At 64.5% G+C, this 41990-nt stretch carries 45 protein-coding genes (1 of these 45 cut by a window edge); 20 read left to right on the top strand and 25 right to left on the bottom strand.

Translation table 11 applies throughout. From position 1 onward, the window contains the following. Positions 1 to 225 precede the first annotated feature (225 nt). The 6 genes from M2427_RS27065 to dnaK all read right to left on the bottom strand — a co-directional run bounded on the left by M2427_RS27065 (position 226) and on the right by dnaK (position 5963). Entirely contained in the window at positions 226 to 537 is a 312-nt protein-coding gene (locus M2427_RS27065) for a DUF1330 domain-containing protein (protein ID WP_280709920.1), read from the bottom strand. A gap of 76 nt (positions 538 to 613) precedes the next feature. Beyond that, positions 614 to 1327 carry an orotidine-5'-phosphate decarboxylase gene (gene pyrF / locus M2427_RS27060; RefSeq protein WP_280709919.1) on the bottom strand — a complete coding sequence of 238 codons (714 nt, stop codon included), beginning with the start codon at positions 1325 to 1327 and terminating at the stop codon, positions 614 to 616. 6 nt (positions 1328 to 1333) lie between these two features. Further along, positions 1334 to 1912, bottom strand: a complete 579-nt coding sequence (locus tag M2427_RS27055) for an NAD(P)H-dependent oxidoreductase (RefSeq protein ID WP_280709918.1) — start codon at positions 1910 to 1912, stop codon at positions 1334 to 1336. A 57-nt stretch (positions 1913 to 1969) separates the two neighbouring features. Beyond that, complete coding sequence (locus M2427_RS27050; protein WP_280709917.1) at positions 1970 to 2572, bottom strand: rRNA adenine N-6-methyltransferase family protein; 603 nt, start codon at positions 2570 to 2572, stop codon at positions 1970 to 1972. A gap of 91 nt (positions 2573 to 2663) precedes the next feature. Beyond that, positions 2664 to 3800: a molecular chaperone DnaJ gene (gene dnaJ / locus M2427_RS27045; RefSeq protein WP_280709916.1), complete on the bottom strand. Its 1137-nt coding sequence runs from the start codon at positions 3798 to 3800 to the stop codon at positions 2664 to 2666. A 261-nt stretch (positions 3801 to 4061) separates the two neighbouring features. Continuing rightward, positions 4062 to 5963, bottom strand: a complete 1902-nt coding sequence (gene dnaK / locus M2427_RS27040) for a molecular chaperone DnaK (RefSeq protein WP_280709915.1) — start codon at positions 5961 to 5963, stop codon at positions 4062 to 4064. Positions 5964 to 6360: 397 nt separating this feature from the next. On the opposite strand from dnaK, the gene M2427_RS27035 reads away from it, so the two are divergent. Further along, positions 6361 to 7299 (top strand): hypothetical protein, encoded by a 939-nt coding sequence (locus tag M2427_RS27035; protein ID WP_280709914.1) that lies wholly within the window; start codon positions 6361 to 6363, stop codon positions 7297 to 7299. Positions 7300 to 7417: 118 nt separating this feature from the next. Continuing rightward, positions 7418 to 8137: a bifunctional nicotinamidase/pyrazinamidase gene (gene pncA, locus M2427_RS27030; protein WP_280709913.1), complete on the top strand. Its 720-nt coding sequence runs from the start codon at positions 7418 to 7420 to the stop codon at positions 8135 to 8137. Positions 8138 to 8197: 60 nt separating this feature from the next. On the opposite strand, the gene grpE is transcribed toward pncA, so the two are convergent. Both grpE and hrcA read right to left on the bottom strand, forming a co-directional pair. After that, the gene (gene grpE, locus M2427_RS27025) at positions 8198 to 8803 is read right to left on the bottom strand and encodes a nucleotide exchange factor GrpE (protein WP_280709912.1); all 606 of its coding nucleotides are present in this window, start codon (positions 8801 to 8803) and stop codon (positions 8198 to 8200) included. Between the two features lie 99 nt (positions 8804 to 8902). Next, positions 8903 to 9991 carry a heat-inducible transcriptional repressor HrcA gene (gene hrcA / locus M2427_RS27020; protein ID WP_280709911.1) on the bottom strand — a complete coding sequence of 363 codons (1089 nt, stop codon included), beginning with the start codon at positions 9989 to 9991 and terminating at the stop codon, positions 8903 to 8905. Positions 9992 to 10159: 168 nt separating this feature from the next. On the opposite strand from hrcA, the gene rph reads away from it, so the two are divergent. Genes rph through hemW form a run of 3 tightly spaced genes read left to right on the top strand, consistent with a single transcriptional unit; the run spans position 10160 to position 12664 of the window. Further along, positions 10160 to 10873: a ribonuclease PH gene (gene rph / locus M2427_RS27015; protein ID WP_128948844.1), complete on the top strand. Its 714-nt coding sequence runs from the start codon at positions 10160 to 10162 to the stop codon at positions 10871 to 10873. 11 nt (positions 10874 to 10884) lie between these two features. Continuing rightward, on the top strand, positions 10885 to 11520 hold the full coding sequence (rdgB, locus tag M2427_RS27010) for an RdgB/HAM1 family non-canonical purine NTP pyrophosphatase (RefSeq protein WP_280709910.1): 636 nt from the start codon (positions 10885 to 10887) through the stop codon (positions 11518 to 11520). Beyond that, the gene (gene hemW, locus M2427_RS27005; RefSeq protein ID WP_280709909.1) at positions 11507 to 12664 is read left to right on the top strand and encodes a radical SAM family heme chaperone HemW; all 1158 of its coding nucleotides are present in this window, start codon (positions 11507 to 11509) and stop codon (positions 12662 to 12664) included. The genes rdgB and hemW overlap by 14 nt, the downstream gene beginning before the upstream one ends. A 2-nt stretch (positions 12665 to 12666) precedes the next feature. On the opposite strand, the gene M2427_RS27000 is transcribed toward hemW, so the two are convergent. Beyond that, positions 12667 to 13902 carry a penicillin-binding protein activator gene (locus tag M2427_RS27000; protein ID WP_280709908.1) on the bottom strand — a complete coding sequence of 412 codons (1236 nt, stop codon included), beginning with the start codon at positions 13900 to 13902 and terminating at the stop codon, positions 12667 to 12669. A 339-nt stretch (positions 13903 to 14241) separates the two neighbouring features. On the opposite strand from M2427_RS27000, the gene rsmI reads away from it, so the two are divergent. From rsmI to M2427_RS26965, 7 genes are all read left to right on the top strand, one after another. Continuing rightward, entirely contained in the window at positions 14242 to 15192 is a 951-nt protein-coding gene (rsmI, locus tag M2427_RS26995; protein ID WP_280709907.1) for a 16S rRNA (cytidine(1402)-2'-O)-methyltransferase, read from the top strand. Then, positions 15179 to 15577: a YraN family protein gene (locus tag M2427_RS26990; protein ID WP_280709906.1), complete on the top strand. Its 399-nt coding sequence runs from the start codon at positions 15179 to 15181 to the stop codon at positions 15575 to 15577. The genes rsmI and M2427_RS26990 overlap by 14 nt, the downstream gene beginning before the upstream one ends. Before the next feature lie 10 nt (positions 15578 to 15587). Then, positions 15588 to 16532 carry a glutathione synthase gene (gene gshB / locus M2427_RS26985; RefSeq protein ID WP_280709905.1) on the top strand — a complete coding sequence of 315 codons (945 nt, stop codon included), beginning with the start codon at positions 15588 to 15590 and terminating at the stop codon, positions 16530 to 16532. Between the two features lie 266 nt (positions 16533 to 16798). Further along, the gene (gene cpaB, locus M2427_RS26980) at positions 16799 to 17614 is read left to right on the top strand and encodes a Flp pilus assembly protein CpaB (RefSeq protein WP_280709904.1); all 816 of its coding nucleotides are present in this window, start codon (positions 16799 to 16801) and stop codon (positions 17612 to 17614) included. Positions 17615 to 17624: 10 nt separating this feature from the next. Beyond that, positions 17625 to 19142, top strand: coding sequence for a type II and III secretion system protein family protein (locus M2427_RS26975; protein ID WP_280709903.1), 1518 nt, complete (start codon positions 17625 to 17627; stop codon positions 19140 to 19142). A 51-nt stretch (positions 19143 to 19193) separates the two neighbouring features. Beyond that, positions 19194 to 19928: a CpaD family pilus assembly protein gene (locus M2427_RS26970; RefSeq protein WP_280709902.1), complete on the top strand. Its 735-nt coding sequence runs from the start codon at positions 19194 to 19196 to the stop codon at positions 19926 to 19928. Next, on the top strand, positions 19925 to 21214 hold the full coding sequence (locus tag M2427_RS26965) for an AAA family ATPase (protein WP_280709901.1): 1290 nt from the start codon (positions 19925 to 19927) through the stop codon (positions 21212 to 21214). The genes M2427_RS26970 and M2427_RS26965 overlap by 4 nt, the downstream gene beginning before the upstream one ends. A 93-nt stretch (positions 21215 to 21307) precedes the next feature. On the opposite strand, the gene M2427_RS26960 is transcribed toward M2427_RS26965, so the two are convergent. Further along, positions 21308 to 22096, bottom strand: coding sequence for a tetratricopeptide repeat protein (locus M2427_RS26960; protein ID WP_280709900.1), 789 nt, complete (start codon positions 22094 to 22096; stop codon positions 21308 to 21310). Between the two features lie 82 nt (positions 22097 to 22178). Beyond that, positions 22179 to 22424 (bottom strand): PilZ domain-containing protein, encoded by a 246-nt coding sequence (locus M2427_RS26955; protein ID WP_280709899.1) that lies wholly within the window; start codon positions 22422 to 22424, stop codon positions 22179 to 22181. Positions 22425 to 22651: 227 nt separating this feature from the next. Here M2427_RS26955 and M2427_RS26950 point away from each other — a divergent pair, with 227 nt between their 5' ends. The 3 genes from M2427_RS26950 to M2427_RS26940 all read left to right on the top strand — a co-directional run bounded on the left by M2427_RS26950 (position 22652) and on the right by M2427_RS26940 (position 27185). Continuing rightward, on the top strand, positions 22652 to 24190 hold the full coding sequence (locus M2427_RS26950) for a YifB family Mg chelatase-like AAA ATPase (protein ID WP_280709898.1): 1539 nt from the start codon (positions 22652 to 22654) through the stop codon (positions 24188 to 24190). A 97-nt stretch (positions 24191 to 24287) separates the two neighbouring features. Then, on the top strand, positions 24288 to 24758 hold the full coding sequence (locus M2427_RS26945) for a hypothetical protein (RefSeq protein WP_280709897.1): 471 nt from the start codon (positions 24288 to 24290) through the stop codon (positions 24756 to 24758). A gap of 201 nt (positions 24759 to 24959) precedes the next feature. Then, positions 24960 to 27185, top strand: a complete 2226-nt coding sequence (locus M2427_RS26940; RefSeq protein WP_280709896.1) for an ATP-binding protein — start codon at positions 24960 to 24962, stop codon at positions 27183 to 27185. A 115-nt stretch (positions 27186 to 27300) separates the two neighbouring features. On the opposite strand, the gene coaA is transcribed toward M2427_RS26940, so the two are convergent. From coaA to hisB, 7 genes are all read right to left on the bottom strand, one after another. Continuing rightward, positions 27301 to 28257: a type I pantothenate kinase gene (gene coaA, locus M2427_RS26935; RefSeq protein WP_280709895.1), complete on the bottom strand. Its 957-nt coding sequence runs from the start codon at positions 28255 to 28257 to the stop codon at positions 27301 to 27303. 27 nt (positions 28258 to 28284) lie between these two features. Continuing rightward, positions 28285 to 28608 (bottom strand): phosphoribosyl-ATP diphosphatase, encoded by a 324-nt coding sequence (locus M2427_RS26930; RefSeq protein ID WP_280709894.1) that lies wholly within the window; start codon positions 28606 to 28608, stop codon positions 28285 to 28287. 76 nt (positions 28609 to 28684) lie between these two features. Continuing rightward, positions 28685 to 29461 (bottom strand): imidazole glycerol phosphate synthase subunit HisF, encoded by a 777-nt coding sequence (hisF, locus tag M2427_RS26925; protein WP_212028108.1) that lies wholly within the window; start codon positions 29459 to 29461, stop codon positions 28685 to 28687. Between the two features lie 3 nt (positions 29462 to 29464). Next, the gene (gene hisA / locus M2427_RS26920) at positions 29465 to 30202 is read right to left on the bottom strand and encodes a 1-(5-phosphoribosyl)-5-[(5-phosphoribosylamino)methylideneamino]imidazole-4-carboxamide isomerase (RefSeq protein WP_280709893.1); all 738 of its coding nucleotides are present in this window, start codon (positions 30200 to 30202) and stop codon (positions 29465 to 29467) included. Beyond that, positions 30199 to 30849, bottom strand: a complete 651-nt coding sequence (hisH, locus tag M2427_RS26915; RefSeq protein ID WP_280709892.1) for an imidazole glycerol phosphate synthase subunit HisH — start codon at positions 30847 to 30849, stop codon at positions 30199 to 30201. Before hisH ends, hisA begins: the two co-directional genes overlap by 4 nt. Continuing rightward, complete coding sequence (locus M2427_RS26910; protein ID WP_280709891.1) at positions 30846 to 31376, bottom strand: DUF2628 domain-containing protein; 531 nt, start codon at positions 31374 to 31376, stop codon at positions 30846 to 30848. The genes hisH and M2427_RS26910 overlap by 4 nt, the downstream gene beginning before the upstream one ends. A 68-nt stretch (positions 31377 to 31444) precedes the next feature. Next, complete coding sequence (hisB, locus tag M2427_RS26905; RefSeq protein ID WP_280709890.1) at positions 31445 to 32038, bottom strand: imidazoleglycerol-phosphate dehydratase HisB; 594 nt, start codon at positions 32036 to 32038, stop codon at positions 31445 to 31447. A gap of 242 nt (positions 32039 to 32280) precedes the next feature. Here hisB and hslV point away from each other — a divergent pair, with 242 nt between their 5' ends. From hslV to hslU, 3 genes are read left to right on the top strand one after another with little or no spacing between them, the layout of a single operon-like run. Continuing rightward, entirely contained in the window at positions 32281 to 32841 is a 561-nt protein-coding gene (gene hslV / locus M2427_RS26900; RefSeq protein WP_280709929.1) for an ATP-dependent protease subunit HslV, read from the top strand. A gap of 2 nt (positions 32842 to 32843) precedes the next feature. Then, the gene (locus M2427_RS26895) at positions 32844 to 33467 is read left to right on the top strand and encodes a DUF2585 domain-containing protein (RefSeq protein ID WP_280709889.1); all 624 of its coding nucleotides are present in this window, start codon (positions 32844 to 32846) and stop codon (positions 33465 to 33467) included. A gap of 52 nt (positions 33468 to 33519) precedes the next feature. Next, positions 33520 to 34824, top strand: a complete 1305-nt coding sequence (gene hslU, locus M2427_RS26890) for an ATP-dependent protease ATPase subunit HslU (protein ID WP_280709888.1) — start codon at positions 33520 to 33522, stop codon at positions 34822 to 34824. Positions 34825 to 34853: 29 nt separating this feature from the next. Here hslU and M2427_RS26885 read toward each other — a convergent pair whose 3' ends face one another. From M2427_RS26885 to M2427_RS26875, 3 genes are read right to left on the bottom strand one after another with little or no spacing between them, the layout of a single operon-like run. Further along, entirely contained in the window at positions 34854 to 35441 is a 588-nt protein-coding gene (locus M2427_RS26885; RefSeq protein ID WP_280709887.1) for a Smr/MutS family protein, read from the bottom strand. Continuing rightward, positions 35438 to 36958 carry an MltA domain-containing protein gene (locus M2427_RS26880; protein WP_280709886.1) on the bottom strand — a complete coding sequence of 507 codons (1521 nt, stop codon included), beginning with the start codon at positions 36956 to 36958 and terminating at the stop codon, positions 35438 to 35440. Before M2427_RS26880 ends, M2427_RS26885 begins: the two co-directional genes overlap by 4 nt. Then, positions 36936 to 37640, bottom strand: a complete 705-nt coding sequence (locus M2427_RS26875) for a Tim44/TimA family putative adaptor protein (protein WP_280709885.1) — start codon at positions 37638 to 37640, stop codon at positions 36936 to 36938. The genes M2427_RS26880 and M2427_RS26875 overlap by 23 nt, the downstream gene beginning before the upstream one ends. Positions 37641 to 38050: 410 nt before the next feature. On the opposite strand from M2427_RS26875, the gene secB reads away from it, so the two are divergent. Beyond that, the gene (gene secB / locus M2427_RS26870; RefSeq protein ID WP_280709883.1) at positions 38051 to 38536 is read left to right on the top strand and encodes a protein-export chaperone SecB; all 486 of its coding nucleotides are present in this window, start codon (positions 38051 to 38053) and stop codon (positions 38534 to 38536) included. On the opposite strand, the gene dnaQ is transcribed toward secB, so the two are convergent. Genes dnaQ through M2427_RS26850 form a run of 4 tightly spaced genes read right to left on the bottom strand, consistent with a single transcriptional unit; the run spans position 38533 to position 41395 of the window. Continuing rightward, positions 38533 to 39255, bottom strand: a complete 723-nt coding sequence (gene dnaQ / locus M2427_RS26865; RefSeq protein ID WP_280709882.1) for a DNA polymerase III subunit epsilon — start codon at positions 39253 to 39255, stop codon at positions 38533 to 38535. The two genes, secB and dnaQ, sit on opposite strands and share 4 nt — an antisense overlap. Positions 39256 to 39296: 41 nt before the next feature. Beyond that, on the bottom strand, positions 39297 to 39896 hold the full coding sequence (gene coaE, locus M2427_RS26860; protein WP_280709928.1) for a dephospho-CoA kinase: 600 nt from the start codon (positions 39894 to 39896) through the stop codon (positions 39297 to 39299). 23 nt (positions 39897 to 39919) lie between these two features. Further along, positions 39920 to 40528, bottom strand: a complete 609-nt coding sequence (locus M2427_RS26855) for a Maf family nucleotide pyrophosphatase (RefSeq protein ID WP_280709881.1) — start codon at positions 40526 to 40528, stop codon at positions 39920 to 39922. 21 nt (positions 40529 to 40549) lie between these two features. Further along, positions 40550 to 41395, bottom strand: coding sequence for a pyruvate, water dikinase regulatory protein (locus M2427_RS26850; protein WP_254127385.1), 846 nt, complete (start codon positions 41393 to 41395; stop codon positions 40550 to 40552). Between the two features lie 459 nt (positions 41396 to 41854). Here M2427_RS26850 and hemJ point away from each other — a divergent pair, with 459 nt between their 5' ends. Then, a protein-coding gene (gene hemJ, locus M2427_RS26845; RefSeq protein ID WP_280709878.1) for a protoporphyrinogen oxidase HemJ crosses the window boundary here: on the top strand, positions 41855 to 41990 show its 5' end (the start). 299 nt of this gene lie beyond the right edge of the window; only the first 136 of its 435 coding nucleotides appear in the window; it begins with the start codon at positions 41855 to 41857; its stop codon lies off the right edge, out of view.

Raw genomic sequence — 41990 nt, 5'->3', positions numbered from 1 at the left:
GGGCTCTGGTGTATGTTTTTTTGGGGGTTTTTTGTGTGTTTTCGTTTATGTTGGCCATGTTCTACCCCGCCGGGGGGGGGGGGGGGGGCCGGGGGGGGGGGGGGGGGGGGGGGGGGCCACGGTCCCTCCGCGACGAACAGTGCCCGTGTTGAGAGATCACCCCACCCCGCTCGCGCTGCGCGCGATCGACCCTCCCCTCCAGGGGAGGGTAAGACAAACTGCGCCTCAACCGTCCGCCGGCTGCGGGCCGTCATAGCCCTCGATGATGATGAGGTCGGCGATCGAGTGCGGCTGGCGCACCTTGATGTTGGCCTGGTATTCCGGCGAATTGTAGCAGCCGATTGCGGTCTGGTAGTCGGGGAATTCGATCACGACGGTGCGGGTGCGGCTGGCGCCTTCGACGGTGGTGAACTTGCCGGCGCGGACGACGAAGCGGCCGCCCCATTTCCTGAAGATCGGACCATTGGCGACCGCATAGGGCTTGTAGCCCTCGTCATTGCTCACATCGACGCGCCCGATCCAGTAGCCTTTTGCCATTGTTCTTCTCCCTGTGTTGTTGGTGGTCTCTATTTGAGCATGATCTGATCGGAAAACCGCTTCACACTTTTCCGGATCATGCTCCAAGCGCCTGTGCGATCTCGGCCTGGATGGCTTCAGCGACCGCCTTGGGGTCAGCGGCTTCCACCACCGGCCGCCCGACGACGAGATAATCCGCGCCCGCGACAATCGCACGACCGGGCGTCATGATGCGCTTCTGGTCACCGGTTGCCGAGCCCGCCGGGCGAATACCGGGCGTGACGAGATGCATCTGATGACCGACGATCTTGCGCAGGCTTCCGACCTCCTCGGGGGAGGACACGAGACCGTCGACGCCAAGCACCTGCGCCTGCTGCGCGCGCGCCTCTACCAGCTCGGAGACACTGAGCCGGAAGCCTGCCGCGTGCAGATCGTCGTCGTTGTAGGACGTCAGCACGGTGACGGCGAGGAGCTTCAGCTTCGAGGAGCCGCGGCCCTCGACGGCGCCCTTCATGGTCTGCGGATAAGCGTGCACGGTGAGAAAAGTTGCGCCCAGTCTGGTGATGCTCTCGACGCCTTGCGCCACGGTGTTGCCGATGTCGTGCAGCTTGAGATCGAGAAAGACCTTCTTGCCACTGTCGGCGAGCTTCGCGACCAGTGGCAGTCCGCCAGCATAAGCGAGGCGATATCCGATCTTGTAGAAGGTGACGCTGTCGCCGAGCCGCGCGATCATTGCCTCCGCGGCATCAACGCTCGCCAAATCGAGCGCAACGATCAGGCGGTCTTTCGGGGCGATTTCGGCTGGCGTCATGTCACCTCACATCATGCGTTGGGAAATATCGATCAACTGCCGCACCATCTCCTTCATGGAGTCGATGTCGCCCTGGCTCTTGAGCCTGTCCATGTCGTCATAGGCCTCGTCGGCAAAGGCGAGCGTGACCTGGTTGGCGATGACATTGGCGTGGCAGGACGTCAGAATCAGGCGCAACGCCTGCAGCGCGCGCGCTGCTCCAAGCCGGCTCTGCGACGCGCCAGCGAGCGCGAAGGCGCGGTTGCGGAACACCTCGCCGCGCGCCTCGTGCGGATCCTGCACACGGCTGACCCAGTCGATCGCATTCTTCAACAGCGGCGGCACCGAGGCGTTGTATTCCGGCGAGACGATCAGCACGCCATGATGCGCGCTGATCATGCGCTTGAGATTGACGGCGTGCTTGGGCACGCCTGACTTGGCCTGGAGATCGCCGTCGTAGATCGGCAGCGGAAAATCGGCGAGCGAGATGCGGGTGATGTCGACGCCGGCCTGGGCGAATTCATAGCTAGCCACCGCCGCCAGCTTCGCATTGTGCGAGCCGGTGCGCAGCGAGCCGGGAATGACCAGGATCTTCGGGGCTGACATCCTCTTCCATACGTTCGGCGAAACGAGCCCGCCGCGCATGAGAGGAAGCCGGCGGAATTAGTCCTTGCGATACACCCAGACGCGGGCCGGCGGAAGGTTCATCCAGATCCGCTCCGAAGCCTCTGTGGATACGCCGGGCAGCGATTTCGGGATCGGCGGCACCACCGCATAGGTGAACTGGACGAAGGGCGCGCCGGGCGCGAGCGCCAGGAAGGCGTCGCGAATGAGCCGCAGCCGCGTCAGCATCGGTTTTGTGACGAGCGGCAGGCCGGACACGACGGCAGACGCAGGGGCGCTCAGCACGTTCCAGAGCGTGTCGCGCAGGCGATAGGCATCGCCCTGCACCACGGTCGCCTGCGGATAGCGGTCGCGCAAAAGCGCGCAAAAGCCGGGATTGTACTCGACGAGGACGAGTCGCTTCTGGTCGACGCCGCGCTCGACCAGCGCCGACGTGATGGCACCCGTGCCGGGCCCGAGCTCGACGACAGGCGCGTCCGAATCGACATCGACGTAATGGGCCATGGTCCGGGCGAGCAGCTTGCCCGACGGCATCACCGCGCCCATGTGCAGCGGCTTTTCGATCCACGATCTGAGGAAGCGCACCTCGTCATCGAGACGGGGCTTCTTCAACGCACGCGCGGACGACGACGGCAAGGGCATGTCTGGACCGGACGGGACGACCGCGGGACCGCGGCGTGTCAGAAAATGGTCATAAACACGTATAGGCCGAAGTCGATACGGTCAAGCCGCGTCAGTTCGCCCGATTACCGAAGAAATCCTTGACCTTGGCGAAGAAGCCCTCGGATTCCGGCTGGGTGTTACCGGAGGAGAGCTTTTCGAACTCGGCCAGCAATTCCTGCTGTTTCTTGGTGAGATTCTGCGGGGTCTCGACCACGACCTGGACGTACATGTCGCCCATCTGCCGCGACCGCAGCACCGGCATACCCTTTGATGCGATGCGGAATCGGCGAGCCGACTGGGTTCCGGCGGGCACCTTCACCTTGGCCTTGCCCTTGTCGATGGTCGGCACCTCGAATTCACCGCCAAGCGCGGCTGTCACCATCGAGATCGGCACGCGGCAATGCAGATCGGCGCCATCGCGCTGGAAGAACTGGTGCTGGGCCAGCGACAGGAAGATGTAGAGGTCGCCGGGCGGACCGCCGCGGACGCCGGCCTCGCCTTCGCCGGCAAGCCTGATCCTGGTGCCGTCCTCGACGCCCTGCGGGATGTTGACCGACAGCGTCCGCTCGCGCGTGACGCGGCCCTGGCCCGAGCAGGACGGACAGGCATCCTCGATCATCTGGCCGCGGCCCTGACAGCCGGGGCAGGTGCGCTCGAGCGTGAAGAAGCCTTGCGACTGCCGCACACGGCCGGCGCCCGCGCAGGTCGAGCAGGTCTTCGGCTTGGTGCCGGCCTTGGCGCCGATGCCCGAGCAGGCCTCACAAGTGACCGAGACCGGAATCTCGATCTGCGCGGTCTTGCCGCCAAAGGCTTCCTCGAGGGTGATTTCCATGTTGTAGCGCAGGTCGGCGCCGCGCTCGCGGCCGCCGCGGCCGCGCTGCCCGGCCATGCCGAACAAGTCTTCGAAAATGTCGGAGAAGGAGGAGGCGAAGCCTGCGCCGAAACCGGCGCCGCCGCCGCCGGGACCGCCTTGCTCGAACGCAGCATGGCCGAACCGGTCATAGGCCGCGCGCTTGTCCTTGTCTTTCAGGACCTCGTAGGCCTCGTTGATTTCCTTGAACTTGACCTCGCTGCTGTCGTCCCCCGGATTGCGGTCCGGGTGAAACTTCATCGCCAGCTTGCGGAAGGACGATTTCAGTGCGCTCTCGTCGGCCGTGCGTTCGACTTCGAGGGTTTCGTAGTAGCAGCGCTTGGTGGACGTGGACATGTCTGACTCAGGTCTATCCGATCGCGATTCAAGTCGGAGCGAAACAACGTCGCCACGCGACGATATAGGCAGCCTTCTGCAAATCAGCAGCGGGCTGCATGGCAGCGTTGAAAATAACGGCTGGGAATTGATGGATCGTAACGGGACCGACTTCAAAAGAGTCTTCGCCCGCCTGTCCCGACACGAAAGCCTCCCCCCTGAGGGGGGAGGCCGTTTCAGCGTGAGGGGTCCAAGCCGTCCGCATCATACCCTCAGGGGGCTTTAAGCGGACTTCTTGTTGTTCTTTTCGTCGTCGACCTCGGTGAATTCCGCGTCGACGACGTCGTCCTTGGCAGCGTCCTTGGCCGCATCGGCCTCGGCCTGCTGCTTGTACATGGCCTCGCCGAGCTTCATCGAAGCCTGGGCCAGCGTGTTGGTCTTGGCCTTGATCGCCTCGGCATCGCTACCCTTCAGCGCTTCCTTGAGGTCGCTGACGGCGTCCTCGATGGCGCGGCGCTCGGTCTCGGCGACCTTCGAACCGTGCTCGGCCAGAGCCTTCTCGGTGGAGTGCACCAGCGCGTCGGCATGGTTCTTGGCATCGACCGCCTCGCGGCGCTGCTTGTCGGCCGCGGCATTGGCCTCGGCGTCCTTGACCATCTTGTCGATGTCGGCCTCCGACAGACCGCCCGAGGCCTGGATTCGGATCTGCTGTTCCTTCGCAGTCGCCTTGTCCTTGGCCGAGACGTTGACGATGCCGTTGGCGTCGATGTCGAAGGTCACCTCGATCTGCGGCATGCCGCGCGGAGCCGGCGGAATGCCCATCAGGTCGAACTGGCCAAGCATCTTGTTGTCGGCCGCCATTTCACGCTCGCCCTGGAAGACGCGGATGGTGACCGCATTCTGGTTGTCCTCGGCAGTCGAGAACACCTGGCTCTTCTTGGTCGGGATCGTGGTGTTGCGGTCGATGATGCGGGTGAACACGCCGCCCAGCGTCTCGATACCCAGCGACAGCGGGGTCACGTCGAGCAGCAGCACGTCCTTGACGTCGCCCTGGAGCACGCCGGCCTGGATCGCGGCACCGATCGCCACGACTTCGTCCGGGTTGACGCCCTTGTGCGGCTCCTTGCCGAACAGCTGCTTCACGACTTCCTGGACCTTCGGCATGCGCGACATGCCGCCGACCAGAACGACTTCACCGATCTCGCCGGCGGTGACGCCGGCATCCTTCAGCGCCTTGCGGCAGGGCTCGACGGTCTTCTGAACGAGGTCGTCGACCAGCGCTTCGAACTTGGCGCGGGTGAGCTTCATCGTCAGATGCTTCGGGCCGGTCTGGTCCGCAGTGATGAAGGGCAGGTTGATCTCGGTCTGCGTCGTCGACGACAGCTCGATCTTGGCCTTTTCAGCGGCTTCCTTCAGGCGCTGCAACGCGAGCTTGTCGTTGCGCAGGTTGATGCCCTGCTCCTTCTGGAACTCGTCGGCGAGATAGCCAACCAGACGCATGTCGAAATCTTCGCCGCCGAGGAAGGTGTCGCCGTTGGTCGACTTCACCTCGAACACGCCGTCGCCGATTTCGAGAATGGAAATATCGAACGTGCCGCCGCCGAGGTCGTAGACGGCGATGGTGCCGGCCTTGGTCTTGTCCAGGCCATAGGCGAGCGCAGCCGCGGTCGGCTCGTTGATGATGCGCAGCACTTCAAGGCCGGCGATCTTGCCGGCGTCCTTCGTGGCCTGGCGCTGGGCGTCGTTGAAGTAGGCCGGAACGGTGATGACCGCCTGGTCGACCTTCTGGCCGAGATGGGCTTCCGCGGTCTCCTTCATCTTCTGCAGGATGAACGCCGAGACCTGCGAGGGCGAGTAGGTCTGGCCGTCGGCCTCGACCCAGGCGTCGCCGTTGGAAGCCTTCACGATCTTGTACGGAACGAGCTTCTTGTCCTTCTCGACCATCGGGTCGTCGTAGCGGCGGCCGATGAGGCGCTTCACTGCGAAGAACGTACGCTCCGGATTGGTGACGGCCTGGCGCTTGGCAGGCTGGCCGACGAGGCGCTCACCGTCGTCAGTTACGGCGACGATCGAAGGCGTCGTGCGCATGCCTTCGGAATTTTCGATAACTTTGGCGTTTTTGCCATCCATCACGGCGACGCACGAATTCGTGGTGCCGAGGTCGATCCCAATGACCTTTCCCATGGTCCCGATATCCTTCTTTTTGCGGCAGGTTGGCTGGGCCCAGAAGGCACCCGAACCGAAACCCCCTAAGATCAAACATTCGCGATATTGCGATGGTTGAGGCTCATATAGGAGGGGGGGAGGGGCCCGCAAGGACCGAACGCAAGTTTGGACCGTGAAAACATTGGGTTTTGGAAGATCGTATCCGGGCTTCGCCGTACTTGCGGGTGAGGAATTATTAACAGGTTCAGACTTCAGCCCGTCCCCGCCGCCGCGGCCCGCCCGGCCCTGTTACCCGAGCGCCAAACCCGCTAAAAGGCGGCCGGCCGGACAGCTTCGTCATGGGGCTGCTTCGCGCGACAAAGCGGCCCAATGACCAACCATCGAACGGCCTCAATGTGAACCAATCAGAGTCCCCATGAAGCTGACCCGCCCCCTCGCTGCGCTCGCCCTCCTCATTGCCACGGCTTTTCCGGCGCTCGCCGCCGATGCGGTCTTTCCGCCCGGCTTGCGCCTCGGCATGGTGCCTCTGGTCGGCCTCGGCAAGGCCAAGACCTTCCCGGGCTTCGAGAGCGAGGACGGCAGCGTCAAGGTGCTGGTCACCGAGCTGCCGCCGGCGGCCTATAACGAGGTCGTCAGTGCCTTCAACGCCAACCCGGCCGGCAATAACGGCGTCAAGCCGGACAAGATCGAGACGCCTGCGGGGCTTGCCTATTTTACCACCGAAAGCGGCAAGGCCGGCGACACGCTGGTGAAGCGCTATTCGATGATCGTGCCAGGCACCGGCTTCTCCGGCTATGTCGCGGTACAGGTCCCCGAGAACGCCTCGAAGATCTACACCGATGAGGCGGTGCGGCAGATGTTTGCGACCGCCACCATCCGCAAGGAGGTGTCGGCTGACGAGCAGATCGCCCTGTTGCCGTTCAAGGTCACCGATCTCGCCGGCTTCAAGGACATCCGCACGCTGGTGCCGGGCTCGAGCATCATCATCGCCGACGGCAATGAGAGCTCGGGCTATGAATCGAAGCCGTTCATGATCCTCGGCCTGATCGGCGCCACTCCGCAATCCGCTGACGACCGCGCCCGCTTCGCCCAGGAGGCCGCGCTGCAGATCCCCGGCGTGCGCGAGACCAAGCTCACCATGTCGGAGCCGATCCGCATCAACGGGCAGCCGGGTTTTGAGACGAGGATCGACGGCGTCAGCGGCAAGGACAAGACCCCGGTCACGGTGGTGCAGTGGATCCGCTTCGGCGGCGGTACCTCGCTGCGCATCATCGCCAGCTCCCCGCGCGACCAGTGGTCGGATGCCTTCACCCGCTTCCGCGCCGTGCGCGACGGCATTCAGCCGAAGGGGTAGAAGCGCGGGAGCTGACAGCCCAACCGCTAGCCAAAACCGGCTGCATTTTCGGGCTTTCGTTCGTACACGAACGGAATTAGGCTTGCCCCACTGGATCAACCTTGAGGGGAGGCGGACGATGCTTAATCGACGACAGATCTTGGCGGCGCTGGGAACCACGGCGCTCGCGAGCCTTGCTCCATCGATGCTGTTTGCGGCAGCCCCGATCAAGCCGGACGATTCCTCCGCGCTGCTCGTGATCGACGTGCAGAACTGCTTCCTGCCGGGCGGCAGCCTCGCGGTGAAGGAAGGCGAGCAGGTCGTGCCCGTGATCAACAGAATCGCGAAAGCGTTTTCGAACGTGGTGATGACGCAGGACTGGCACACGCCCGGCCACGTCTCGTTCGCGTCGGTGCATTCCGGCAAGAAGCCGTTCGAGACCATCGACCTGCCCTACGGCAAGCAGGTGCTGTGGCCCGACCATTGCGTGCAGGGCACCGATGGCGCCTCGCTCTCGAAGGACCTCTCGATCCCGCAGGCCGAGCTCATCATCCGCAAGGGTTTTCACAAGGACGTCGACAGCTATTCGGCGTTCCTCGAAGCCGACGGCAAGACCACGACAGGCCTCGCCGCCTATTTGAACTCGCGCAAGATCAAGCGTGTCTTCGTTGCCGGTCTCGCGACGGATTTCTGTGTCGCCTGGACCGCGCTCGATGCGCGCAAGGCCGGTTTTGAAGTCTATGTCGTGGAAGACGCCTGCCGCGGCATCGACAATCAGGGCTCGCTCGCAAAAGCCTGGGCCGACATGGCCAAGGCCGGCGTGAAGCGGATCCAGTCTGCGGATATCGCGAGCGCGTAAAAAATTTGCGCAGTCATTCCGGGGCGGCTCGCAGAGCCGAACCCGGAATGACGCTGATACTCAGTTCGCTTCGTTGCTGTTCGCCGCCGGCGCAGCCTTTGCGCCGCCCTTGGCGACGCCGACCAGCGCCGGGCGCAGCACGCGCTCGCCGATGGTGTAGCCGGCCTGCATGACCTGCACGACAGTGCCCGCGGGCACCGAGGCGTCAGGCACTTCGTACATCGCCTGGTGGAAGTTCGGATCGAACTTCTGGCCTTGCGGATCGAGCTTCTTCACGCCGTGCTTTTCCAGCGCGCTGAGCAGTGAACGTTCGGTGAGCTCGACGCCCTCGATCAGCGCGGTCAGGCCGGGATCGGCCGCGGCACGGGCATCGGCCGGAACGGCATCGAGCGCACGCTGGAGATTGTCGGCGATGTCGAGCACGTCGCGGGCAAAGCCGGTGATGCCGTAGAGCTTGGAGTCAGCGACCTCCTTGGCGGTGCGCTTGCGCAGGTTTTCCATCTCGGCCAGCGTCCGCAGCATGCGGTCGCGCGCCTCGGCGGCTTCCTTCTGCAACAGCTCGACCGAACCCGGCTCGGGATCGTCGGGCATGATGTAGGGCTTCGATACCACGGGCTCGCCGGTCGGCGCGGCCGTGTCTTCGGGTTGCCGGGTCGGATCGGTCATCGACTGCTTCTCGAACTCATCTTAAGGGGAGGTTTTCTGGCCCGGATATCGTGCTTCGGGCGCTGAAAATCAAGCGCCCGTGATCGGCTCAAATGCCGGTCAGCCCCCCAGCAGGCGACTGACAATGCGGGCGGCGTAGTCCACGGTCGGGATCACGCGGGCATAATTCAGCCGCGTCGGTCCGATCACGCCCAAAACGCCGACGATACGGCCGGCGGCATCCCGATAGGGCGAGATGATGGTCGAGGAGCCCGACAGGGAGAACAGCTTGTTCTCGCTGCCGATGAAAATACGCACGCCCTCGGCGGTTTCCGCGCGCCCCAACAGGTCGATCACGCCACGCTTGGTCTCGAGATCGTCGAACAACAGGCGAACACGCTCGAGATCCTCCAGCGCGTGCAGATCTTCCAGCAGATTGGCGTGGCCGCGGACGATGAGCTGGCGGTCCTCGTTCTCGCCGCCTGACCAGCTGGCGATTCCGGCCGCGATCACCTTCTGCGTCAATTGATCGAGCTCGGCGCGGGCCTCGGCAAGCGCGGTCTCCAGCTCGAGCCGGGCTTCGGCGAGCGTCCGGCCACGAATCCGCGAATTCAGGAAATTGCCGGCTTCGGTGATGGCCGAGGAGGGAACTCCCGGCGGCAGCGTCAGCACGCGGTTTTCGACCTGGCCGTCCTCACCGACCAGGATCACCAGCGCCTTTTCAGGTTCCAGCCGGACGAATTCGATGTGCTTCAGCCGCGTATTGGATTTCGGCGTCAGAACGACCGCCGCGGTTCGGGTAAGACCCGACAGCCGCGTCAGCGCCTGATCGAGCGCCGCCTCGACCGATTGGGCCTGACCGACGGAGATCAGCTGGCTCTGGATCGACTGCCGCTCGGCCTCGTCGAGATCGCCGACCTGCATCAGGGCGTCGACGAAGAAGCGCAGGCCGAGTTCCGTCGGCAGGCGGCCGGCCGAGGTATGCGGCGCATAGATCAGGCCGAGATGTTCGAGATCCGCCATCACATTGCGAACCGAGGCCGGTGACAGCGGCATCGCGATCAGGCGCGAGATATTGCGCGAGCCGACCGGCTCGCCGGTCGCGAGGTAGCTTTCGACAATTTGACGAAAGATGTCGCGGGAACGCTCGTTGAGCTGGGCGAGGCCCGCGCGCGCCGCGATCAGATGGATCGGATCGTGATGGGCCACAGACGGTAACTCCTCTCAGATACTCGTAATTTGTCCATCCGCGAGGGTTCTGACAAGCGTGGCGTTTGCGGGGTGGATATCAGGGGGTGAAAAAGCCTTGCTGCCCACCCTCACCCCACCTACAAGCACCGCGAATAGCCTTTATCCCTGAGTTTTGGAGGATTCCCCATGCGGCCAAGCCGCCGTGCGCCCGACGAATTGCGCCCCGTGACGCTGGAGCGCGGCGTGGTCAAATATGCGGAAGGCTCCTGCCTGGTGAAATTCGGCGACACCCATGTGCTTGTGACCGCCACGCTGGAAGACCGCCTGCCGCCCTGGCTGAAGGGCCAGGGCCGCGGCTGGGTCACCGCCGAATACGGCATGCTGCCGCGTGCGACCTCCGAACGCACCCGCCGCGAGGCCGCCGCCGGCAAGCAGAGCGGCCGCACCGTCGAGATCCAGCGCCTGATCGGCCGCTCGCTTCGCACCATCGTCGATCTCGAGGCGCTCGGCGAACGCCAGATCACGGTCGATTGCGACGTGCTTCAGGCCGACGGCGGCACCCGCACGGCGTCCATCACCGGCGCCTGGGTCGCGCTCGCCGACTGCATCGCCTGGATGAAGGCGCGCAACATGGTCAAGGCCAACGTGATGCGCGACAACGTCGCCGCGATCTCCTGCGGCATCTACAACGGCACGCCGGTACTCGATCTCGACTATGCCGAGGATTCGGAGGCCGAGACCGACGCCAATTTCGTCATGACCGGCGATGGCCGCATCATCGAGGTGCAGGGCACCGCGGAACGCGAGCCGTTCACGCAGGACGAATTCCTGAAGCTGATCGCCCTGGCGCAGAAGGGCATCGCGCGTCTGGTGGACTTGCAGAAACTGGCTGTCGCGTAGTCAATAGACCCATGCACCGCCGAATCACCGGAAAGCTCGTCATCGCGACCCACAATCCCGGCAAGCTCGCCGAGATGAAGGAGCTGCTCGCGCCTCACGGCATCGAAGTGGTGTCGGCCGGTGAGCTCGGCCTGGGCGAGCCTGATGAAACCGGCAACGATTTCCGCAGCAACGCCGCCATCAAGGCGATCGCGGCGGCGCAAGCGACCGGGCTTCCGTCCTTCGCCGATGATTCCGGCATCGTGGTCGACGCACTCGACGGCGCGCCCGGCATCTACAGCGCGCGCTGGGCTGGTCCAGCTAAGGATTTCACTGCTGCGATGGCGCAGATCGAGCGTCTGTTGCAGGAGCGCGGTGCCACCACGCCGGACAGGCGCAAGGCCCATTTCGTCTCCGCGCTCTGCGTTGCCTGGCCCGACGAACATCTCGAAGAGGTCGAGGCGCGCGTTGACGGCACGCTGGTGTGGCCACCGCGCGGTACCGCCGGTTTTGGTTATGATCCGATGTTCCTGCCCGACGGATACGACCGCACCTTCGGCGAGATGGACAGCATCGAGAAGCACGGCCTGCCGCCGCTTGGCCTCGGCCTGTCGCACCGCGCCCGCGCCTTCGTGAAACTGGCGGAGATCTGCCTTGAGCCGCGCTAATAAGGATGCGTTAGGCGTCTACGTGCACTGGCCGTTCTGCCTGTCGAAGTGCCCGTATTGCGACTTCAACAGCCATGTCCGCCATGCCGCGATCGACGAGGCACGCTTTGCATCAGCCTTCGCGCGCGAGATCGCGACGACCGCCGAGCGTGCGCCCGGACGCGAGGTCACCTCGATCTTCCTCGGCGGCGGCACGCCCTCGCTGATGCAACCGTCGACCGTCGGCGCCGTGCTCGATTCCATCGGCAAGCATTGGCGTGTCGCCAGCGACGTCGAAGTCACGCTGGAGGCGAACCCAACCAGCGTTGAAGCCACCCGCTTTGCCGGCTATCGCGCCGCCGGCGTCAACCGCGTATCGCTCGGCGTACAGGCGCTCGACGATGCCTCGCTGAAAGCGCTCGGCCGCATGCACAGCGCGCGCGAGGCGCTCGATGCTATCAGCGTCGCACGCCGCTCGTTCGACCGCTATTCGTTCGATTTGATCTACGCCCGTCCCGACCAGACGCCTGACATGTGGGCTGACGAGCTGCGTCTTGCCATCGACGAAGCGGCCGAGCATCTGTCGCTCTATCAGCTCACGATCGAGGAAGGCACGCCGTTCTTCGGCCTGCACCAGGCCGGCAAATTGAAGACGCCGGACGAAGCCGTCGCGCGCGCGCTCTACGACATCACGCAGGAGACCTGCGACAGACTGGGGCTACCCGCCTACGAGATTTCCAACCACGCACGCCGCGGTGCCGAGTGCCGGCACAATCTGGTCTACTGGCGCGGCGAGGAATATGCCGGCATCGGCCCCGGCGCGCATGGCCGCCTCGATATCGACGGCGTGCGCCATGCCACCGCCACCGAGAAGCGTCCCGAAGCCTGGCTGATGCGCGTCGAAACGAATGGCGACGGTGTCGTCACCGACGATCTCCTCAACAGCGAAGAACGCGCCGACGAATTCCTGCTGATGGGATTGCGTCTGGCGGAAGGCATCGATCCTGAGCGCTACAAGGCGTTGGCCGGTCGCCCGCTCGATCCCCGCCGCATTGCGCTTTTGCGTGAAGAGGGCGCGATCACGGTCGATGCAACGGGCCGGCTGCGCGTGACCAGCAGCGGATTTCCGGTGCTGGATGCGGTGGTCGCGGATCTCGCGGCGTAAAACTACGCCCCAAAACTCTTCGGCGAACCGGCGACTGCAACGCCACCACCCGTCGTCACCTTCATCACCGCAAGGCCGCGCTCATTGGTGCCGTCGGCGCGGAAGCGGAACAGGCCGTCGATGCCGGCGAAACCTGAGGGGTTGGTGAGCACGTCGGACGAGAAGCGCGTGGTGCCTTGCGTGCGCGCAAGTGCGGCGACGAGAGCTACCGCATCATAAGCGAGCGTCGCGGTGCGGATCGGCTCAGCGCCGTATTTGGTACGGTAGCGGCCGGAAAACGCGCGGAAGCCTGCGGGATCGGGCGCGGCATAGAGGCCGCCTTGCAAGTTCGGGCTCGCATACACGCGCGGGCTGTCCCACAGGCCGGTGCCGAGCAGCTGGATGTTGCGCAAATTGGCGCCCGCCGCGGTCATCGCGTCCGCGACCGCGACGACGTTATCGGCATCGTCGGCAATGAACAGCGCATCCGCACTGCCGAGCTGTTGCGCCACGGTGCGCGCCGGCGTCGCGCGATCGGCGCCGTATCTCTCGAATGCGACGACGCGTCCGCCACGCCGCGGCACTGCGGCTTTCACAGCGGCCTCGACCACATTGCCGTAGGCGTTGTCAGGCACGAGCACCGCGACCGAGCGTTTTCCAATGCTCGCGGAATATTCGATGATGCGGTTGACGTCGGACTCCGGCAGGAAGCTCAGCAGATAAACGCCGCGGCCGGCGATGCTGGAATCGGTCGAGAACGCGATCACCGAGATGCCGCGCGTACGCGCGACTTGCGCCACTGCGGGGACAGACTGAGCGAACAGCGGCCCCAGAATGATCTCGGCGCCTTCCTCGACTGCCTGCTGCGCGCCGGCTTGCGCGCCCTGCGGGCTGCCATTGTCGTCCTTGATCAGGAGCTGGATGTTCGGGTTCTGGAACTCGGCCAGCGCCATCTCGGCGGCATTGCGCATGGATTGCGCGGCAAGCCCGGCATTGCCGGCGGCCGAGAGCGGCAGAATCACCGCGACCTTGACCCCGCCGGTGCCGGCGGTGGTCGCCTGCTGCGGCGGGCCGGCCGGCTGGGCCGGCGGCGGCGAGGAACTGGAGAACGGATTGGAGAACTGGCTGAGGCTCTGCTGCACACCGGCGCAGGCCGAGAGCAGGGGCGTGCCGAGCAGCAGGCCAAGCGCACTCCGCCGGGTCGCCCCTGACATCAGGGCACCCTGGACGGGAGACTTCAGATCACGCGGGCCGACCATCTCAGCTTCTCTTCTGACCGGCCGCTAGCCAGCCAGTCACAACACTCTTCCCGCGACACGAGCCGCAGATTCAGGCATATTGTCGGCAAATAGTTAACCAAAACAAAAGGATAATGACCGCTTAACGGGGCCTCACCTCGAATCTGGCCAGCTGTCCGCCGTCCGTCACTCAGCATCAAGGCGGCGTTTCCGCCGTGAATATGACGCTGGTGCTTCACTCCCTCCGAAATGTGATGCCTGAGGGATCACATTCCAATCCTTCCACGGGTTACGTCAGGCAGGATCTTTTTCGAGGGACAGGTTCCCAGCCCCCGACATCATGCCTAAGTTCTTTTCATTATGCGCGCAAAGCCGGCCCCGATAAATACGACTGAAGCCACGGACGCCGCCCCGCGCGGTTTCTCGATCGACGCCGTCAGGCTCACGGCGCCGAAGGCGGCGGCCGGGCTCTATCTGGTCGCGACGCCGATCGGCAATCTCGGCGACATCACGCTGCGTGCGCTGCAGACGCTCGCAGGCGTCGACGTCATCGCCTGCGAGGACACGAGGATCACCCGGCGCCTGACCGAGCGTTACGATATCGCGGCGCAGCTCAAGCAATATCATGAGCACAACGCCGAAGCCGCGCGGCCGAGGATCCTGGAAGCGCTGGCGGCCGGCGGCTCGATCGCGCTGGTATCGGATGCCGGCACGCCGCTGATCTCGGATCCCGGCTACAAGCTGGTGCGAGAGGTCTGCGCCGCCGGTCATGCGGTCTATGCGCTGCCCGGCCCGTCCTCGGTGCTGGCGGCGCTGTCGGTCGCGGCCCTGCCGACGGACCGCTTCTTCTTCGAGGGTTTTCTGCCGGCGAAATCCGCCGCGCGACGATCGCGCCTCGCTGAACTTGCCCGTATCGACGCGACGCTGGTGATGTTCGAATCCGGCAATCGCGTGCAGGACACGCTTGCAGAACTCGCCGAGATCATGGGCAGCCGCGAAGCCGCGATCTGCCGCGAACTGACCAAACTACACGAGGAGATTTCGCGCGCAACGCTGAGCGATCTCGCGCGCGAGGCCGATACGCTGGAAACCCGCGGCGAATTCGTGCTGGTGATCGCCCCGCCCGCGGCGGACGCCGACGTGCTGACAGCGGACGCGCTGGACGATCTCCTGCGCGTGCAGCTCGCAACGCACAGCGTCAAGGATGCCGTCGCACATGCGGTCGCGCTCTCGGGGCGGCCGCGCCGCGAGGTCTATGCCCGCGCGCTCGAACTCGCCAAACATTCGCGGGGCAGCGATGGCGAAGACTAAGGACGCGGAACCAAAGACCGCCTCACCCGAGCGCGTCGCCGCGTTCCGCACCGGCATCTCGGCCGAGAGCCGCGCCGCGGCCTATCTGATGGCGAAGGGCTACCGCATCCTGGCAAAGCGCTACCGCACACCGCATGGCGAGATCGACCTCGTGGCGCGCCGCCGCAACCTGATCGCCTTCGTCGAGGTCAAGGCACGCGCCAGCCTCGATGAGGCCGCCTATGCGGTGACGCCGCGCCAGCAGCAGCGCATCATCGATGCCGCGCAGGGCTGGCTCGCAGCGCATCCCGAGCATGCGGAATTCGAATTGCGATTCGACGCCATGCTGATTGCGCCGCGCTCGCTTCCACGGCATGTGTTGGCGGCATTCGACGCCTCGACCTGAAAGGCAGACCATGAAACTGAACGTCGCCGTCCAGATGGACCCCATCGCCCGTATCAACATCAAGGGCGATTCCACTTTTGCGCTGCTTCTGGAGGCGCAGAAGCGCGGCCATGGCCTGTCCTATTACACCCCCGACAAGCTCTCGATGGTCGGCGAGGAGATCGTCGCGCCGGTGCAGCTGCTGACGGTGCGCGACGAGCCCGGCGATCATTTTACCCTCGGCGAGCCCAGGCGCGAGGCGTTGAACGGCTTTGACGTGGTGCTGCTGCGCCAGGATCCGCCGTTCGATCTCGCCTACATCACCTCGACGCATCTGCTCGAGCGCATCCATCCGAAGACACTGGTTGTCAACGATCCGGCCTCGGTTCGCAACGCGCCCGAAAAACTGTTCGTGATGAATTTCCCGCAGCTGATGCCGCCGACGCTGATCTCGCGCGACCTCGGCGAGATCAACGCGTTCCGCGACAAATACGGTGCCGTGGTGATGAAGCCGCTGCACGGCCATGGCGGCGCCGCCGTGTTCCGGGTGATGCCGCAGGACATGAATTTCGGCTCGCTGTACGACATGTTCTCGGTGACGTTCAAGGAAGCCTGGGTGATCCAGCAGTTCATCCCCGAGGTGAAGCTCGGGGACAAGCGCATCATCCTGGTCAATGGCGAGTTCGCGGGCGCCGTGAACCGCGTGCCCGCCGCGGACGACCTCCGCTCCAACATGGTGCGCGGCGGCGCGGCCAAGGAAACCGAGCTGACGCCGCGCGAACGCGAGATCTGCGCCACCGTTGGCCCCGCGCTGCGCGAACGTGGCCTGCTGTTCGTCGGCATCGACGTCATCAACGGCAACCTCACCGAGATCAACGTGACCTCGCCCACGGGCATTCGCGCCATCGCACGCCTCGGCGGGCCGGATGTGGCGGCCAAGATCTGGGACACGATCGAGCAGAAGCGGGCGAAGTAGGGGGCGTTCGTTATCCGTCCCACTTCGCTAACCACCTGTTCACCATGACGCACCTCGCCTCATGCGAACGCATGAGCGGCCTCGCGTAAATCTACGGGGCCAACGGCCGAGCGACTAACGCGGCGTTCACCATCTGCCCAGAACGCGCGCCGTCACAGGCCATCACACTCGGCCTCGCAACACCCCTTATACTTTTACTCCCTACTCATCGATGCGGGGGAACCCGCCACGTGCGGTTCGAGTGCCCCGCGTAAGAGTAGAAGCGTATGAACACCGCACGCATTGTCGTTCTCGTCATCGCGTTGGGCGCCGGCGGCGTCGCCGCGTATCTGGCCAGCGGCTACGACAACAAGCCCGCGCCCATTGCCCCGGTGGCCGAAAAGCTGCCGACGGTCGAGGTGCTCGTCGCCAAATCCGACATTCAGCTCGGCCAGGCCGTGAAGGCCGACGATCTGCTATGGCAGACCTGGCCGCAAGCGACCGCAAGCAGCGCCTTCATCCGTCGCGACAGCAGGCCCAACGCACAAAACGAGATCGGCGGTTCGATCGCCCGCGTGCCGCTGATGCAGGGCGAGCCGATCCGCGAGCAGAAGCTGGTGAAGGCCGACGGCTCCGGCTTCATGGCCGCGATCCTGCCGTCGGGGATGCGTGCCGTGTCCACCGAGATCTCGGCCGAGACCGGCGCCGGCGGCTTCATCCTGCCGAACGACCGCGTCGACATCGTGCTGACGCGACGCCTGAAGAATCCCGATACCAACGGCCCGACCGGCGGCAACGACCTGATCCTGTCCGAGGTCGTCCTCACCAATATCCGCGTGCTCGCAATCGACCAGGCGCCGAAGGAAAAGGACGGTCAGACCACCGTGATCGGCAAGACCGTCACGCTCGAGCTGAAGCCCGAGCAGGTTGCCACGCTCTCGGCCTCGCGCCAGGGCGGCACGCTCACACTTGCACTGCGCAGCATCGCCGACGCCAGCGCCGCCGACGGTTCGCCCGACGAGGCGCTCAAGCAGCGTCAGAGCGCCGGCGTGAACGTGATCCGCTACGGCGTGCAGACACGACAACTGACGTCACAGAAGTGATGGAGACATCATGAACTACGGGGATGATCGGATGGGCCTGCGCATTCGGGGGAAGCGCGCCGGCTCGTTCTGGGCAGGGGCCATGTTGATCCTGGGGCTGGTCGCAGCTCCCGATGTCGTCCGCGCCGCGGATGCGCCGGTCGGAGACCAGGCGCCGATGCAGGCGCCGGACCTCGGCGTGTCGCCGGTCGCGACCATCGCGTCGGCCCGGACACGTTCGCTGTCGCTCGGCATCGGCAAGTCGGTCGTCGTCGACCTGCCGCGTGAGGTCAAGGACGTGCTGGTGGCCGATCCCAAGATCGCCAATGCGGTGATCCGCTCGGCGCAGCGCGCCTACATCATCGGCGGGCAGGTCGGCCAGACCAACGTGGTGTTCTTCAGCGCCGACGGCCAGCAGGTCGCCGCCTACGACATCGCGGTGAAGCGCGATCTCAACGGCATGCGCACGGCGCTGCGGCAGTTGCTGCCGGGCGTGCAGATCGAGGGCGTCGGCGACAGCGTGATGCTGACCGGTTCGGTGTCGAGCCCGGTCGAGGCGCAGCAGGCCGGCGACATCGCCGCCAAGCTCGTCGGCGGCGGCGACAAGGTCGTCAACAACATCGTCGTGCGCGGCCGCGACCAGGTCATGTTGAAAGTCGTCGTCGGCGAAGTCCGCCGCGACATCATCAAGCAATTGGGCGTCGATCTCAGCGCCAGCCTGAATGCCGGCACTGCGGTGGTGAATTTCAACAATTCCAACCCGCTCACGGCCAGTAGCGGACCGCTGGTCGGCAGTAATGGGCTTGGCATCACCGGCCTCGCCAAGGGCGTCGCCACCGTCAACGCCACCATGCGCGCGATGGAAAGCGCGGGCGTGATGCGGACATTGGCCGAACCGAGCCTGACCGCGATCTCGGGTGAATCGGCGACCTTCATCGCAGGCGGCGAATTTCCAATTCCCGGCGGCTACGCCTGCGACCCGGTAACCCATGTTTGTACGACCCAGATCACCTACAAGAAGTTCGGCATCTCGCTGAACTTCACCCCGGTCGTGCTCAGCGAAGGCCGCATCAGCCTGCGCGTGATGACCGAGGTCTCGGAGCTGTCGAACCAGAACTCCATCACGGTGTCGCAGGCGCTCTCCTCGGGCACGACCAATTCCGTCACGATCCCCTCGGTGCAGACCCGCCGCGCCGAGACCACGCTGGAAATCCCCTCGGGTGGCTCGATGGCGATGGCCGGCCTGATCCAGCAGCAGACCAAGCAGGCCGTCAACGGCCTCCCCGGCGTCGACCAGATCCCGATCCTCGGCGCGCTGTTCCGTAGCCAGGACTTCGTCAACAACGAGACCGAGCTGATGGTGATCGTGACGCCCTATGTGGTGCGCGCGGTTGCCCAGAAGGAATTGTCGCGGCCCGACGACGGCTTCGCGCCGTCCTCGGATGCACAGTCGGCGCTGCTCGGCCGCATGAACCGCCTCTACGGCATCGCGCGCCGCGTCGATCCGATCGACGGCGCCAGCGGCGATTTCGGCTTCATCATCGACTGACACCAACGGTTTGGGGACCGGGCGAGAAACGGGACAAGAGGGGACCAGGCGATGACGAAGACATCAGATCGACGTCGCAATTTGCGCATCGCGCTCGCGCTGACGGGACTCTCCGTCATGCTCGGAGCCTGCAACACCACCGCCGACGTCGTCACCACCCAGACGGTGCCGATCGACTACCGCATGCGTCATCCGATCGCAGTGCAGGAAGGCAAGCGCTCGGTCGTGATCTTCGTCGGCAAGTCGCGCGGCGGTCTCTCGGCTCCGCAGCAGGCCGACGTGATGGGCATTGCCGGGGACTGGGTCCGCGAAGGCACCGGCTCGGTCGTGGTCGACGTGCCGATCGGCGCCGCGAATTCGCGCGCGGCGGCTGCGACCTATCAGGAGATCCGCGCCGTGCTCGGCAGCGGCGGCGTGCCGTCGCGCGCCATCGTCCGGCATTCCTACCGCCCCGACGATCCCGGCCTGCTGCCGACCATCCGGCTGAGCTATTCCAGGATGACGGCGGTCGCCGGCCCCTGCGGGCTGTGGCCGGAGGACATAGGGCCGTCCATCGTCGATCCCGGCTACAACGAGAACCAGCCCTACTTCAATTTCGGCTGCGCCACCCAGCGCAACCTCGCGGCGATGATCGACAACCCCGCCGACCTCGAGCAGCCGCGCGCGGAAACGCCGGCCTACACCGCGCGGCGTGACATCGCCTTCGACCGCTACCGCAAGGGTAACGCGACCGCGACCACCTATCCCGAGGCCGAAAAGGCCAAACTGAGCGATACAGGCAAATGACGGGCATCCTGGACGACGAAGCGGACGATCCGCAGCATCCTGACGAACACATTGCGCCGGTTCCGCGCATCTCGGTGCAGGCTTTTTGCGAGACCGAAAAGACGCTCGCCGCGGTGACCGCGGCGGGGCAAGACCGCCGTCTCGCCAAGGCCCATCTCACCGCTAAGAGCGGCGGCCTCGCCGCGGCGATCGAAGTCTATGACACGATGCCGACGCCGAACGTCATCGTGATCGAGTCCGACGGCACGCGCGACATTCTCGAGGGCCTCGACGATCTCGCCGGCGTCTGCGACCCCGGCACCCGCGTCGTCGTGATCGGCAATCCCGGCGACACCGCGCCGTACCGCGAACTGGTGCGTCGCGGCGTCAACGACTACGTGATCGGACCAGTCGAGACCATCGACGTGGTGCGCTCGATCTGCAGCCTGTTCTCGGCCTCCGAAGCCATCATCACCGGCCGCATCATCGCGGTGGTCGGCGCCAAGGGTGGCGTCGGCGCATCCACGGTGGCGCACAACGTGGCCTGGACCATTGCGCGCGACCTCGCGCTCGATTCCGTCGTGATCGATCTCGACCTCGCCTTCGGCACCGCAGGCCTCGACTACAACCAGGACCCGGCGCAGGGCATTGCGAACGCGGTGCTGTCGCCCGACAGGCCCGACACGGCGCTGATGGAGCGCCTGCTGTCCAAATGCACCGAGCATCTCAGCCTGCTTGCTGCGCCCGCCACACTCGACCGCGTCTATGATTTCGGCGCCGAGGCGTTCGATGCGATTTTCGACACGCTGCGCATGACCACACCCTGCATCGTGCTCGACGTGCCGCATCAATGGTCGGCCTGGACCAAGCGCGCGCTGGTCAACGCCGACGACATCGTCATCGTGGCCGAGCCCGATCTCGCCAATCTGCGCAACACCAAGAACATGCTGTCGGTGCTGAAGACGGCGCGGCCGAACGATCGGCCGCCGCTCTATTGCATCAACCAGGTCGGCATGCACAAGCGCGCCGAGATCGACGTCAAGTCGTTCGCCAAGACGATGGAGAGCCAGCCGCTCGCGGTGATCCCGTTCGATTCGAAGCTATTCTCGACCGCGGCCAATAACGGCCAGATGATCGCGGAGGTCTCCAGGAGCCACCGCACCACCGAGCTGTTCCAGAACATGGCCAACCGCCTCGCCGGGCGCGGCGAGGTCAGGAAGCCGAAGCGTTCGCTGCTCGGACCGCTGCTGAAGAAGCTGAAGGGCAAAGCCGGACGCGGATCGGCGCCGCATCGCAAGGCGTCGTAAAGGCAGGAACCTTAAAGGCAGGAACCTTAAAGGCAGGAATCCTAAAGGAAGGAATCCTAAAGGAAGGAATCGCGACGACCGGAAAGAGGCGGATTATTTGTCCGCCCTTTGCTGTTTCTTGGCCAGCACCTGGCGTAGCGCCGCGACCTTCGCTGCGGCCTGGTCCGGCGGCAAATCTGCCTTCACCAGGATTTCAGCCTCGGTCTCGCGGCCCTGCAATCCCAGCACGAGCGCGAGATTGGCGCGGACCCGCGGATTGTTCTGGTTGCGCTGATAAGCGCGGCCGAGCACCTGTTCGGCCTTCGGCAGATTGTTTTGCAGCATATAGGACAGGCCGAGATTGGACAGCACGGTCGGCTCCTCGGGCACGATCTTCAGCGCTGCGGCGTAATATTGCTGCGCCTCCTCGTTGCGGCCGAGCTGATCGAGCGCCGCGCCCTGTGCCGAGAGGATGCGCCAATCGGGATCCTCGGGCGCATGCGCGCGGCCCAGCACGTCGAAAGCCTGCTGGAAATTGCCATTGTCGGCGAGCGCGCGGCCGTAGCCGGCGAGCAGCGCCTTGTTGCCGGGATGGGCGAGCACAGCCTGCTCGAAGACGGCGACCGCCTGGGCGCGCTGGCCGCTCTCGCGCAGCGCCTTGCCGTAGTCGAGGACGATATTGGGATCGTTCGGCTTGGCGCGATAGCGCTCGCGCAGGGCGTCCATTTCGGGCCTGGCGCCGGCCGCTTCAGACTTGGCTTCAGACTTGGCTTCGGACTTGGCGCCGAGCGCACCGGTGACGTCCTCCAGGCCGGTGGTCTGGCAACCGCCGAGTGCGAGCACCGCGAGCGCAGGCAGCAGGAATCTCGCCGGGGACGAGGCAGGGGACGAACGCTTGGACATACTCTGATCACCGCCGGCGGACTGATCAGAGATGCTTTGCCGATTAACGCTAAAGTCCCGTTAAGAAACCGGCCGGTTTGGCTTAGTCCGTGAATTCCGCACCGAATTCGCAGCCGATGCGCCAGCGCAGGCGGCACTGGCGGGAATAATCCGGCGCGAAGATGATGGTGAATTGCGGCGGCACTTCCAGAAATTCCGCCACGACCTTCACGCCCCCGGCCGAGATATCCGTAATCGTGCAATCCCTCGGCAGCGAGCCCGCGCCAAAATGAATCTTGGCAAGTCGGCTGCACACCCGTCGTTCGCTTCTGCGGCGATTTGCAAGCATTTGAATTCTTCACCCGTTAGATCACGGCCCATCCCGCAGCCTCAGGAGTAGCGGACATTCGTTGGGATGTGCTGAGGAGAGCGGCGCGCATTCGAAACGTAGTCGAAGCTTAATGTCGTCGTCCCGTTGACGGGTCGTTAGGGGATCGCGGCGCCTCGCCTCCGTTCCCGTATTGTTCTTGTCAGGCCGATCTCGATCTGCTACCCCTAATTGTGCGAGGGGGCAGCATGGTCCAGCGGGTTTCGACAGTCGCCTTTGAAGGGATCGAGGCCCGCGCGGTCGACGTGCAGGTGCAGGTCGCACCGGGCCTGCCGGCCTTCGCGATCGTTGGCCTGCCAGACAAGGCCGTGTCGGAGGCGCGTGAGCGGGTCCGTTCGGCGCTGATCGCCTCGGGGCTGGCGTTGCCGGCGCGGCGGATCACTGTCAATCTCGCGCCCGCCGATGTCCCGAAGGAAGGCAGCCATTACGATTTGCCGATCGCGCTCGGGCTGATGGCCGCGATCGGCGCGATTCCGCCGGATGCGCTGACCGGTTTCACCGTGCTCGGCGAGCTCGGCCTCGATGGATCGATCGCGCCTGTCGCCGGCGTTCTTCCCGCCGCGTTCGGCGCCAATCTGCGCGAGGAGGGCTTGATCTGTCCGGCGGCCTGCGGCTCGGAGGCCGCGTGGGCGAGCCCTGACATCCAGATCGTCGCCGCACATTCGCTGATTCAGATCGCCAACCATTTTAAGGGCACGCAGGTGCTGTCTCGGCCGGTGCCGAAGGTGCATGAAGCGGCCGCCTCGCCGCTCGATCTGCGCGACATCAAGGGCCAGGAGAGCGCCAAGCGCGCGCTGGAGATCGCGGCGGCCGGAGGCCATCACCTGCTGATGATCGGTGCGCCCGGCGCCGGCAAGTCGATGCTGGCGGCGCGCCTGCCCTCGATCCTGCCGCCGCTGTCGCCGAGCGAATTGCTTGAGGTCTCGATGATCGCCTCCGTCGCCGGCGAGATCGAGGGCGGCGCGCTGACATCGCGGCGGCCGTTTCGCTCACCACATCATTCCGCCAGCATGGCCGCGCTCACCGGCGGCGGCGCGCGCGCAAAACCCGGCGAGATCTCGCTTTCGCACCAGGGCGTGCTATTCCTCGACGAGCTGCCCGAGTTCGATCCGCGCGTGCTGGATTCGCTGCGCCAGCCGCTGGAGAACGGCGAGGTCTCGGTCTCGCGCGCCAATCACCGCGTGACCTATCCGGCGCGCTTCATGCTGGTCGCGGCGATGAACCCCTGCCGCTGCGGCAATGCATTCGAGCCGGGCTATGCCTGCAAGCGCGGCCGCATCGAGCGCTGCACCGGCGACTACCAGGCGCGCATCTCAGGTCCGTTGATGGACCGCATCGATCTGCGCATCGAGGTTCCCGCAGTCACTGCGGCCGATTTGATCCTGCCGCCGCCGACCGAAGGCTCAGCCGAGGTCGCCGCACGCGTGGCGGCCGCGCGCGACATCCAGCTCGCGCGCTATGCGGCTGCGGGCCTGCCGCGGGTTCGAACCAACGCCGAAGCACCGTCCGCGGTGCTCGAGGACATCGCCAAGCCCGACGCGCAGGGGCAAAAGCTGCTGCGCGATGCCGCCGAGACCATGCGGCTGTCGGCGCGCGGCTATCACAGGGTGCTGCGGGTGGCGCGCACGCTCGCCGACCTCGACAACGCCGACAAGATCGGCCGGCTGCATCTCGCCGAAGCGCTGTCCTACCGGGCACTCGCGGAGGATGTGCGCCAGCTCGCCTGATCATTCCGCGCGTCAACCCTGCGGTAACGAGTTTCCTTTACGCTCTGCAAACCATAAGGCCCACAAGTTCCCGAGTGGCCTAGGCGAGTAGCGTGTCATGTTGCGGTTCAAGATCCTGGCCTCGGTTGTTCCCCTGTTGGCGGCTGCGGTATTCGCGCGCAACGAGATCGGATCGGTCTCCCATCCCTGCATCGCCCTCGGCGACACTTCGGTCGAGCTGACATCCCTGTTCTGGAAGGCCGGCGTTCACGTCGCCTTCACCGACGATCTGTCGCGAGCCACGGTGCGGGTCCAGATCACCGACGATGCGGATGCCGCGGACTTCGCGCTCGTGGACGACGGTCCCGACCCGGAGACCGAGTCCTGCCAGGCCAATCCGGCGTCACGCCTCATCACCATCGCCGCGGAGCCCGTCGACGGCGGCCCGGTGATCTATCTTTCGACTGATGGCCCGTCCGATTACCGCATCTATGTGCGCTCGAAGACGTTCTCGCAGCGCGAGGCCGCGGCGCTGATCGTCGGCGCTCATGGCGAACGCCCGCTGCCGCTCCAGGCCGCCTCGCTTTAACTTTTAAGCATGATCTCTCCGGAAAACCGCTGCACACTTTGCGCTAACGCGGCCCTCCGGGTCCGGATCATGCTCTGAAGCATTAACACCTCGTCAACCCTGTTTCGAGGCCGCACCAAAGCCTCAAGCTGTTCGCAAGGTCGGCGAGACATCGTCGCGCGCGGCGGTGGCTGTTTCGGGTGAGAGTCGGGGTCGGTGGCGATGGATCGGACGTTCCGGATCAAGGTGCGCACGCGCCGTTTCAGGCGACAGCATCCGCGCATCGCCTTCGCGATCCGCTCCTTCATGATCTTCTCGGCGACCTTCGGCGGCGCCTATGGCTTCGTCACCGGCAGTCGCTCGGAGAACTCCGGCTACGATCCCAACACCTTTGCGATCGGCGCGAGCTTCCTGTTCGCGCTGGCCTGCCTCGGCCTTGCCACGCTCAGCATGCGGCTGCGTTTCGTCGCCAAGCGGATGCGCAAGCTCGCCGCCCACAACGAGGCGCTGATCGACCGCAATTGGGAGCTGAAGGAAGCCGAAGAGCGCGCCCGCAGCCTCTTTGAGTCGCAAGGCGATTTGATCGTGCTGCGCGACCATCAGGGCCGCATCACCTTCGCCAATGACGCCTATTGCGCGCTCGCCGGACAGCAACGCAGTGCGCTGCTCGGCACGCGGTTTGATTTCGACGTGCTGGAGCAGGGCGACAGCGCGCGCGAAAGCAACGGCACGCGCATCCACGACCAGAGGATTGCCACGCCGCTCGGCGCGCGCTGGATCGCCTGGCGCGAGGGTTTTGTCCGGCACGATGCCGGCCAACCCGCCGAATTGCAAAGCGTCGGACGCGACGTCACCGACCGCACCGAGAGCGAGCGTGCGCTGTCGGACGCGCGTGACCAGGCCGACGCCGCCAACCGCGCCAAATCGCGTTTCCTCGCGATGGCCTCGCACGAGATCCGCACGCCGCTCAACGGCATCATCGGCATGGGCGGGCTCCTGCTCGACACCAATCTGACGCCGGAGCAGACCACTTACGCGCGCGCCGTGAAAACCTCGGGCGAAGCGCTGATGGCGCTGATCGAAGAGCTGCTCGACTATTCCAAGATCGAAGCCGGCAAGCTCGACCTCGACCAGCGGACCTTTGCGCTCTCGACCCTGATCGAGGAGATTACCGAGCTGCTGGCGCCCCGTGCGCAGGCGAAAAACCTCGAGATCGCGGCCTATGTCGACGAGCGGCTGCCGCTCGAGGTCATCGGCGATGCGGCACGGCTGCGCCAGGTGCTGCTCAACCTCGCCGGCAATGCCATCAAGTTCACCGCATCAGGCGGCGTCGCGCTGATCGTCGAGCCCGGCATCTGGCCGAACGAAATCAGCTTCCTGGTCCGCGACACCGGCATCGGCATCGCGCCCGAGGCACAGTCGCGCATCTTCCGCGAATTCGAGCAGGCCGACGACCGCGTCGCCCGCACCTATGGCGGCACCGGGCTCGGCCTTGCCATCAGCGAACGCATCGTCAAGCGCATGGGCGGCCGCATCACGCTGGAAAGCGAACCCGGCAAGGGCTCGACCTTCGAGGTCGCAATCCCACTCGCGCCATCGCAGGGCGACGCCGGATGCACGGCGTTCCCGAGCCCTGATCTCGCCGGCAAGTCCATCCTGCTGGTGGCCGACGGCATCGAGGCGTCGCTGATCGCGCGGCGGCTGGAGCGCTGGGGCGGCCAGACCTGCCTGGTCTCGGATGCAACGGTCGCCGAAGCGCTGCTGCCGGAACGTTCATGGCATGCAGTGCTGGTCGACCGCGCACTCGGTCCGACCATTGTCGATCATCTGGGCGAGGCCGCCCGCGCTCATGCGACGCAGCGCTTCGTGCTGCTGACACCGAGCTCGCGTCACGAAAAGCTCTCGCCTGATTTCACCGGCTTCCTCACGAAACCACTGCGCGCCGCCTCTCTCGCAGCCCGCCTCGCGCTGACGCCGGAAGTCGCCTCGCCTGACCTGGCGCCCGAGCCCATCGAGCCGGCGCCGGTCAAAGCGCCCGCAAGCGGCCTCTCGATCCTCGTTGCCGAAGACAACGAGATCAACGCGCTGCTGATGCGGTCTTTGCTCACAAAACTCGGCCACCGCGTCGTCATCGCGGTTCATGGCGAGGCCGCGCTTGAATCCTGGCTCGCGGCCAGCTCCGCCGGTACGCCCTATGATCTGGTTCTGATGGACATCCAGATGCCACAGCTCGACGGCATCGAAGCGACCAAGCGTATCCGCGCGCATGAAGCTGCCACCGGCAGCCACCACACGCCGGTCCTCGCGCTCACCGCGAACACGCTGGTGGAAGACCGCTATGCCTGCTTCGAGGCGGGCATGAACGGGTTTCTGATCAAGCCGCTCGATCGCGAAAAGCTGGACGAAGCGCTGGCGGGGCTAGCGGCGGCGCGGCAGCTGGCGGTGTAGCTCTCTCCCCGTCATTGCGAGGAGCTCTTGCGACGAAGCAATCCAGACTGCTTCCACGGAGAGATTCTGGATTGCTTCGCTGTGCTCGCAATGACGAGATGGATACAGCCTTGCCCTACAGCCTTCGCAGCGCCACGCTCTCCACGGCGTGATCGGCACCCTTCTTCAGGATCAGCGTCGCGCGCGGGCGCGTCGGCAGGATGTTGTCCTCAAGATTGGCGAGGTTGGTCCGCTCCCAGATCGCGGTGGCAGTCGCGGTTGCCTCCTCGTCCGACAGCAGCGCATAGCGGTTGAAGTAGGATTTTGGATTGGTGAACGCCGTGTCGCGCAGCGCCAGGAAGCGCTTGATGTACCAGCGCCGCAGCGCCTCTTCATCGGCGTCGATATAAACCGAGAAGTCGAAGAAGTCGGAGACCACGGGCACCGCCTTGCCGTCACGCGGCAGCTTGCCGGTCTGCAGCACGTTGACGCCCTCGACGATCAGGATATCGGGCTGGTCGACTTCCGCCCATTCGTTCGGCACGATGTCGTAAGTCAAATGCGAATAGACCGGCGAGCGCACATGGCGGCGGCCCGACTTGATATCGGAGAGGAAGCTGAGCAGTAGCGGCAGATCGTAGCTCTCCGGAAAGCCCTTCTTCTGCAGGATGCCTTGCTGCTCGAGCAGGGCCTTCGGGTAAAGAAAGCCGTCGGTGGTGATCAGCTCGACCTTCGGACGCGGCGACCAGCGCGCCAGCAGCGCCTGGAGCACGCGGGCCGTGGTCGACTTCCCCACCGCGACGGAACCGGCAACGCCGATGATGTAGGGCACCTTGCGGTCGCGGATGTTGAGGAACTGCCGTTCCGCGTAATACAGGCGCTGCATCGCGTCGACATAGATGGAGAGCAGGCGCGACAGCGGCAGATAGATGTCCTCGACTTCCTTGAGATCGAGGCGGTCGTGCAGCGAACGCAGCCGGTCGAACTCACCCGGCTCCAGCGTCATCGGCGTATCGTCGCGCAGACGCGCCCATTCTTCGCGCGTATAGACGCGGTATGGATTGTATTGCTGCTCGGGTGCGCGGATATCCATGACGCGACCTTTCCGTAAAGAGCTCGGCTAGCTGCTCTTGCGCGACGCTTTCTCTTCCAACCCTGACATGTTCGTACGCTTGTCGAGGGCGGCTTCCACCTCTTCCAATCTTACGCCGCGTGCCTTGAGCAGCACAAGGAAGTGATAGAGCAGGTCGGCACCCTCGGCGATCAGATGCGCGCGATCGTTTTCGACTGCTGCGATTACGGTTTCGACTGCTTCCTCACCGAACTTCTTGGCGCAATGTTCGGCACCTTTGTCCAGGAGCTTGCGGGTATAGGAGGCCTCACCACCGGAGGCCGCGCGGGCGTCGATGGTCTGGGCGAGGTCGTGGATCGTGAAACGCGGCATCGGAAATACTCAGAAACACATCCGGCCAAAGGCCAATCCCTGCCGGCCTGTGTAGCATTTTTAAGAACGGGAGTCGTCAGGCATCCAGGCGCATGGGCAAGCCCCGCCGGGACATGTGCTCCTTGGCTTCCCGGATGGTGAATTCCCCGAAATGAAAGATCGAGGCGGCCAGTACCGCGGTCGCATGCCCATCGCGGATACCGTCGACGAGGTGGTCGAGATTGCCGACGCCGCCCGAGGCGATCACGGGAACGGGAACGCTGTCGGCGATCGCCCGGGTCAGCGGGATGTCGAACCCTTGCCTGGTGCCGTCGCGGTCCATCGAGGTGAGCAGAATTTCACCAGCGCCGAGCGAGACCACTTCCTGAGCATATTCGATGGCGTCGATCCCGGTCGAGTTGCGGCCGCCATGGGTGAAGATTTCCCAGCGCTCGCCGCCGCCCGCACGCTTGACCCGCTTGGCATCGATCGCGACGACGACGCACTGCTCGCCGAATTTTTCGGCGGCTTCCTTGACGAACTCGCGCCGCGACACCGCGGCACTGTTGATCGAGACCTTGTCCGCGCCGGCGCGCAGCAGGGTCTTGATGTCGTCCACCTTGCGGACGCCGCCGCCGACGGTGACAGGCATGAAACAGGCTTCCGCCGTGCGCCGGACCACGTCCAGCATGATGCCGCGATTCTCATGGGTCGCGGTGATGTCGAGGAAGGTCAGCTCATCGGCCCCGGCGGCGTCATAGGCGATCGCGGCTTCGACGGGGTCGCCGGCGTCGCGGAGATCAACGAAGTTGACGCCCTTGACGACTCGGCCGTCCTTGACGTCGAGGCAGGGGATCACGCGCACCTTGAACATGTGTCAGCTCCTGCGCGCGTCGCGGATCAAGGTGAGGGCAGCGGAAGGATCGAGCCGGCCGTCATAGAGCGCGCGACCTGCGATGGCGCCGGCGAGCTTTTTCGCGCGCGGCGTCAGCATGGCTTTGACGTCCTCGATCGAGGCGAGGCCACCGGAGGCGATCACCGGAATCGAGATCGCATCCGCAAGCGCGATGGTCGCATCCAGGTTCAGGCCCTTGAGCAAGCCGTCGCGCGCGATGTCGGTGAAGATGATCGCGGCCACGCCGGCATCCTCGAACCGCTGCGCGATCTCCAGCACCGTCACCTGCGAGGTCTCGGCCCAGCCTTCGACGGCGACCTTGCCGTCGCGGGCGTCGAGGCCAACAGCGACGCGGCCCGGGAATTTCTTCGCCGCCGCCTTCACCAATTCGGGATCGCGCACCGCGGCGGTGCCGATGATGACGCGGGTGATGCCTTTTTCGAGCCAGGCCTCGACAGTCGCGAGATCGCGGATGCCGCCGCCGAGCTGCACCGGAATCTTGATCGTCTTCAGCATCGCCTCGACGGCTTGCGCGTTCACCGGCTTGCCGGCGAAGGCGCCGTCGAGGTCGACGACGTGGAGATATTCAAAACCCTGTGCGACAAAGCTCTGCGCCTGCGCGGCGGGATCGAGATTGAACACGGTCGCCCGCGCCATGTCGCCTTGCTCGAGGCGCACGCACTGGCCGTTCTTGAGATCGATGGCAGGAAAGAGAATCACGGTTTCCATCGCAAAAAGTTCGAGATCAAAGCGAGGCCAAAGCGCTGGCTCTTCTCGGGGTGAAACTGCGTGCCGATGGCGGTGTCCCTACCGACGATCGCGGTGACGGGACCGCCGTAATCGGCGCGCGCGAGCACGTCAGCTTCATTGGCAGCATTGAGGTGGTAGGAGTGCACGAAATAGGCGTGCTGGCCCTTCTCACCGAGTGGCAGCTTGTTCAGCACCGGATGCTCTTGCAGGAGCTCGAGCGTATTCCAGCCCATGTGCGGGATCTTCAGGCTCTCGTCACGCGGCGTGATCTTCTCGACGTCGCCGCCGATCCAGTTCAGGCCTTCGGTGATGACATGTTCCTTGCCGCGACTGGCCATCAGCTGCATGCCGACACAGATGCCGAAGAACGGCCGCGCCTTGACGCGGACGGCTTCGGTGATCGCTTCGACCATGCCGTTGACGGCATCGAGCCCGCGCCGGCAATCGGCGAAAGCGCCGACGCCCGGCAGCACCAGACGATCGGCCTCATAGGCCCGATCGGGATCGCTGGTGACGAACACCTTCTGGCCGTTCTCGAGGCTGCGCGCGGCGCGCTCGAAGGCCTTGGCGGCGGAATGCAGATTCCCGGAACCGTAATCGATGATGGCGACGCTCATCTTGACCCTCCCGGTTCTGGAAACAATCCAATGATGCCGCCGGCCGGAATTGGCGGCGGGTTCGAAAATGGCTGACCCGACAAATTGCGGGTCGGCGGCGGGCCACCGCGATCGACCGCCCATTGATCGTTGACAATGCCGCGCTGCTTTTCGCTCCAGCGCTCGAAGAAACGGCGCTCGGCCGTGTCGTGGTCGTCGGCGACGACGATGTCGAGCTGCCGCCACTTGCCGCGCGACAGCGTCCAGCGGCGCAGGCTCGAGGCCTCAAAACCCATCAAGAGCGCAACGACAATATTGGCGAGGAAGATCGAGCGGCGGCCGACACCGACGCTATGCAGCCCGGCATCGAACGCCGCGAGAAAAACGATCCAGCCGATCAGCGCCAGCCAGAGCCTGTTCCAGAGCAGCCAGAGCGGGCCGAAGATCATCGCCCAGACATGGAAGCCGTCGCGCACGAACACGAACTTGTCGGTCGCGCGCAGATCGGCCCCACCTGGGGAGGGAGCATGAACTGTGTAGACAGGCATTTTCGATGCCCCGTTCTCGAGAATTGAAGTGATACCGCTGGCAGCGCTTAGCCACCGAGACGGAGAGATCAGCCGCCAAGCGAACCCTTGGTGGACGGGATTTCGCCCGCCGCCTTGGGATCGATCGCAACCGCGGTGCGCAGCGCCCGCGCCAGGCCCTTGAAGCAGGACTCGGCGATATGGTGGCTGTTATCGCCATATAGGGTCTCGACGTGGAGAGTCACGCCGGCATTCATGGCGAAGGCCTGGAACCACTCGCGCACCAGCTCGGTGTCGAATTCACCGATCTTGTCGCGGGGAAAGTCGGCCTTGAACACCAGGAACGGGCGGCCCGAGATGTCGATGACCACGCGCGACAGCGTCTCGTCCATGGGCATGTGCACGCCGGCATAGCGGGTGATGCCCGCCATGTTGCCGAGCGCCTGCCTGACCGCCTGGCCGAGCGCGATGCCGGTGTCTTCGGTGGTATGGTGATAATCAATGTGCAGATCGCCCACCGCCTTGACCGTGAGGTCGATGCGGGAATGGCGTGCGAGGAGATCGAGCATATGGTCGAAAAAGCCGATGCCGGTGGCGATATTGGCCACACCGGTGCCATCGAGGTTCACGGAGACCTCGATGTCGGTTTCCTTGGTCTTGCGCTTGATCGTCGCGGTGCGCATTGAAAGCTGGCTTTCGCTTCTATTTGAGCATGATCCTTCCCGGAAAACCGGTACCCACTTTTCCGGGATCATGCTCGGGGCCGAAAACGCCAGTCTCTTAACAGCCAAATGACACCTTCGCTACTGCGGGAACGGCTGGCCGGGCCTCTACTTCTGCCTATGGTGAGCGAAATTCGGCCCGGAACGGCCCGTTGTGCGCCCGACCGCGACCGCCTAAATCAGCCGGGACAATGAGGTTCATGATGCAGGATTCCCAGAACAGCTCGCCGGTCTGGCACGGCACCACGATTTTGACGGTCCGCAAGGGCGGCAGGGTGGTGATCGGCGGCGACGGCCAGGTCTCGATCGGCCAGACCGTGATCAAGTCCAACGCCAAAAAGGTCCGGAAACTCGGCAAGGGCGACGTGATCGGCGGCTTTGCCGGCGCCACCGCGGACGCTTTCACGCTGTTTGAGCGGCTGGAGAGCAAGCTCGAGCAATATCCGGGGCAACTGACCCGGGCGGCGGTCGAGCTCGCCAAGGACTGGCGCACCGACCGCTACCTCCGCCGGCTGGAGGCCATGATGATCGTGGCCGACAAGGACGTCTCCCTGGTGCTGACAGGCACCGGCGACGTGCTCGAGCCCGAAGCCGGCGTGATGGCGATCGGCTCCGGCGGCAATTACGCGCTGGCCGCGGCCCGCGCCCTTGTTGATACCGACAAGGACGCCGAGACCATCGTCCGCCGCTCCCTCGACATCGCCGCCGACATCTGCGTCTACACCAACCGCAACGTCACCATCGAAGCGCTGACGGCCGGCTGAGGATGATCTCAGCCCGCAGCGCCAACCCGATCCAACCCGCATTGCCGCCGCTCGCCTGGGTCGGCATCGCGCTATTGCTGCTGGCGTTGCAGGCATCGATCCTGTTTGCGATGGGGCGGGTGCCGATCTGCACCTGCGGTTACGTCAAGCTCTGGCATGGCGTGGTGAACAGCTCGGAGAATTCGCAGCACATCGCCGACTGGTACAGTTTCTCGCACGTGCTGCACGGCTTCCTGTTCTACGGATTGACGTGGCTGTTGTTCGCGCGGCGATTGACTTTTCTCGAGCTTTCTTGGCCTGCGCGGCTGGTCATTGCGATGCTGATCGAGGGCGCCTGGGAGATCGTCGAGAACTCGCCATTCATCATCGAGCGCTACCGCGCCGGCACGATCTCGCTGGATTATTACGGCGACAGCATCGTCAACTCGGTCTCGGACACGCTATTCATGATGCTGGGGTTCGTTGCCGCGCGCGTGCTACCTGTTACCGCAACCGTCGCGCTCGGGCTCGCCTTCGAGATCATGCTGGCGCTGCATATTCGCGACAATCTGACGCTCAACATCCTGATGCTGATCCATCCAATCGAGGCCGTGAAGCAATGGCAATCCGGCCCGCCGATCATCTGACGGCCAAAAAAGCGGCTTGTCCCCGCCGGCTTCCAATCCTAGCTAAGGTCCCATGACAGACTTTTCTCCCCGCGAAATCGTATCCGAACTCGACCGTTTCATCGTCGGCCAGTCCGACGCCAAGCGCGCCGTCTCGATCGCGCTGCGCAACCGCTGGCGCCGGCAGCAGCTCGAAGGCTCCTTGCGCGAGGAGGTGCTGCCGAAGAACATCCTGATGATCGGCCCCACCGGCGTCGGCAAAACGGAAATCGCGCGGCGATTGGCCAAACTCGCCAACGCGCCGTTCCTGAAGGTGGAAGCGACAAAGTTCACCGAGGTCGGCTATGTCGGCCGCGACGTCGAGCAGATCGTGCGCGATCTCGTCGAGGTCGCGATTGCCCAGGTGCGCGAGAGGAAGCGCAAGGACGTTCAGGCGCGGGCCCAGCTCGCCGCTGAAGAGCGCGTGCTCGATGCACTGGTCGGCGCCAATGCCAGCGCGGCGACGCGGGAATCCTTCCGCAAGAAGCTGCGCGCGGGCGAGCTCAACGACAAGGAAATCGAGATCGAGACCCAGTCGTCAGGCGGCGGCATGCCGATGTTCGAGATCCCGGGCATGCCGGGCGCGCAGATGGGCGCGATCTCGATCGGCGACATCTTCGGCAAGATGGGCGGCCGCAGCAAGACGCGGCGGCTGACGGTCGAGAACTCGCACGAGATCCTCGTCAACGAGGAATCCGACAAGCTGCTGGACACTGATCAGCTGACGCTGGAGGCGATCAGTGCGGTCGAGAACAATGGCATCGTGTTCCTCGACGAGATCGACAAGATCTGCGCCCGCGACGGCCGCGTCGGCGGCGATGTCTCGCGCGAAGGCGTGCAGCGCGATCTGCTGCCGCTGATCGAGGGCACCACGGTCTCGACCAAGCATGGCGCCGTGAAGACCGACCACATCCTGTTCATTGCTTCAGGCGCCTTCCATGTCGCGAAACCGTCGGACCTGCTGCCGGAATTGCAGGGCCGCCTGCCGATCCGCGTCGAATTGCAGGCGCTGACCCGCGACGACATGCGCCGCATCCTGACCGAGCCCGAGGCCTCGCTGATCAAGCAATATGTCGCCTTGATGCAGACCGAGGGCGTCACGCTCGACATCACCGACAGCGCCGTCGACGCACTCGCCGACGTCGCGGTCGCCGTCAATTCCACCGTCGAGAACATCGGCGCGCGCCGGCTCCAGACCGTGATGGAGCGGGTGCTGGACGAAATCTCCTTCACCGCCCCTGACCGCAGCGGCGAGACTGTCCGGGTCGATGCCGATTTCGTGCAGAAGCACGTCGGCGACCTCGCCAAGAATGCGGATCTGAGCCGGTTCATTTTGTAATTTTGGGCGATCGCGCGATGGATGCGGCGCTAAAACCTCGCTCGCCGGATCCGTACATACAGCGCGCCCTCGCCACCGTGGCCGATGCTTGCCTCTTCGAACCCGACCACGAAGGCGCGGAATTCCGGCAGGCTCAGCCATTCCGGCACCTGCCGACGCAGCACGCCGCTTTCGCCGCCGCTGCGACCCTTGCCGGTGATGACCAGCACGAAGGTCAGGCCCTCGTGGTGGGCCCGGTGCAGGAAACCGGTCAGGGCGCGATGCGCGCGCATCTGGGTCATGCCATGCAGATCGAGCCGCGCGTCGATCTCGCTGCGGCCGCGCGACAATTTTGTCCGTTCGCGCTTGCCGAGCGGGGCGAGCGGCGGCATTGCCGGCTTTGACGGACGTGGGACTGATGCCTGAGCCAATGGCCGCGGCGACAGCGTCGGTTTCGCAACCGCGGCCGAAGCAGGCTCCGGTTGCGGCGCGGCGTGAACCTTCGTCCTCCGATGCTTTCGCAGCGGCTTGACCTGTCTCGCCACGAGCTCCCACAGCTCGCGGTCTTCCTCGCTTAAGCCGCGCCGGCGCGGCGAAGGGCGCGGATCCAGCACGGGCGGACGGGACGATCTCTTCATTGCTGGTGGGAACGGGTTTTCATGTGCCGGCGCGGTTCACGGACAGGTTCTATCACAGGACGCGGCGCCGGAAGCGGCACCGGACTAGCGACAGCAACAGTCTCGTCCTTGCCCGATGTTGCGGCTGATACAACCGGCTTCGCTGCCGGTGCTTGCGGAAACAGTCTTGCGATCTTCTCCGATGGCCGCGGGTCCGGTACCGGCAGCCGGGCGGCGCGGACGTCCGGATCGAGGCTCTTCGGCACCAGCATCAGGAAATGCATGGGGTGGCGCAGCCGGCCGGCGACGCGGCCGGCATCCGCCCCCGCGCCAAAATAGAGATCCGCGCGGGCAGGCCCGATGATGGCGGAGCCGGTGTCCTGCGCGATCATCAAACGATGGAACGGTGTCTTGGCGCGGTCGGACTCGATCGGCAGCTCGCCCTCGATGAAGAACGGCGTGCCGAAGACGTGCAGCGATTTGTCGACCGCGATCGAACGGCCGGCGGTGAGCGGAACGCCTTGCGCGCCGACCGCCTCGTCCTTGTCGGAGAGGTTCACCTGGTGGAAGAAGATGTAGGAGCGGTTCTGCCGCCGCAACTCCTTGGCGCCATCGGGGTTTTGGGCCATCCACTCCCTGATCTTCTGCATCGACATCTCTTCTTTTGGAATGATGCCGCGCTCTACCAGGACGCGCCCCACTGCCGTGTAGGGATAGCCGTTGTAGGAATCGTAGTTGAGCCTGATCGTGCCGCCGTCGTCGAACTTGATCCGCGCCGAGCCCTGGATCTGGGCGAACAGCAAATCGGTCGGGTCCTTCAGCCAGGCGATTTCCAGGCCGCGGCCCGCGATCTTGCCGTCCTCGATCTCGCCGCGGTCGTAATAGGGCACGAGCTTGCGGCGCCCGATTTTGCGAAACACCGGCCCCTTGTTGGGCAGACTGACCGAAGCCTGATTGAAGCCGCGCACGAACAGGTTCGAGGGCCGGCGATAGACCGGCACGTTGTAGACATCGGTCTGCGCGCGCGAGCCGTCCAGTACCGGCTCGTAATAGCCGGTGACAAAGCCATCGGGCTCACCGAGGCGCGAGATGCGCAGCGGCGAAAAGTTGGTCTCGAAGAATGTCCTTGCGCTGGCGTCATCACTCGGCTCGAACGACTTGGCAGCGCGGCAGGGTTCGTTCAGCGAGCCGTTCAGCGCTTTCGGCTCGGAGGCGCCGGTCTGCGCATTGATCGAACGGCAACTGGCGCGAAACGTCTTATAGGCCGCGAGATGATCGTCCTCGCTCCAGCCCTTCACGTCGGCCCAGGCCAACGGCAGATATTGCGCGCCGGGAATTTCGAACGGGAGAGGGAGCTGCGGATAGGGCAGAGCACGCGGCGGGATCGCGGCGACTTCAGGGGCGTGACGATGATGGCTGCGGTAGTGGCGCCGGGCGGCTTCCGCGCCAAGCGAAAACGAGGCCAGCACGACGAGACCTGCGCAAAGCGCCGTCGCGCTGGTCTTCAGGAAACTCTTAATTCGCGCTTCCGGTGCCAACCAGCTTCCAGTTCGGATCGCGAGAGGTGGTGTCGCGGGCGAAAGTCCAGATGTCGGTGATGTCGGCGACCTTGTCGGCGTTGCCGTCGACGATGTTGCCGGCCTTGTCACGGGTGACCGAGATCATCTGTGAAACGAAGCGGACAGTGAGCTGGGCCGTCTTGTCGCGCAGCTCGGCGCCGACCAGCTCGGCCTTGTCGATCGAGACGAAGCGCGTCTCGGTCTTCTGCTCGTTCTTCTCGCGATCCTTGATCGCGGCGTCAAAACTCTCATAGACCTCGGACGAGAGCAGGTCGCGCAGCGAGCGGCGATCGCCATTGGCAAAGGCCAGCACGATCATTTCATAGGCGCCACGGGCGCCCGAGATGAAGTGGCGCGGATCGAAGGTCGAATCCTTCTCGAAGATGGCGTCGAGACCCTGGGCCAGCGCAGTGCCCGGCTCGGTCAGGCCCTTCCAGCGATCGGAAGGCGGGGCGGGCTCTGCTAACGGCGCCGCCGGCGGCTGGTCGATCACCTTGCCCGGCATGGTCACGACGTTATTGTCCGGAGCTCCCCCCAACGCATTGCGAGCGGTGCGATCGAACGGTGGCCGTTCGTTGCCGGTCCGCTGCCCCAATACGCTGCGCAGCCGCAGGAAAATAAAGACCGCCAGCGCAAGGAAGATGATGGTGTAGATGTCCACGTCGTATCGCTTTCTGGTCTTTGCTCAGGTCTTCCTGGGGGCCGTGACCGGGAAAATCAATCCGGCCAGTAGACCGTTCCATACCGGAACGGCAAGATGACATCACCAATTTTGGTCCGCGCGTCACGTCCGCCGGATGTAGGCACGAAATTGGGCCCGGCCAATGGCGCCTTTTGGCACAGCGTGAAGTGTAGCGCGTTTTATGCTTAAGGGGAAACCCGATCGTGGGCGGAAATCGCGCATCTTCAAGCGTTTAACAAGCGATTTCGTGTCCGGGGCGGGAGAAACGTCCCAGTTCTGGGGGCGGCCCGGATCGACCCTCCGGAGCCGTTCGTCCTTGTGGAATGAGGCGGCCCTATGTTAGCCAACCGCCGCGAAATTCAGCCCCAATCGGGTAAGGAGACACTTCGATGACCAACGGTAACGGCACCCCTCCCGAGGCGGCCCAGGCTCCCCAGCTCAATGTGCTGGCGCAATATACCAAGGATCTGTCGTTCGAAAATCCGAACGCGCCGAGCTCGCTCCAGCAGCAAAGCCAGCCGCCCCAGATCAACATCCAGATCAATGTCGGCGCCAACAACCTCAGTGAAACCGAGTTCGAGGTCACGCTGTCGGTCGAGGGCAAGGCCGAGACCGCCGGCAAGGTGATGTTCTCATTCGAGCTGGCCTATGCCGGCGTGTTCCGCATCGCCAATGTGCCGAAGGAGAACCTGCATCCGCTGGTCATGATCGAGTGCCCGCGGCTGCTGTTTCCGTTCGCCCGCGAGATCATCGCGACCGCCGTGCGCGATGGCGGGTTCCCGCCGCTGATGCTGGACCCGGTCGATTTCGTCGGTCTCTATCGCCAGAACATGGAGCGGCAGATGGCCGCCCAGGGTCAGGCCGGTCAGGCTTAAGCCTGGCCAGCCGGAGGAACGGCTGGAGCGGGCAAATACTCGTTCCAGATCGCCTTCTCGCCCATCGTTGCGATAAAGGCCCGATGGGCCTCGCGCTCGGCATCTGACACCCGCGGCGCAAGCGGCACCGACCGCTGCCGCCGCGGTGCATCGCCGGCGCTGCTGACACGAATCTCCCGGGCATCCGACGCCAGCAAGAGCTGCGACTGCCGTGCCCCGACTAGATCGACATAAACCTCAGCCAGAAGCTCTGAATCGAGCAACGCGCCGTGCTTGGTACGGTGTGAATTGTCGATCGAATAGCGCGAGCAGAGATCGTCGAGCCGGTTCGATACGCCCGGATGCTTCCGCCGCGCCAGCAGCAGCGTATCGACCAGCCGCTCCCGCGGAATCGGCGCGCGCTTGATCCGGTCGAGCTCGGCATTGATGAAGCTGATGTCGAACGAGGCGTTGTGGATCACCAGCGGCGCATCGCCGATGAATTCCAGGAACTCGTCGACCACCTCGTGGAACAGCGGCTTGGTCGACAGGAATTCAGCCGACAGCCCGTGGACGGCGAAAGCTTCCGCCGGCATGTCGCGCTCGGGATTGATATAGACGTGATAGGTCTGTCCCGTCGGCATGCGGTTGAGGATCTCGACGCAGCCGATTTCGACGAGGCGATCGCCGCGCAGGGGATCGAGGCCGGTGGTTTCGGTATCGAGGACGATTTCGCGCATGATTTTAAGATGCCGTGCAAGACGCCGTAAAAGTCGGCGAATCAGGTCCGCCGCTGCGGCATCTTAGCGACCTCGGTCAGGATGTGCGTGATTTGCGCGCGCACCGGCTGCAGCCCGTGTGACGTATCCACCACGAAATCAGCCCGCTTGCGCTTTTCGGCATCGGACATCTGCTTGGCAATGATGGCGTCGAGTTTGGCCTCGTCCATGGTTCCCCGCGCCAGCACACGCTCGCGCTGAACTTCCGGCGAGGTCGAGACCACGACCACGGCATCGACGCGCTTCTCGCCACCGGTCTCGAACAGCAGAGGAATGTCGAGAACCACGACCGGCGCCTCGGCGGCTTCCGCGTCGGCAAAGAATTTCTGCCGGGAAGCACCGAGCATGGGGTGAACAATCTGCTCGAGCTGCTTGATGGCGGCGGGATCGTGCACCACGCGCGCCGACAGCTTTGCCCGGTCGACCTTGCCGTTCACGGTGGTCCCGGGGAAGGCAGCCTCGATCGCCGGCACGGCCTCGCCCTCATAGAGCTGATGGACGGCGGCATCGGCGTCGTAGACGGGCACGCCGGCCTCCGCGAACAATTTCGCGGTGGTGGATTTGCCCATCCCGATCGAGCCGGTCAGTCCGAGGATCCGCATCAGCATCTGGCCATATCTAGTGTCTAAACCGCAATTAGATGCTCGCTCCGCAGGAACGCAAGCAGCGGCAGCAGCGGCAGACCAAGAATGGTGAAATGATCGCCCTCGATGCGCTCGAACAGATGGATTCCGAGACCCTCCAACTGATAGGCGCCAACGCTCGTGGTGACGGCATTGCCGGCAGCGTCGAGATAGGCCGACAACTCCGCCTCGGTCATTGGCCGCATGGTCATGCGGGCGACCGATACATCCTCGAAGACAATCTTGCCGTCGCGCGCGACAGCCACGGCAGAATTCAGCTCGTGGCTTTTGCCTGCGAGATCGCGCAATTGCGCCAATGCCTGCGGGCGTCCGGCGGGCTTGTTGAAGAGACGGTCGCCGAGCGCCAGTGTCTGGTCGGCACCGATCACGTAACTTCCCGGACGATTTGCTGAGACCGCCATGGCCTTCTCACGCGCCAAGAGCAGGCCGATCTCACGCGGGTTTGAAAGTTTCGATGCAGCCTGAATGCCCCGCTCGTCGACATCAGCGGTCACCGCCTCGAATTCGAGCCCGGCATTTTCGAGCAGCATTTTTCGCGCGCTGCTCTGCGACGCCAGGATCAACGGAGAGGTGCCGCGCCACAGACCCATCTTTGCGAACTATTCCCAAGATTATTCAGAAGGCCGGTTGCGCTGGCGATCGCTGTAGAGCTTCATGATCGCGGCTGCAGTTTCCTCGATCGAGCGCCGCGTCACGTCGAGCAGCGGCCAGTCGTGCTTGGCGCTGAGCTTGCGCGCGAACGCAACCTCCTCGGTGACCGATTGCCTGTCAGTATAGGTGTCGCTGCCGGATCCGGATTCGGCGCCCATGGAGAGCAGGCGGTTCTGTCGGATCTGGATCAGGCGTTCGGGCGTCGCATGCAGGCTCACCACCAGCGGGCGCGTCAGTGTCTCCAATTGCGCCGGCACCGGAATGCCCGGCACGAGCGGCACGTTTGCGGTGCGAATGCCGCGGTTGGCAAGATAGATCGATGTCGGCGTCTTCGACGTGCGGGACACGCCGACCAGCACGACATCAGCTTCCTCGAGCCCTTCGACATGCTGGCCGTCATCGTGGATCATGGTGTAGTTCAAGGCATCGATGCGCTTGAAATATTCCGCATTGAGCACGTGCTGCGCGCCGACGCGACCCGTCGTCGCGGCACCGAGATAGGCTTCGAACAATTGCATCACCGGGCCGATGATCGACAGGCTCGGAACGTTGATCGCCTTGCACTTGTCCTCGAGCCTGGAGACCAGGTCCTTCTCCAGCAGCGTGAACAGCACGATTCCAGGCGCCTCCTCGATCTCGTCGAGCACGCGGTCGAGCTGCTTCTGGCTGCGCACCAGCGGATAGACATGCTCGACCGGGGTGACGTTCGCATATTGCGCGGCGACGGCGCGCGCGACCGTAATCAGGGTCTCGCCGGTGGAGTCGGAGACGAGGTGCAGATGGAAATAATTGTTCGAGGTCGGCACAAAAACTCTTTGTATGGAGGCGGTGTGGTTTGTGGATTTCTGTGGACCTTAACCCCTCGGAAAGCGTTGCGCGACACCGGGGGCGGGATAAGTGCCAATTTTCTTCACACCACTGCCCGTCGGAACAAGTCCGGTCGCCTGTCGAGAGAGAAGCGGGATTGCGCCGATAACTCCCTTGATAGGCTGCGGATCAAAATGCGCAAGCCTTTGAGCTCGGACCATTTATCTGGCCAGACAGGAACTGGCAGGGACATGTTGATGGATGTGAACAAGCGCGCGCGAACGTGCGGACGGCATTGTGTGAGTCCAATCCACGGTCACTCAGACTCAAACCTTAAGAATCTAAGATTCTAGATTTGAGGAAGGCGCTACCGAAGGATATGTGTGGAGGCGAGACCTTAACGAGTTCTTACTATCCCCAGACCGCCGAGCAGGCGGACGGAAAGCCAGGCGCCAAGAATGTTTGAAGACGTCTATCTCTGGGTCAAGGCGCTGCACGTCATTGCGGTCATCGCCTGGATGGCCGGCATGCTCTATCTGCCCAGGCTGTTCGTCTATCACTCGGAAGCCGAGATCGGCTCAAAACAGTCCGAAA

It is taken from the genome of Bradyrhizobium sp. BR13661 (assembly GCF_029892425.1).
GTDB lineage: Bacteria > Pseudomonadota > Alphaproteobacteria > Rhizobiales > Xanthobacteraceae > Bradyrhizobium.
Note: the sequence above shows the minus strand (reverse complement) of the source record. Positions and strands in the feature narration are given on the sequence as shown.

What these genes read in the sequence shown, in the direction of transcription:
- M2427_RS27065 (WP_280709920.1), bottom strand. Translation starts at nt 537, where the DNA reads ATGGCAAAAGGCTACTGGATCGGGCGCGTCGATGTGAGCAATGACGAG.
- M2427_RS26990 (WP_280709906.1), top strand. Translation starts at nt 15,179, where the DNA reads ATGGCGAAGACTAAGGACGCGGAACCAAAGACCGCCTCACCCGAGCGC.
- M2427_RS26895 (WP_280709889.1), top strand. Translation starts at nt 32,844, where the DNA reads ATGATCTCAGCCCGCAGCGCCAACCCGATCCAACCCGCATTGCCGCCG.
- M2427_RS26910 (WP_280709891.1), bottom strand. Translation starts at nt 31,376, where the DNA reads ATGCCTGTCTACACAGTTCATGCTCCCTCCCCAGGTGGGGCCGATCTG.
- pncA (WP_280709913.1), top strand. Translation starts at nt 7,418, where the DNA reads ATGCTTAATCGACGACAGATCTTGGCGGCGCTGGGAACCACGGCGCTC.
- gshB (WP_280709905.1), top strand. Translation starts at nt 15,588, where the DNA reads ATGAAACTGAACGTCGCCGTCCAGATGGACCCCATCGCCCGTATCAAC.
- dnaK (WP_280709915.1), bottom strand. Translation starts at nt 5,963, where the DNA reads ATGGGAAAGGTCATTGGGATCGACCTCGGCACCACGAATTCGTGCGTC.
- M2427_RS26965 (WP_280709901.1), top strand. Translation starts at nt 19,925, where the DNA reads ATGACGGGCATCCTGGACGACGAAGCGGACGATCCGCAGCATCCTGAC.
- grpE (WP_280709912.1), bottom strand. Translation starts at nt 8,803, where the DNA reads ATGACCGATCCGACCCGGCAACCCGAAGACACGGCCGCGCCGACCGGC.
- M2427_RS26975 (WP_280709903.1), top strand. Translation starts at nt 17,625, where the DNA reads ATGAACTACGGGGATGATCGGATGGGCCTGCGCATTCGGGGGAAGCGC.
- hisH (WP_280709892.1), bottom strand. Translation starts at nt 30,849, where the DNA reads ATGAGCGTCGCCATCATCGATTACGGTTCCGGGAATCTGCATTCCGCC.
- rdgB (WP_280709910.1), top strand. Translation starts at nt 10,885, where the DNA reads ATGCACCGCCGAATCACCGGAAAGCTCGTCATCGCGACCCACAATCCC.
- M2427_RS26855 (WP_280709881.1), bottom strand. Translation starts at nt 40,528, where the DNA reads ATGGGTCTGTGGCGCGGCACCTCTCCGTTGATCCTGGCGTCGCAGAGC.
- dnaQ (WP_280709882.1), bottom strand. Translation starts at nt 39,255, where the DNA reads ATGCGCGAAATCGTCCTCGATACCGAAACCACCGGCCTCGATCCCCTG.
- M2427_RS26940 (WP_280709896.1), top strand. Translation starts at nt 24,960, where the DNA reads ATGGATCGGACGTTCCGGATCAAGGTGCGCACGCGCCGTTTCAGGCGA.
- M2427_RS26945 (WP_280709897.1), top strand. Translation starts at nt 24,288, where the DNA reads ATGTTGCGGTTCAAGATCCTGGCCTCGGTTGTTCCCCTGTTGGCGGCT.
- M2427_RS27050 (WP_280709917.1), bottom strand. Translation starts at nt 2,572, where the DNA reads ATGCCCTTGCCGTCGTCGTCCGCGCGTGCGTTGAAGAAGCCCCGTCTC.
- pyrF (WP_280709919.1), bottom strand. Translation starts at nt 1,327, where the DNA reads ATGACGCCAGCCGAAATCGCCCCGAAAGACCGCCTGATCGTTGCGCTC.
- dnaJ (WP_280709916.1), bottom strand. Translation starts at nt 3,800, where the DNA reads ATGTCCACGTCCACCAAGCGCTGCTACTACGAAACCCTCGAAGTCGAA.
- M2427_RS26960 (WP_280709900.1), bottom strand. Translation starts at nt 22,096, where the DNA reads ATGTCCAAGCGTTCGTCCCCTGCCTCGTCCCCGGCGAGATTCCTGCTG.
- M2427_RS27035 (WP_280709914.1), top strand. Translation starts at nt 6,361, where the DNA reads ATGAAGCTGACCCGCCCCCTCGCTGCGCTCGCCCTCCTCATTGCCACG.
- rph (WP_128948844.1), top strand. Translation starts at nt 10,160, where the DNA reads ATGCGGCCAAGCCGCCGTGCGCCCGACGAATTGCGCCCCGTGACGCTG.
- hisF (WP_212028108.1), bottom strand. Translation starts at nt 29,461, where the DNA reads ATGTTCAAGGTGCGCGTGATCCCCTGCCTCGACGTCAAGGACGGCCGA.
- rsmI (WP_280709907.1), top strand. Translation starts at nt 14,242, where the DNA reads ATGCGCGCAAAGCCGGCCCCGATAAATACGACTGAAGCCACGGACGCC.
- M2427_RS27000 (WP_280709908.1), bottom strand. Translation starts at nt 13,902, where the DNA reads ATGGTCGGCCCGCGTGATCTGAAGTCTCCCGTCCAGGGTGCCCTGATG.
- M2427_RS27055 (WP_280709918.1), bottom strand. Translation starts at nt 1,912, where the DNA reads ATGTCAGCCCCGAAGATCCTGGTCATTCCCGGCTCGCTGCGCACCGGC.
- M2427_RS26955 (WP_280709899.1), bottom strand. Translation starts at nt 22,424, where the DNA reads ATGCTTGCAAATCGCCGCAGAAGCGAACGACGGGTGTGCAGCCGACTT.
- M2427_RS26930 (WP_280709894.1), bottom strand. Translation starts at nt 28,608, where the DNA reads ATGCCGCGTTTCACGATCCACGACCTCGCCCAGACCATCGACGCCCGC.
- M2427_RS26950 (WP_280709898.1), top strand. Translation starts at nt 22,652, where the DNA reads ATGGTCCAGCGGGTTTCGACAGTCGCCTTTGAAGGGATCGAGGCCCGC.
- M2427_RS26885 (WP_280709887.1), bottom strand. Translation starts at nt 35,441, where the DNA reads ATGAAGAGATCGTCCCGTCCGCCCGTGCTGGATCCGCGCCCTTCGCCG.
- M2427_RS26970 (WP_280709902.1), top strand. Translation starts at nt 19,194, where the DNA reads ATGACGAAGACATCAGATCGACGTCGCAATTTGCGCATCGCGCTCGCG.
- coaE (WP_280709928.1), bottom strand. Translation starts at nt 39,896, where the DNA reads ATGCGGATCCTCGGACTGACCGGCTCGATCGGGATGGGCAAATCCACC.
- hisB (WP_280709890.1), bottom strand. Translation starts at nt 32,038, where the DNA reads ATGCGCACCGCGACGATCAAGCGCAAGACCAAGGAAACCGACATCGAG.
- secB (WP_280709883.1), top strand. Translation starts at nt 38,051, where the DNA reads ATGACCAACGGTAACGGCACCCCTCCCGAGGCGGCCCAGGCTCCCCAG.
- cpaB (WP_280709904.1), top strand. Translation starts at nt 16,799, where the DNA reads ATGAACACCGCACGCATTGTCGTTCTCGTCATCGCGTTGGGCGCCGGC.
- hslU (WP_280709888.1), top strand. Translation starts at nt 33,520, where the DNA reads ATGACAGACTTTTCTCCCCGCGAAATCGTATCCGAACTCGACCGTTTC.
- hslV (WP_280709929.1), top strand. Translation starts at nt 32,281, where the DNA reads ATGCAGGATTCCCAGAACAGCTCGCCGGTCTGGCACGGCACCACGATT.
- coaA (WP_280709895.1), bottom strand. Translation starts at nt 28,257, where the DNA reads ATGGATATCCGCGCACCCGAGCAGCAATACAATCCATACCGCGTCTAT.